Source organism: Streptomyces sp. NPDC002698 (genome assembly GCF_042888945.1).
In the GTDB taxonomy this organism is placed as follows: Bacteria; Actinomycetota; Actinomycetes; order Streptomycetales; family Streptomycetaceae; genus Streptomyces.
This window is the reverse complement of the sequence record NZ_JBIAQM010000023.1, coordinates 79,761-129,563: the sequence shown is the minus strand read 5'-3', so window position 1 is coordinate 129,563 and position 49,803 is coordinate 79,761. Positions and strand designations below refer to the sequence as shown.

Annotated in this window: 51 protein-coding genes and 6 pseudogenes; 31 read left to right on the top strand and 26 right to left on the bottom strand. The window is 69.1% G+C overall.

The window, feature by feature from the left end:
• Positions 1–491: pseudogene (locus tag ACFYW9_RS28185) on the top strand (aldehyde dehydrogenase); the annotation flags it as partial.
• A 219-nt stretch (positions 492–710) separates the two neighbouring features.
• Positions 711–1,136: pseudogene (locus ACFYW9_RS28180) on the top strand (endonuclease); the annotation flags it as partial.
• A 182-nt stretch (positions 1,137–1,318) separates the two neighbouring features.
• Here ACFYW9_RS28180 and ACFYW9_RS28175 read toward each other — a convergent pair.
• Positions 1,319–2,857: a CHAD domain-containing protein gene (locus ACFYW9_RS28175; RefSeq protein ID WP_389155828.1), complete on the bottom strand. Its 1,539-nt coding sequence runs from the start codon at positions 2,855–2,857 to the stop codon at positions 1,319–1,321.
• A 287-nt stretch (positions 2,858–3,144) separates the two neighbouring features.
• On the opposite strand from ACFYW9_RS28175, the gene ACFYW9_RS28170 reads away from it, so the two are divergent.
• Both ACFYW9_RS28170 and ACFYW9_RS28165 read left to right on the top strand, forming a co-directional pair.
• Positions 3,145–3,297: a hypothetical protein gene (locus ACFYW9_RS28170; RefSeq protein WP_389155825.1), complete on the top strand. Its 153-nt coding sequence runs from the start codon at positions 3,145–3,147 to the stop codon at positions 3,295–3,297.
• A 232-nt stretch (positions 3,298–3,529) separates the two neighbouring features.
• Positions 3,530–3,844, top strand: a pseudogene (locus ACFYW9_RS28165) (plasmid stabilization protein); the annotation flags it as partial.
• A gap of 87 nt (positions 3,845–3,931) precedes the next feature.
• On the opposite strand, the gene ACFYW9_RS28160 reads toward ACFYW9_RS28165, so the two are convergent.
• The 8 genes from ACFYW9_RS28160 to ACFYW9_RS28125 form a co-directional block, all read right to left on the bottom strand.
• Positions 3,932–4,767, bottom strand: a protein-coding gene (locus ACFYW9_RS28160; protein WP_389155822.1) for an IS5 family transposase whose coding sequence is annotated in 2 segments (ribosomal slippage) — positions 3,932–4,417 and positions 4,420–4,767 — 834 coding nt in all. Because the reading frame shifts where the segments join, the coding sequence is not laid out codon by codon here.
• Positions 4,768–4,809: 42 nt separating this feature from the next.
• Entirely contained in the window at positions 4,810–5,052 is a 243-nt protein-coding gene (locus ACFYW9_RS28155) for a hypothetical protein (RefSeq protein ID WP_389155819.1), read from the bottom strand.
• Between the two features lie 39 nt (positions 5,053–5,091).
• Positions 5,092–5,241, bottom strand: coding sequence for a hypothetical protein (locus ACFYW9_RS28150; RefSeq protein WP_389155816.1), 150 nt, complete (start codon positions 5,239–5,241; stop codon positions 5,092–5,094).
• Between the two features lie 5 nt (positions 5,242–5,246).
• Positions 5,247–5,426 (bottom strand): FAD-dependent oxidoreductase, encoded by a 180-nt coding sequence (locus ACFYW9_RS28145; protein ID WP_389155813.1) that lies wholly within the window; start codon positions 5,424–5,426, stop codon positions 5,247–5,249.
• A 101-nt stretch (positions 5,427–5,527) separates the two neighbouring features.
• A complete protein-coding gene (locus ACFYW9_RS28140) occupies positions 5,528–5,797 on the bottom strand; it encodes a GlsB/YeaQ/YmgE family stress response membrane protein (protein ID WP_389155810.1) in 270 nt (89 codons plus the stop codon).
• Positions 5,798–6,782: 985 nt separating this feature from the next.
• A complete protein-coding gene (locus ACFYW9_RS28135) occupies positions 6,783–7,148 on the bottom strand; it encodes a hypothetical protein (protein WP_351874901.1) in 366 nt (121 codons plus the stop codon).
• 353 nt (positions 7,149–7,501) lie between these two features.
• A complete protein-coding gene (locus ACFYW9_RS28130) occupies positions 7,502–7,951 on the bottom strand; it encodes a DUF3618 domain-containing protein (protein ID WP_389155805.1) in 450 nt (149 codons plus the stop codon).
• Positions 7,948–8,373, bottom strand: a complete 426-nt coding sequence (locus tag ACFYW9_RS28125; RefSeq protein WP_389155802.1) for a phage holin family protein — start codon at positions 8,371–8,373, stop codon at positions 7,948–7,950. Before ACFYW9_RS28125 ends, ACFYW9_RS28130 begins: the two co-directional genes overlap by 4 nt.
• A 193-nt stretch (positions 8,374–8,566) precedes the next feature.
• Here ACFYW9_RS28125 and ACFYW9_RS28120 point away from each other — a divergent pair, with 193 nt between their 5' ends.
• Both ACFYW9_RS28120 and ACFYW9_RS28115 read left to right on the top strand, forming a co-directional pair.
• Positions 8,567–8,761 (top strand): hypothetical protein, encoded by a 195-nt coding sequence (locus ACFYW9_RS28120; RefSeq protein ID WP_389155799.1) that lies wholly within the window; start codon positions 8,567–8,569, stop codon positions 8,759–8,761.
• A 760-nt stretch (positions 8,762–9,521) separates the two neighbouring features.
• Entirely contained in the window at positions 9,522–9,896 is a 375-nt protein-coding gene (locus ACFYW9_RS28115) for a VOC family protein (RefSeq protein WP_351874893.1), read from the top strand.
• A 341-nt stretch (positions 9,897–10,237) separates the two neighbouring features.
• Here the strand turns inward: ACFYW9_RS28115 and ACFYW9_RS28110 are convergent, their stop codons facing one another.
• Both ACFYW9_RS28110 and ACFYW9_RS28105 read right to left on the bottom strand, forming a co-directional pair.
• On the bottom strand, positions 10,238–10,468 hold the full coding sequence (locus tag ACFYW9_RS28110) for a DUF6479 family protein (RefSeq protein WP_351874935.1): 231 nt from the start codon (positions 10,466–10,468) through the stop codon (positions 10,238–10,240).
• Positions 10,469–10,878: 410 nt separating this feature from the next.
• On the bottom strand, positions 10,879–11,430 hold the full coding sequence (locus ACFYW9_RS28105) for a hypothetical protein (RefSeq protein ID WP_389155794.1): 552 nt from the start codon (positions 11,428–11,430) through the stop codon (positions 10,879–10,881).
• 1,059 nt (positions 11,431–12,489) lie between these two features.
• On the opposite strand from ACFYW9_RS28105, the gene ACFYW9_RS28100 reads away from it, so the two are divergent.
• The 5 genes from ACFYW9_RS28100 (at position 12,490) to ACFYW9_RS28080 (ending at position 16,878) form a co-directional block, all read left to right on the top strand.
• Entirely contained in the window at positions 12,490–13,641 is a 1,152-nt protein-coding gene (locus ACFYW9_RS28100; protein WP_389155791.1) for a hypothetical protein, read from the top strand.
• Positions 13,642–14,317: 676 nt separating this feature from the next.
• Complete coding sequence (locus tag ACFYW9_RS28095; protein ID WP_389155788.1) at positions 14,318–14,710, top strand: ANTAR domain-containing protein; 393 nt, start codon at positions 14,318–14,320, stop codon at positions 14,708–14,710.
• Positions 14,711–15,058: 348 nt separating this feature from the next.
• Complete coding sequence (locus tag ACFYW9_RS28090) at positions 15,059–15,604, top strand: Dps family protein (RefSeq protein WP_389155849.1); 546 nt, start codon at positions 15,059–15,061, stop codon at positions 15,602–15,604.
• A gap of 123 nt (positions 15,605–15,727) precedes the next feature.
• Complete coding sequence (locus ACFYW9_RS28085; RefSeq protein WP_389155785.1) at positions 15,728–16,294, top strand: type 1 glutamine amidotransferase domain-containing protein; 567 nt, start codon at positions 15,728–15,730, stop codon at positions 16,292–16,294.
• Positions 16,295–16,521: 227 nt separating this feature from the next.
• Positions 16,522–16,878 (top strand): SpoIIE family protein phosphatase, encoded by a 357-nt coding sequence (locus tag ACFYW9_RS28080; RefSeq protein WP_389155782.1) that lies wholly within the window; start codon positions 16,522–16,524, stop codon positions 16,876–16,878.
• Here the strand turns inward: ACFYW9_RS28080 and ACFYW9_RS28075 are convergent.
• Together ACFYW9_RS28075 and ACFYW9_RS28070 are read right to left on the bottom strand one after the other, a co-directional pair.
• Positions 16,811–17,092, bottom strand: a pseudogene (locus ACFYW9_RS28075) (sigma-70 family RNA polymerase sigma factor); the annotation flags it as partial. The gene ACFYW9_RS28080 and the pseudogene ACFYW9_RS28075 sit on opposite strands and share 68 nt — an antisense overlap.
• A gap of 522 nt (positions 17,093–17,614) precedes the next feature.
• Positions 17,615–17,935: a hypothetical protein gene (locus ACFYW9_RS28070; RefSeq protein WP_389155779.1), complete on the bottom strand. Its 321-nt coding sequence runs from the start codon at positions 17,933–17,935 to the stop codon at positions 17,615–17,617.
• A gap of 202 nt (positions 17,936–18,137) precedes the next feature.
• Here ACFYW9_RS28070 and ACFYW9_RS28065 point away from each other — a divergent pair, with 202 nt between their 5' ends.
• Complete coding sequence (locus ACFYW9_RS28065; RefSeq protein WP_389155776.1) at positions 18,138–18,320, top strand: hypothetical protein; 183 nt, start codon at positions 18,138–18,140, stop codon at positions 18,318–18,320.
• A 1,291-nt stretch (positions 18,321–19,611) separates the two neighbouring features.
• Here the strand turns inward: ACFYW9_RS28065 and ACFYW9_RS28060 are convergent.
• Positions 19,612–19,959 carry a hypothetical protein gene (locus ACFYW9_RS28060; RefSeq protein ID WP_389155773.1) on the bottom strand — a complete coding sequence of 116 codons (348 nt, stop codon included), beginning with the start codon at positions 19,957–19,959 and terminating at the stop codon, positions 19,612–19,614.
• A 233-nt stretch (positions 19,960–20,192) separates the two neighbouring features.
• On the opposite strand from ACFYW9_RS28060, the gene ACFYW9_RS28055 reads away from it, so the two are divergent.
• Positions 20,193–20,480 carry a hypothetical protein gene (locus ACFYW9_RS28055; protein WP_389155771.1) on the top strand — a complete coding sequence of 96 codons (288 nt, stop codon included), beginning with the start codon at positions 20,193–20,195 and terminating at the stop codon, positions 20,478–20,480.
• A gap of 177 nt (positions 20,481–20,657) precedes the next feature.
• Here the strand turns inward: ACFYW9_RS28055 and ACFYW9_RS28050 are convergent, their stop codons facing one another.
• Entirely contained in the window at positions 20,658–22,388 is a 1,731-nt protein-coding gene (locus tag ACFYW9_RS28050) for a RecQ family ATP-dependent DNA helicase (protein WP_389155768.1), read from the bottom strand.
• A 211-nt stretch (positions 22,389–22,599) separates the two neighbouring features.
• Between ACFYW9_RS28050 and ACFYW9_RS28045 the strand changes: the two genes are divergently transcribed.
• Positions 22,600–22,749: a hypothetical protein gene (locus tag ACFYW9_RS28045; protein WP_389155765.1), complete on the top strand. Its 150-nt coding sequence runs from the start codon at positions 22,600–22,602 to the stop codon at positions 22,747–22,749.
• A gap of 142 nt (positions 22,750–22,891) precedes the next feature.
• On the opposite strand, the gene ACFYW9_RS28040 is transcribed toward ACFYW9_RS28045, so the two are convergent.
• Positions 22,892–23,719 carry a hypothetical protein gene (locus ACFYW9_RS28040; protein WP_389155762.1) on the bottom strand — a complete coding sequence of 276 codons (828 nt, stop codon included), beginning with the start codon at positions 23,717–23,719 and terminating at the stop codon, positions 22,892–22,894.
• Positions 23,720–23,996: 277 nt separating this feature from the next.
• On the opposite strand from ACFYW9_RS28040, the gene ACFYW9_RS28035 reads away from it, so the two are divergent.
• Together ACFYW9_RS28035 and ACFYW9_RS28030 are read left to right on the top strand one after the other, a co-directional pair.
• Complete coding sequence (locus ACFYW9_RS28035; RefSeq protein ID WP_389155759.1) at positions 23,997–25,472, top strand: FG-GAP and VCBS repeat-containing protein; 1,476 nt, start codon at positions 23,997–23,999, stop codon at positions 25,470–25,472.
• A gap of 1,157 nt (positions 25,473–26,629) precedes the next feature.
• Positions 26,630–27,352 (top strand): hypothetical protein, encoded by a 723-nt coding sequence (locus ACFYW9_RS28030; protein WP_389155755.1) that lies wholly within the window; start codon positions 26,630–26,632, stop codon positions 27,350–27,352.
• A 1,038-nt stretch (positions 27,353–28,390) separates the two neighbouring features.
• On the opposite strand, the gene ACFYW9_RS28025 is transcribed toward ACFYW9_RS28030, so the two are convergent.
• The 3 genes from ACFYW9_RS28025 to ACFYW9_RS28015 all read right to left on the bottom strand — a co-directional run bounded on the left by ACFYW9_RS28025 (position 28,391) and on the right by ACFYW9_RS28015 (position 30,942).
• Complete coding sequence (locus ACFYW9_RS28025) at positions 28,391–29,410, bottom strand: NADPH:quinone reductase (protein WP_389155752.1); 1,020 nt, start codon at positions 29,408–29,410, stop codon at positions 28,391–28,393.
• Positions 29,411–29,494: 84 nt separating this feature from the next.
• The gene (locus ACFYW9_RS28020) at positions 29,495–30,388 is read right to left on the bottom strand and encodes an aldo/keto reductase (RefSeq protein WP_389155749.1); all 894 of its coding nucleotides are present in this window, start codon (positions 30,386–30,388) and stop codon (positions 29,495–29,497) included.
• Positions 30,385–30,942 carry a TetR/AcrR family transcriptional regulator gene (locus ACFYW9_RS28015; protein WP_389155746.1) on the bottom strand — a complete coding sequence of 186 codons (558 nt, stop codon included), beginning with the start codon at positions 30,940–30,942 and terminating at the stop codon, positions 30,385–30,387. Before ACFYW9_RS28015 ends, ACFYW9_RS28020 begins: the two co-directional genes overlap by 4 nt.
• 317 nt (positions 30,943–31,259) lie before the next feature.
• Here ACFYW9_RS28015 and ACFYW9_RS28010 point away from each other — a divergent pair, with 317 nt between their 5' ends.
• From ACFYW9_RS28010 to ACFYW9_RS27985, 6 genes and pseudogenes are all read left to right on the top strand, one after another.
• The gene (locus tag ACFYW9_RS28010; protein ID WP_351875928.1) at positions 31,260–31,676 is read left to right on the top strand and encodes a hypothetical protein; all 417 of its coding nucleotides are present in this window, start codon (positions 31,260–31,262) and stop codon (positions 31,674–31,676) included.
• A gap of 356 nt (positions 31,677–32,032) precedes the next feature.
• Positions 32,033–32,266 (top strand): annotated as a pseudogene (locus ACFYW9_RS28005) (hypothetical protein); the annotation flags it as partial.
• Complete coding sequence (locus ACFYW9_RS28000) at positions 32,239–32,904, top strand: hypothetical protein (protein ID WP_389155852.1); 666 nt, start codon at positions 32,239–32,241, stop codon at positions 32,902–32,904. The pseudogene ACFYW9_RS28005 and the gene ACFYW9_RS28000, both read left to right, overlap by 28 nt.
• A gap of 314 nt (positions 32,905–33,218) precedes the next feature.
• Positions 33,219–34,097: a CPBP family intramembrane glutamic endopeptidase gene (locus tag ACFYW9_RS27995; protein ID WP_389155742.1), complete on the top strand. Its 879-nt coding sequence runs from the start codon at positions 33,219–33,221 to the stop codon at positions 34,095–34,097.
• Positions 34,098–34,122: 25 nt separating this feature from the next.
• A complete protein-coding gene (locus tag ACFYW9_RS27990; RefSeq protein WP_389155739.1) occupies positions 34,123–35,355 on the top strand; it encodes a sensor histidine kinase in 1,233 nt (410 codons plus the stop codon).
• 4 nt (positions 35,356–35,359) lie between these two features.
• Entirely contained in the window at positions 35,360–36,052 is a 693-nt protein-coding gene (locus tag ACFYW9_RS27985) for a response regulator (protein ID WP_389155736.1), read from the top strand.
• Between the two features lie 260 nt (positions 36,053–36,312).
• Here ACFYW9_RS27985 and ACFYW9_RS27980 read toward each other — a convergent pair whose 3' ends face one another.
• From ACFYW9_RS27980 to ACFYW9_RS27970, 3 genes are all read right to left on the bottom strand, one after another.
• On the bottom strand, positions 36,313–37,431 hold the full coding sequence (locus ACFYW9_RS27980; RefSeq protein ID WP_389155733.1) for a WD40 repeat domain-containing protein: 1,119 nt from the start codon (positions 37,429–37,431) through the stop codon (positions 36,313–36,315).
• A gap of 188 nt (positions 37,432–37,619) precedes the next feature.
• Positions 37,620–38,645 (bottom strand): phosphotransferase, encoded by a 1,026-nt coding sequence (locus ACFYW9_RS27975; RefSeq protein ID WP_389155730.1) that lies wholly within the window; start codon positions 38,643–38,645, stop codon positions 37,620–37,622.
• Between the two features lie 326 nt (positions 38,646–38,971).
• On the bottom strand, positions 38,972–39,565 hold the full coding sequence (locus ACFYW9_RS27970; RefSeq protein ID WP_389155727.1) for a DUF4291 domain-containing protein: 594 nt from the start codon (positions 39,563–39,565) through the stop codon (positions 38,972–38,974).
• Between ACFYW9_RS27970 and ACFYW9_RS27965 the strand changes: the two genes are divergently transcribed.
• A complete protein-coding gene (locus tag ACFYW9_RS27965; protein WP_389155724.1) occupies positions 39,564–40,184 on the top strand; it encodes a hypothetical protein in 621 nt (206 codons plus the stop codon). The two genes, ACFYW9_RS27970 and ACFYW9_RS27965, sit on opposite strands and share 2 nt — an antisense overlap.
• A gap of 4 nt (positions 40,185–40,188) precedes the next feature.
• Positions 40,189–40,767, top strand: a complete 579-nt coding sequence (locus tag ACFYW9_RS27960) for a suppressor of fused domain protein (protein WP_389155721.1) — start codon at positions 40,189–40,191, stop codon at positions 40,765–40,767.
• A gap of 68 nt (positions 40,768–40,835) precedes the next feature.
• Here ACFYW9_RS27960 and ACFYW9_RS27955 read toward each other — a convergent pair.
• The 3 genes and pseudogenes from ACFYW9_RS27955 to ACFYW9_RS27945 form a co-directional block, all read right to left on the bottom strand.
• A pseudogene (locus tag ACFYW9_RS27955) lies at positions 40,836–41,852 on the bottom strand (transposase); the annotation flags it as partial.
• A 45-nt stretch (positions 41,853–41,897) separates the two neighbouring features.
• Entirely contained in the window at positions 41,898–42,086 is a 189-nt protein-coding gene (locus ACFYW9_RS27950; protein ID WP_389155718.1) for a hypothetical protein, read from the bottom strand.
• 14 nt (positions 42,087–42,100) lie between these two features.
• Entirely contained in the window at positions 42,101–42,685 is a 585-nt protein-coding gene (locus ACFYW9_RS27945; RefSeq protein ID WP_389155715.1) for an ArsR/SmtB family transcription factor, read from the bottom strand.
• Between the two features lie 465 nt (positions 42,686–43,150).
• On the opposite strand from ACFYW9_RS27945, the gene ACFYW9_RS27940 reads away from it, so the two are divergent.
• Complete coding sequence (locus tag ACFYW9_RS27940) at positions 43,151–43,822, top strand: Type 1 glutamine amidotransferase-like domain-containing protein (protein WP_389155712.1); 672 nt, start codon at positions 43,151–43,153, stop codon at positions 43,820–43,822.
• A 157-nt stretch (positions 43,823–43,979) separates the two neighbouring features.
• On the top strand, positions 43,980–44,213 hold the full coding sequence (locus ACFYW9_RS27935; protein ID WP_351876048.1) for a DUF5302 domain-containing protein: 234 nt from the start codon (positions 43,980–43,982) through the stop codon (positions 44,211–44,213).
• A gap of 73 nt (positions 44,214–44,286) precedes the next feature.
• Here ACFYW9_RS27935 and ACFYW9_RS27930 read toward each other — a convergent pair whose 3' ends face one another.
• On the bottom strand, positions 44,287–44,649 hold the full coding sequence (locus ACFYW9_RS27930; RefSeq protein ID WP_389155709.1) for a DUF6207 family protein: 363 nt from the start codon (positions 44,647–44,649) through the stop codon (positions 44,287–44,289).
• A gap of 717 nt (positions 44,650–45,366) precedes the next feature.
• On the opposite strand from ACFYW9_RS27930, the gene ACFYW9_RS27925 reads away from it, so the two are divergent.
• The 5 genes from ACFYW9_RS27925 to ACFYW9_RS27905 are packed head-to-tail and all read left to right on the top strand — an operon-like array spanning position 45,367 to position 49,661.
• Positions 45,367–46,230 carry an STAS domain-containing protein gene (locus ACFYW9_RS27925; RefSeq protein ID WP_389155706.1) on the top strand — a complete coding sequence of 288 codons (864 nt, stop codon included), beginning with the start codon at positions 45,367–45,369 and terminating at the stop codon, positions 46,228–46,230.
• A complete protein-coding gene (locus tag ACFYW9_RS27920) occupies positions 46,227–46,667 on the top strand; it encodes an STAS domain-containing protein (RefSeq protein ID WP_351876058.1) in 441 nt (146 codons plus the stop codon). Before ACFYW9_RS27925 ends, ACFYW9_RS27920 begins: the two co-directional genes overlap by 4 nt.
• The gene (locus tag ACFYW9_RS27915) at positions 46,664–47,077 is read left to right on the top strand and encodes an anti-sigma regulatory factor (RefSeq protein ID WP_351876061.1); all 414 of its coding nucleotides are present in this window, start codon (positions 46,664–46,666) and stop codon (positions 47,075–47,077) included. The genes ACFYW9_RS27920 and ACFYW9_RS27915 overlap by 4 nt, the downstream gene beginning before the upstream one ends.
• Positions 47,065–48,291 carry a SpoIIE family protein phosphatase gene (locus ACFYW9_RS27910; RefSeq protein WP_389155702.1) on the top strand — a complete coding sequence of 409 codons (1,227 nt, stop codon included), beginning with the start codon at positions 47,065–47,067 and terminating at the stop codon, positions 48,289–48,291. Before ACFYW9_RS27915 ends, ACFYW9_RS27910 begins: the two co-directional genes overlap by 13 nt.
• A complete protein-coding gene (locus tag ACFYW9_RS27905; protein ID WP_389155699.1) occupies positions 48,288–49,661 on the top strand; it encodes a PP2C family protein-serine/threonine phosphatase in 1,374 nt (457 codons plus the stop codon). The genes ACFYW9_RS27910 and ACFYW9_RS27905 overlap by 4 nt, the downstream gene beginning before the upstream one ends.
• Positions 49,662–49,803: the final 142 nt, after the last annotated feature.

Here is a 49,803-nt window from a genome sequence, read left to right as displayed (position 1 = left end):
CCGATCAGAATCCGGCGGAGGTCGTCAAGGAAGCCACCCTCGGTCTGGGTGCCGACAACGGCTGTGAGTGCGTCGGCTACCAGGCACACGACCCCCAGGGGCACGAGGACGCCAGTCTCACGCTCAACGAACTGATCGACGCGGTCAGGTTCACCGGCCACATCGGCGTGGTGGGCGTGTTCCTGCCCCAGGACCCCGGCGGCGCGGAGGCCCAGGGCGAGCTGGAGGCCCAGGGCAAGATCCCGATCGACTTCGGCATGATGTGGTTCAAGGGGCAGCACATGGGCACAGGGCAGGCTCCGGTGAAGAAGTACAACCGGGCGCTGCGGGATCTGATCGCCGGCGGGAAGGCGACGCCGAGCTTCGTCGTCTCCCACGAACTCGGCCTGGACGAGGCCCCCGCCGCCTACGAGCACTTCGACGCCCGTGACGAGGGCTGGATCAAGGTGGTCCTGCACCCGAACGGACACGGAAACGGCCACAAGCGATAGGGAATCCGAAGGGCCGCCGTCCCGCCCCGCCGGAGAGGTCGGCCCCGGCGCCGGCCGATGCCGTGCGCGGCGCGAGCGGGGCTTCAGCCGCGAGCGGCGTTTCCGCGACTGTGAGCCCGGATCCCGCGACCTCCCCGAAGGCCCGCACCCGAGCACGCGAAGGCCGCATCGAACAGACAGCGACACGAAGTGGTGAGCGCCCTGCTCGAGCGGTAGGAAAGGACATACGCGGCGCAGGCCGGAGGCCGGTTGCGTGACACCCCGGCCCCGCTCCACCGGATGCTCGTACGGGCGAACCTGCTCAGTGTCCGTATCAAGACGGACATCGCGGTCACGACAGCCGGAGCACTGTTCGAAGCCGGGACGCGCGACAGCCGGTCGATGGCGCGGGCGACCTGGCAGGAACGTGTCGACGCGCTCGGCAAAGGCGGATACCGGCGCTGTGACGAGGGCACCTCCACCATGCTCGGTGAGGGAGCGGACCTGCTGCTCGACCAGTACGACGGTGATCTGCGGCGGCTGCGCGAGGAATCCGGCCTCGCCAAAGCCCTGCAGCGCTTTCCGGGCATCGGACCGACGGGGACCGACATCTTCCTCCGCGGCGTACAGGCCATCTGGCCGGAGGTCCATCCGTACGTGGACCGGGCATGACGGGCGGGTGGCCGGCTCTCGCTGCGCATCGGTGAGCGCAAAAGCGGCGGTGACTGTTGCCCGTTCAAGGTGGCTGTTGCCTGCTCGATCAGGGACGAGCGGTCCGAAGAATCGCACCGCCCCGGTACCGAACGACCCCGGTACCGCACAACGCGCACAGACGGTTACCTGCGCGATCAGAAGCGGAGCCCCTTGCGCCGGGCTACCGCGCGGGCACGAGCCCACGCCTCGGGGAGCTGTCGTTCCCGGACCCCCGCCGCGGTTCTCTCCTGACCGTGCAGCAGGCCCCAGGTGAAGCCGGGTTCCCCCGCAGCGTGTGCGGCGATCGCAAGACCGCGCAAGGTGTCACGGGCCACGACGCTGTCGTGCTGGGCGCCGCTCACCTGCTGTACGGCCTTGACGCGCTTGCCGAGGCGTCGAACAGGCTTGCCCAGGGCGGGGCGGGCCGACTCCGCGGCATAGCGAAGCCTCTTGGCGGCCTTGCGGGCGTGGTGGATCAGGGCATCGCGTTCCGGTCCGGACGGCGTGCCGAGCGCACGGTCCATTCGCTGACCAAGTCGCCCGTACTCCTTCCCGAGCGCCTTGACCAGGACCTTCTCCGGTTTTCCAGCCGCCTTCGCGCGCAGCGGCGGCGCCTCGGCCAGCCTGTTCAACTGCTCAAGCAGGTTCAGGTAGCGCGGCGTGGCGAGCGCGTCCAGGGTGCGTCGACGGCCCTCGGCCTGCCGTGCCGCGTCCCAGGCCTGCAGCCGTGCGTCAACCGGGCCCAGGACCAGTTCACCGGGAAGTTCCCGCACGCCGGAGGTCAGCCGCTCCCGCAGCACCTCATGGTCGCGCTCCACACCGAGTTCGGCGCCGAGCCATTTCAGATCCCGCCGAACGGGGTCGGTGACCTCACGGTCGAGGACGGATCGGTAGGAGCGCAGGCAACTGCGCAGACGGCGGGCCGTGGTGCGCATCCGGTGCACGGCGTCGGGCAGGTCACGACGCACGGCGGGGTCGAGGTCCGTGAGGGCATCCACCAACCGGCGAACGTACGTGAGTACGTGATCGCCGGCCGACCCCGGGGCGGCCCCGGCGCGCGCATCCTCCGTGCCTCCGAGGAGGGGCGTCGTCCCGGACAGGGCACGGACGACTTTCGAGGGGCCCTGTGCGCGGTCGACACCGTTCTTCCGGAGTACCTTTTCGATGGCGTCCAGGAGCGCGGGATCACCGTCATCGGCGAGTTCGACCTCCATCTCCGTCCACTTCGTGTGCGCGTCGTCGTCCAGCAGCGAGTCGGCCCGCACCGCATCCGTACTCAGCTCGGCCAGGGCGTCACCCCCGGCGCCGAGAAGATGGCGCAGGGATCGGGTGGAGCGGATCCGCATGACAGGCCGCAGCTCTGCGCCGCGGGTGCGGGAGAGAGCCAGGTCCCGCAGGTCCTCCGGGACCTCTTCTGATGACAGGGGGAGTCGGATCTCCTCCCGGGTGTCTCCCTTTAGGGGCAGCTTCAGGTGCCAGCCGGCGTCGGTGCCGCCCTTTCGGCGCCGCAGGGACGCCCTGGTGTGTGCCAGTCGCAGGTCCTCGGTGTCGTAGTAGACGGCATCCAGTTCCTGCGTCGCATGCTCTGCGAGCGAGGCGACCCGGTCCACTCCCGTCAGCTCGGGCAGCCATGAGACGTCGTTTCCCGGCGGCGCCGCGTATGTGCGTTCTGTCTCTCGTGTCGAATGGGCCATACAGATCGCGTTGACACATTCCCTGGTCTCAAACTCGACGTACGCCACTTCGCGGCTTCACCTTCGCGCGCGTGGTGGATCGGAGGCGGGCGGAGATCCGTAGCGTTCCAGCAGCCAGGTGACGGCGCTGTGGTCCAGGCGGCCCGAGGACGCGCACCGAGCCGATGCCGGCGAGGCGATTCGTACCGTGGAGACGGCCTTCACGGGTGTGGAACCGGCGGGCCGCGGTGAGATCGACGGCCCACCGGTCCGCCTAGGTCTGCAGTGGAGGACTGTCGTCGCGAGGCATGCTCGACGGCGCGAACACGTACCACTTCGTCACGGTGAGGCGTGTGGACGGCCCGTTCATGAAGGTGCGCATCGACCGTGGGCTGTGGAAGTCGATCGGGGTCGGCGATCGCATCGTGAAGGAGCCGGGAAGCGGCCCGGTCAAGGCATAACCCCCCAAGGCGCTGGACGGAGAACAACACCCAGGTCCTCCTCGTCGATGGCCTGGCCGCATTGCTTCTTCTCCAGGTCCTCGACCTCGCTGCGCGTCTGCGGCACCAGAGCTGCGCGCATCGCCGCCCGGTCGCCTCCGCGGACAGCCCGCTCGAAAGCCGCGGCTGCGTCGGAGGCGGCATCAACACGCCGGCCGGGGGCACAGACGCTGAGGCCGTCAATGAGAGCGTCATGCCGCGGGGTTCCGACGTGAAGCGTGAGCGTCAGTACGAGCACATCGAGGAAAGCGCCGAGAAGCGCGGCACCTCCGAAGGGTGGGCGAAGGAGATCGCGGCGCGCACGGTGAACAAGGAGCGTGCCCGCTCGGGAGAGTCGAAGCTGGCGAGCAAGACCTCCACGAAGGACCCGAAGTCCGCCTCCCAGCGCGGCGGTGAGCGTTCCCACAGTGGTTCCCGGGGGCCGACGAGGGGCCATCTGTACGCGGAGGCGAAGAAGCGCAACATCGACGGCCGTTCGTCCATGAACAAGAAGGAACTGGCCAAGGCCCCCTCGGCCGCTGACCGGCCGGCGCAAAGCCGGCCCCAGCACGCGGCCGGTAAGACGTCCTCGCGTGCGCCGGCCGAGTAAGGGGTCCTAACAAAGGCGTTGGACGTGCCGGTGGGTGATCAGGCAGGTGGCGAGGCCGAGGAAGGCCTCGTGGATGTCGTCGCGTCGCTCCGAACGGATCCGCAGTCGTCGGAAGCCGTGCAGCCAGGCGATCGTGCGCTCTACCACCCAGCGGAAAACGCCCAGGCCGGAGCCGTGTTCCACGCCTCGTTCGGCGATGACCGGGCGGATGCCGCGGTCCCAGAGCAGGCGGCGGTACTTGTCGTGGTCGTAGGCGCGGTCGGCGAGCAGGGCATCGGGTCTGCGTCTGGGCTGGCCGACGACGCCTGCTACCGCCGGAATCTTGTCCAGCAGCGGCAGCAACTGCGTGACGTCGTTGCGGTTTCCGCCGGTCAGCGACACCGCGAGCGGGATGCCCCGGGCGTCGGTGACGACGTGGTGCTTGCTGCCCGGCCGCGCGCGGTCGACCGGGCTGGGTCCGCTTTTGGGCCCCGCCGGGCCGCTCGCACGTGGGAGGAGTCGATCACCGCCCGCGACCAGTCCAGCTGCTTCGCGGCCCGCAACTTCCTCAGCAGCACCAGATGCAGTTGATCCCACATGTCGGCTTCGTTCCACGCGGCCAGGCGCCGCCAGCAGGTCATGCCCGAGCCGAAGCCCAGCTCCTGGGGCAAGTACTCCCATTGGATGCCGGTATGCAGCACGAACAGGATCCCGCACAAGGCCTGCCGGTCCGGCACCCGAGGTCTGCCCTCGACCAGCTTCGGCGCTGGCTCGGGCAGCAACGGCTCGATCAGCAACCACAGTTCATCCGACACGATCCACGGCCGCGACTGACGTGTTCCCACGCTCGGACCAACGACCATCCCAGCCGAAGGTCACATGATCAACGGCTTCTGTTAGGACCCCTAAGGAGACTCATGCCTTCCCCATCCCCAAGCCCCAGCACCCGGCGGGGGAGAAGCATTTGAAGACCGGCGGTCAGCAAGCTCCTGTGCCGTCAGTCCGAAGGTCATGGCGACGACGAGGGGCTGCACCGAGCCAGGGGCCTGCGCTCCCAGCAGGTGCGCCCCGATCAGAGGTCCCGAACCACGCTCCACCAGCACTTTGCAGAAGCCCTGTCTGTCCTCAAGGGCCCAGCCGTACGCCACGTCCTCATACCGGTGGACTCCGGTGACGTAGTGAAGGCCCTACCGGCGGGCCTCCTGTTCGGTGAGGCCGACCTGCGAGATCTGCGGGTCGGTGAACACGGCGGCGGAGACTGCGTCGTAGGACATGGACCGCGGCAGGCCGGGGTGCAGCAGGTTGTGGGCCACCACCTCGGCCTCGCGATTGGCCACATGCTTCAGCGGGGCCCGGGAGTGATGTCGCCGAGTGCCCGAACGCCGGCGGCACTGGTACGCATCTGCGCGTCGACTCCGATCAGACCGGCGTCGTCGCAGGCGATACCAGCCTGCTCCGGACCCAGCCCGTCACTGTTGGGCCGACGGCCCACCGCCACGAGCAGGGTGTCCGCCTCGAGCACCGATCCGGCGTCGAGAGTCAGCCGCAGCTCGCCAAAAAAGGGCGGCTCCGTCCTCCCGTGAAGGGGAGGGCGGAGCCGTTTCGCCGGGGGCGGAGGTGAGGTCAGGCGTGGCGGCGGTTTCCGGTGATGACCCGGTACAGGGCCAAGAGGATGAGGGAGCCGACGACGGCGGCGATCCAGGTGGAGAGGTCGAAGAAACCGTCGATGGAGTCGACGCCGAAGATGACCTTGCCGAGCCAGCCGCCGAGGAGACCTCCCGCGATGCCGATGAGCATCGTGATGATGATGCCGCCCGGGTCCTTGCCGGGCATGAGCGCCTTGGCGATGATGCCGGCGAGCAGACCGATGAGTATCCAGGCGATGATGCCCATGATGTGTCTCCTAGCTGGTGAAATAAAGTCTCTGTCAGGAGAACCGTGTGTTCCGTGTCGGCGATTTCAAACCCGGCGGGCGGGTTCGCGAAACCTTGGAGACGAGGTTCCGTGAACCCGTAAGCCAACGGTGAGCGCCAGGAGTTGGCGGTCGGGCGGCCGCCGCACGTCCGGTTCGAGGCCGGATCCGCGGCACAGAGCGCAGGAGCGGCTCGGCCTGCTCTTCCAAGGCCCCGCGAGGAGTTCGCCGTCTACTGGCCCGTACGCTGAAGCGCGTCTTCGCGGACTTGGCTTACGGGGACTGCGAGGGAGGCCGGGCGGGCTGGAAGGTCGGCGGCCGCCCGCAGGCGTTGACCCCGGCCGAACTCCCGTACTGCCTCGGTGAACACTCAGTAGACGATCGTCGTCTTCCCGCAACCGCCCCTGCCGTACACGACGTGGGCGTCGCTGCCAGAACCGGCGATGGCCTGGCACACGGGGCCGGCGGCGGGTCACCTGGACAACTGGGCGAGGAAAGCCGGGGAACGGGTACACAGCGACGTGATCATCCCGGTCTCCGCATTGCACGGCCGGTCCTCACGACCGGGTCAGGCCCCTTGTGGAGGCCGGCGTGACCATTCGACTCCGCGCTGCGGACACAAGATCAGGGGGCTGCGGTGCCCAGTAGGGTTGTGACACGCCCACGCCCACGGCCGTGGACGTCTCCCGGCGGGCGGTGGTCACCGCACGTCAACGCTCTGCCCGCGCCGACGGAGCAGATCCGGATCCCGTTCCCGCTCGTCGTCGACGACCATGGGATCGATCGGCGTGGCGGCCGCGCACACCAGTGGAGCGCCGCTTGAACTCACCGCCGCTGCGGCGAAAAGGCGTTCCCGGTCTTGCCTCAGCCGGCTGGCGGGACGGTGGTGGCGCGGTCGAGATGTTGCCCATGTGCCAGCCGACGCTGTGGGCTCAGGGTGCGGCGTCGACTGAACGGGGGCGTGCCTCAGCGGCTTCCGTCTCCGGTCGATGAATCCTCGGGATCGACCCCTGTATAGGCGGAGGCGTGCTTTTCGCCGCTGGGGCGGCGTGACTTTCCGTGGGGGCCCGTGTCGTGCATGCCTCGGGACTTCCCCTTCTGATCCTCGGCACTCGTGGTCAGGCTCTCCGAGCTGGTGCCGGCGCCCGCTTCCTCCTTCTCTCCCTTCGACGGCGTGCGGCGGGGCTCGTCGGCCGTCGGAGCGTACTTGTCGGGATGGAAGGAGCGGTGCGGGCTGGGGTTCGGCTGCTGTTGCTCGTCGTTCACGGACGGCCCCCAGCGCATCTCACGCTCACCTTTGGACTTCTGCGGATCTGGATTCGACTTTGACATGACAGCACCTCGCGTCCTCGCTCGCTGCCACGGCACCCGTGGAGCTGTGCCGGCCGTCCGGACCGGCGGTCGCGAGCGCTCGCAGGAGGAGACCCCTGCCTGCGCGGATGGATGCCAGGCATCGGAACCCGGGTATCCACCCAAAGCGATACGAATCACCGACACTGGGTAGATCCCGGCGCGCTACGGGTGAGAAGCCCTCGTCGGCACGGTGCGCAAGGAACGCATCGGAGCCGACTACGACTACGACAACGGCGACGAGGACCGGCTGACCTGGGCGACCGAACCCGAAGCGGCCAAGGGCCCGATCCCCTGAGGAATCGGGCCCGTGCCGCGTTCAGCAGCTCTCTCGTTCAGCCCTTCCTGGGGCGGCCGGCCAGCCACAGGAAGGTGACGCCCGCCGCGGCGAGCAGCAGCACGGTGCGGTGCTCCCGCGCCAGCCGCACGGATCGTGCCGCCTGCTGTCGCAGAGGCTCGGGCGCCTTCTCTTCCCACATCTGTCCCACCTGGGCCGCCGCGGCGCGGGCTTGTCCGGCAACCTGGACGGCCTTCTCCTTGACCGGGTCGGGGAGCTTGTCCTGGACATGGGAGTTGGCCTTCGCCGCCTGCGCCTTCAGCTCACCGGCCTTGACGGCTGCCTGCTCCTTCAGCTGGCCGGCCTTTCGCTGGGCGCGGGCCTTGACGTCGGTCTTGTCCGCGAGGGCCTGGACCGTCTCCCCGAGTTCGTGGCGGGTGTGCTCGATCTGCTCGCGGAGCTCGGCGGGAGTAGGGGTGCTGTGCTGGTCGGGGGGCGTGTGGGTCATCGGTGTGCGCTCCTCTTGATCTCAGCCACGTCGGCCTTGACGTTTTCGATCGTGCTCTGGGGTGTCGGCGGGGATGCCTTGCCAACCTGCTTCTTGCCGCTGAGAGCCAGGACCGCGGCGATCGCGCCGAGGGCGGCGGTGACGATGAGGGCAGCCGCCCACACCGGCAGCAGCAGTGTCACGGCCGCGATCGCGCTCGCCACCAGCGCTTGAAGCATCAGGAAACCGGCCAGCGAAGCCCCGCCGAGCAGGCCGCCGCTCTTGCCGTAGCGCTTGCCCTTCTCCTTCATCTCGGCCTGCGCGAGCTTCATCTCGCCGCGGACCAGCTCAGTCAGCTGCTGAGAGGCCTGCTGGACCAGCTCGCCCACCGGCTCGTGCCCAACGTCGTGCGCAAGCGGGCCCTGCGGTTGTGTACTCGACACGCGATCCCCTCCTGTTCTGTGCCGTTCCTGCCTTTCGGGCCGTGCCACGGCGGCCGGCCCGGCCTTCGGTGAGAAGCCGAGTACCCCGAACCGTGCAATTCAGGAGGGAACACTCAGCGGTGAGCAGTGGATGCGCCGCGGGACGTTGTGTGGCCCCTGCGGCAAGTGCCGCAGCAGATGCGGGACATGCCGGGTGAGCCAGGCGCCGCCCAGCCCCGATCAAGGCGCCGGCGACGACATCGGTGAGGTAGTGGACTCCCGACTGCACGCGCTCGACGGCACGCGCTCGACGGTCGGCACCGCGCAGGCGGCAGCGGCCAGCGGCCAGACGGGAGCGACGACGGCGGCGAAGACGACCGCGGCCGCGGTGTGGCCCGAAGGGAAATGAGGAGGAGTCAGGCCGGTCCTCAACCTCGTTGCGATCGATCCATTCCTCGGGCGGGCGGGGCCGGTCGACCAACTGCTCACCCACCCGTTGGAGGCCAACTGCGCGACAGCGAGCGCCGCAGCCCCAGCACGGCTGATCTGCTCCCGCGCCGCCCACCGAACGCCGCCATGACGGCCGCTGCACCGCACCACAGCTTGCTGCTCTCCGCTGTCTCCTCCACCGTGGACAGCAGCCGACCGATGCCGGGCGGGATACGGCCGGACGCCCGCTGTGTCAGCCGCCGATCTGCTTTGCGGACATCCGCCATCAGTTTCATGAGCGGGCAGGTATCCCCGGGCGTCGGGTGCACACCCGGTTGCGTATCGCTGATAGGCCAGGATTTTTCAGGCCCTGCTGTTTTCGCTTGTGAAGACCGGGCACTCAGGGCGCAGGCCGGTCAGGTGGCCTTCACCTTCAAGGGACTGGCCGGCTGCAGGTTCCCCCGGTTCGGCCACGTGTGCTGGGGGAGCCGCCCTTTTCCAGGGAGCGGACAGCGCCGGGGTGCGCGGGCCGGGATAGGGAACAGGGCCTTGCGCCTGTTTCGGTGAGGTGATGCCCGGAGCCGTGGCGCGGACGTTGCCGGCCCACCGTGCTCCATATCGCGCGGGGACTTTGTGCGGTGCCCAGTGGCCGATGAAGGACGACCGCCCGGCGTCATGCCGGTCATGGGATGGCGGGCACGCAGATGCGTGAGGCGAGTGTCAGGGGCAAGACTGCAGGCATGACGACAACCCTCGGCGCCTTCGTTCTCGGAACTCCCGATCCTCCCGCGCTGGCCGACTTCTACCGGGCCCTGCTCGGCTGGCAGGAAGTCGAGCGCAAGCCGGAATGGGTCCGCTTGAAGGCCCCACATCAGGAACGCCCCGGTCTCAGCTTCCAGCTGGAGACCGATCACACCCCTCCAACATGGCCGCAGCGCCCGGGCACGCAGCAGATGCAGGCGCACTTGGACCTGCAAGTCGACCACCTGGAGGCGGAGACCGAACGGGCTTGCGCTCTGGGTGCGACGCTGCAGGAATACCAGCCGCAGAAGGACGTGCGGGTTCTCCGGGACCCGCACGGCCATCCGTTCTGCCTCTTTCTTCCGGGTGCCTGAATGCCCGGGCCTGCGCAGGGTCAGTCACACGTGGCCGAGACCTCGGCCGGCTGACTGCCGGTCACCGGTCGGTCCGGCCGCCACCGTGCTCACTGCGGCGATGGGGAGATCCTCGGGCTGGCGTACTCGGTGCGGGACCTGATGGAGTTCCTGCGCCGGGTGGGGCTGGAGATGGAGCCGACCGAGGTGATTGAGTCTCCGAGAGGGAAAGGGCTTACGCAGCGGACGCGAGTACAGCTTCGGCCAGGACCTGTACGAGCCCTGCCGCGCGGTGGAATCAACTGCCGCAGTCAGCGCAGGGCCGTGCTGACCGAGTGCCGGGCCTGACGGTGGCGGTCGGGTCAATGCCGGGGTTGGTCGTCGGTGTCGGCGTCAGGTGTCTGCCAGGAATCCTGACGGGGTGCCGTCTGTGGATTTGGCGCTGCCGGCCTGGCGCCGGGATTCTTTCGGTGTGCTGTGCGTCGGCTGCCGTACCAGAACGCGCCGATCAGAAGGGCGGCCACCACTACGCCGGCGACGATCAAGAAGAGCGACGACGAGCCGTCGGCCGCGAGGACTGGAGAAGCGATCATGGTGGCCGTGTACCCCGTTCTCCAGCCTTCACCGCACGGATACGCAAACGTTGCAGAATTGGTCAAATCGCCACGCTCGGGAAGGGGCCCGGGTGTGACAAGCCGCTGAGCAGGCGTTGTCTGGCCGGCGCGGGAGCCTGGGTGCAGAGACCCGGTTGAACCGGGGAGACGTCAGGGCGGGCTCAGGGCCGGACGGTCCGAGCGGAGCTCGTCCAGGAGACGTGTGGAGGGTCGTTCCGACCGACATTGCGAGCAGAATTGGACGCAGTCGCGCACCGAGCGGTACAAGGTTGTCTGCAGTGCCACCATGGCGGTGAGCGGGGCGAACGTGGCCACCGCCGACGGCGCATGGCACAGTACCCCGGGGAAAACCCGCCTGCTGGTCCTGATCCCGCCGGGGTGCGCCTTTCCTAACGGCTTCCCGTGCCGATGACGGTGAGCCTGCCGGGAGTGAGCCGTGCGGAGGCGGCCTTGGCGTGCAGGGAATCCACTGCCTCGAGTTGCCGTTCCGCCCCCCGCAGCAGTTCTTCCAGTCGGCCGGAGTCGAGGCGCGGGTCGTCCGGGAAGGCGGCGAGCAGGGAGCGCCACAGCAGCGCCTTGCCGGTCACGCCCATGCGCATGGCTTCGAGTTCGATCAGCAGTGCGAGACCGGAGCGGCGCAGCAGACGGCCGTTGGGCTTCACCCGGCCGAGCTTCTCGCCCAGCCATGCTCCGTAGACCTTGTAGCGTCTCGCGGAAACACGCAGGTCTGTCATCAGCCGCACCAGGGCCCGCCGGTCCTGCAAGATGTCCGTCTCCAGAGCCCGCAGTTCCTGGCCGTAGGGCGAATCGCCGTGCTCCTGCACCATGCGGTGCACCAGCCCGGCACCGGCTGTCGCACCCGCCAGATGATCATTGAGATAGATGCCGAGGATTTTCTGCCGCCCTGGACCCTCGCTGGAGCTTCGTAGGGGAGCGCTCATGGTGTTCCTCCGCGTTCTGGCAGCCTCTTGGTGGTGAGCGAGTGCCCCCGCTGAGGTTGTCAACCGCTCTGTGCGCACCGCTGCCCTGCCGTCGGTGGATGCCGCAGCCGCGCCGCGGACGCGGGTGACGGCCACCAGCAGCGCCGCCAGGGCGAAGTCGGCTGTAGTGGGGCCCGCACCCAGGCACTCAGCGTGTCGACCGCCACTGACGTTTCCAGGTCCTGTCAGGCTGTCGGCAGAGGGCCCTGTCTGCCGGCGGCGGATGTCGTTTCGCCAGAGATCGCGTACAGGTACCGCGCGTGGGTCAGCGGCGGCGCAGCAACATGACGACAGCGATGATGACGATGATGAGAACAACGGTACCCAGGCCTATGTACACGGGTTTCCCTTTCCCTCGGGGGAGCGGCGCCCATTGGTGCCGCCCGGACCGAGTGCCCCGGTCCGGGCTTTTCAGCCGGGGGCGACCAAGCCAGTGCCTTCGGGCCGTGTACGGCCGCCTTCGGATGTTCCTGTGACCTTGCGACCACCGTCCGCCCGGGGCGTTCCGCCCGTCCTGGGACGGGTGATCTGAGGGAGCGGAGCGTGAACGGTGGTGACCGTTCCTGCCTGTCGGCAGCAGACGCCGCGGCAGGTGACGGGATCACCGGCAGGCGATTGCGCGGGCCGGCTCTGGACCGCGCCCGCCCCGATCTTCGCGAAACAGAGGGGGCAGCGTTCGGCGGCCAGGCCATGACCGGGGGCGAACGCACGCGGAGCTCCTGGGCAAGCTGCGTTCTTGTTGTCGATGAACGACGATGGAGGTACAGGGCTGGTCGGTCCTGCGGTATCCGCCCCTCAGGGCGCATACCGCCGTGGTGCGCCGAGGACCGTGCGCGGAGGGAGTTCGCCGTGGACTCGTCTGCCGCCCCCGGCCCGCCAGAGCATGGCAGGCACAAGATGCACCGCCCTTCGGGCCATGTCGAACGAGCGGAGGACGAACGGCTGCAGCACCCTCTCGGGATACGAAGCCGTCGCCTGCGCCTTTGCGGAGCGTCCCTGCTCCTCCTCCTGGCTGTTTTGATGGCGCCCATCAGCGTCGTCGCCACCTGGGTGAATTCCGAGGTCACCGACATAGATCGGTATGAGCAGACGGTCTCACCCCTCGCCAGAGACCCCGCTGTCCAGGACCTGATCATCGAGCGTGCCACTGACGGTCTGGTCCACAAGATCGACGTTCGCAAGATCACCGAAACGCTCGCCGACACTCTGGCCGACCAGGATGCACCCCGTTTCCTTGTCGACGCGGCCAGGTCGCTGGATGAAGAGCTCAAGGGCGGGCTGAGGGCCGGCGTGCGCTACACGGTCGCCAGAGTGGTGACGAGCGATGCTTTTGCCAAGGCGTGGGACAGCATCCACCGCGACGCGCACACCGCCGCGACGAACGTTCTCACCGGGGAGGCAGGCGGAGCACTCGAGGCCAAGGGCGACACCATCACGCTGAACGTCGGCGCTGTCGTCGAGGAACTTCAGAAACAGCTGATCGGCGTGACCTTTGTCGGGGCGGAAGACATTCCCGGGGCGGACAAGTCGATCGTACTGGTGCACAACGACCATCTGAGTGAGGCCCGTGATGCTGCCCGCTGGCTCAGCGTCGTCGCCCCGTGGTTGCCCTGGGCGGTGGTTGTGCTCGCCGGGCTGGGCATCTGGGCGGCCCCCTCACACCGGGTTGCGCTGATGGCCACAGGCATCGGTATCGGCGCCATGATGTGCGTGCTGCTCATCGCACTCGCCGTGATCCGCCAGGTCTGTCTGGACGCGGTGCCTCCGGCAGCCCAGTCGCAGGACGCGGCAGCGGCCCTCTACGACACCCTGGTGAGGTTCCTCCGGCAAACCATTCTCACCGTGCTCCTCACCGCACTGCTCACCGTGATCGGCGGGTATCTGTACGGACCGGGCCGCGGTGCCGTCGCCGTGCGCACAGCAGCCGCCCGAAGCACCCGGACTGCCGGACACGCCCTCGTCCGGACGGGACTGAAGCCAGGTGCCGTCGGACAGTGGCTGCGTATGCACAGGACCCTGACCACGGTCGTCGTCATCGCGGCCGGTGCCCTGGTCCTCATCCTGTGGCACTACCCGACGCCCGCCTCCGTGGCCCTTGTGCTCCTGGTCGTCGTGGTTGTCCTGGCGACCCTGGGCGTCCTGGCCGCTGCTGACGCTGCGGAGCAACGCTGATGGGGCGAGAGCGGGTGCTATCGGGTGCTGCCCACCCCTACTGCGTGGCCTGCTGTCGGATGAGGCAGGCTTGGGTCTTCGTATCACCGGTCCCATCGACGACCAAGACCGCGGCGCGATGCAACGGCAACGCCTATCGGCAGTTCCTCACGCACATCGGCGGTTCAGGCCGCGACACCCTCCCACGGCCTCATGCCGCTGGAGCGGTGCTCTCTGCCGGTCATGAATCCGCACGGAGAGGAGCTTGGCCGGTCCGGGCTTGCGAGCAGGCGGCTCACCAGCCAACCTTCCTTCGCGCCGGGCCTGCCGCTGGAAGTCGCAGGAGCCCGGACCGGCCGATTGCCGCCCCTGACGAAGCACGGGCAACTTCCCTGTCAGTTCGTGTTGACGAGCTTGGCCCTTTAGATCCCGAGCCCGTCAGTGGAACCCCGAGACGCTGTGGGCCCTTTGGCGGGCGATGTTTGCTGACGTGTGACGGCGGGGCATACGCGAATCAGTGCTTCGGACCGGAGGCGCACGCCGAGCAGGGGACCACCCCGCCTGCCGCGATTTCCTCCGGCCAGGCAGATCCTCACATGGCGAACCCTGGCAACCCGTTCTTGCCATGCCCGGGCGATCCGTTCCGCGCGCGGCAGGAGCCCGGCGATCGGCCCAGATCAACGAGGAGGCGAGTCGGATGCGGGAGCTGTTGGCCTCCGGCCACGACCCAGAGGGTGGCCCGGACTCCGAGCAGTCGACCACCACGGCCATCCCGCGCACCGCTGCCACCGCAGATGAGGTGGGGACGCCGCGAGAGCGACCGAGCATGCCGCAGAACCCCGGTGCGAACACGGTGAGAGATCAGGCAGTGGGCATTGTGATGGCACTCGGACGCCTACCCGCCGACCAGGCGCGGACCGTGCTGACGGAAGTCTCCCAGCGCACCAACGTCACGCTGCTCCGCATCGCCGGACTCCTCACCGCCTGGGTGTCCTGCGGCGAGCTCAACCTTGGTATCCGCATCGCGCTGGAGGAAGCGATCCTGGCCCAGCGCCGCACTGTCCAGGCGGCCGGTCCAGCGACCGACTGAGCACCCTGGAAAACCGGACGAAATGCGCCGGCACCGACGCGCTTCCCGACACGCCCCACGACTACGCCGCGCTTGAGCCGGCAATCACCGGGCAGATCCTGGGACTGCCCGGTCGACTGGGAAGACGTCACCGGCCGCTACACCGTCACCGCGGCCCTGAACCACCGGGCCCGGTGAAGCCGACCTGACACCAGGCACCCAAAGACGCGCGCAGTCCGGCGAGGCGGGAGGGCTGTCCGGTCCGGAGGAGGCCACAGTGGTTGTGTCCTTCGATCACGGGTACCGGGAGGGGGCAAACCAGACGAGACCGGATCCAGACGAGACCGGACGAGAACAGGAGACATGGCTATGCCTGCCGAGGCCACCCTCCGATACACCGTCGCGGGCCTCACCGTGCAGGACGCCGGCTCGCTCATCGAGGTGCTCCAGCAGCGTCTGCATGGCCTCAACGATCTCCACCTCACACTCAAGCACGTCCACTGGAACGTGGTGGGCCGGCACTTCATCGCCGTGCACGAGATGCTCGACCCGCAGCTCGACCGCGTTCGCGCCATGGCGGACGACATCGCCGAGCGCCTCGCCGCCCTGGGAGGCATCGCTCACGGCACCCCGGGCGTGCTGGTCGAAGAGCGCACCTGGAAGGACTACAGCGTCGGCCGCGCCGAAGCCATCGCCCACCTCGGCGCCTTCGACCTCGTGTACACCGGACTGATCGAGGACCTGCGCGCCGCAGTCAAGACAGTGGGGGAGATCGACCCGGCCACCGAGGACCTGCTGATCGAGCAGCTGCGCGGCCTGGAGCAGTTCCAGTGGTTCGTCCGGGCGTATCTGGAGACCGCGGGCGGCGCGCTCACCACAGCCGATGCCACCACCGAGACGGAAGCCGCCCAGTAGGCCATGAACCAGTGACATCGACAGCCGAGTCGGCGTGAACGGCCGGCGCCCGGATCACATGAGCGGGCCCCGGTGCGCGATCGCTGCACCATTCCACACCCGGGACGAGAAAGGCACATCACCATGTCCGACAAGCCGTTCAACGGGCACCGGGTCCTGATGCTCGTCACCAACTACGGGGTCGAGCAGGACGAGTTGCTGGTGCCGGTCCGCCGGCTACGGGATGACGGCGCGGACGTCACCGTCGCCGCCGTGACTCCCGAGTCCGTCCAGACGCTGGTAGGCGACCGGGACCCCGGCGAGACGGTGGAGCCCACCACCACGCTCGAGGCACTGGACCCGGGCGCGTACCAACTGCTGCTGATCCCCGGCGGCACGATCAACGCCGACCAACTCCGCCTGCAGCCCAAGGCCCTCGAAACGATCCGGGCATTCGCGACGTCGGGTCGCCCGATCGCCGCGATCTGCCACGGACCCTGGGCCCTGGTGGAAGCCGACGTCCTGCGAGGCAAGACCCTGACCTCCTATCCTTCCGTGCGCACCGATATCCGCAACGCAGGCGCCAAAGACTGGATCGACGAACCTGTAGTCAGCGACAGCGCAAACGGCTACACCCTGGTCACATCCCGGACGCCGAAGGATCTCGACGACTTCCTTCGCGCCGTCAGCGAAGTACTGGTCGGCTCCTGAGCACGTTGCGAGGCCGTCCGTGTCGCGCATGCCGGGTGTCCGACTTCCAGCCGGACGGGGCTGCGTCTCGCTGTCGGGTGGCGGGCGACGTGTCCTCTCCGCTTCCGCGGAGCCTGGACCGGTTGACCGGTTGACCGGTTGAGCGGATAAGAAGGCTCAGGCCAAGGACGACCAGCAAAGCACCCTCTCCAGGCCCCTGCCTGTGGTTGACCGGACGCACTCCACAGGTGCGCACCACGTACTCGAGGTCACCCAAGCCCAGCACCGCGTCACCTCAAGCGGGCGGCGTGCGGTTCGGACCGCATCCAGGTGATGCCGTCCTGCTCTACACCGACGGCATCACCGAAGCCCGCACCGGCGACCGGGGCCCCCTCTTCGGCGAGGACTGTCTGACCCGAGCCCTGTCCGGCACCCATGACGCCGACGCTGGCACCACTCTCGCCCGCCTCCAGCAGGTAGCCACCACACATGCCGGCGGCTACGCCGGAGATGACACAGCCCTCGTCCTGCTGCGCGTCAGCCCCAGCCCACCCGGCCCGGGTGGGAACGCCGCCGGATTACTGCGGGCAGTCGTGGTCGGCTGATGGTGAGCATGCCTGTGCGGAGTTTGGTGAGGGTGCGGTTGAGGAGGCGGGAGACGTGCATCTGGGAGACGCCGAGGTGTTCGCGGATCTGGGCTTGGGTGAGTTCGTCGACGAAGCGCATGTGGATGATGCGCCGTTCGCGGTCGTCGAGCTCGGCGATGAGGGGGGCGAGGGCGTTGAAGTCCTCGACGAGTTCGAGAGCTCCGTCCTCGGTGCGCCGACAACGGCGTGGCATGTGTCCGTGATGAGGGGGCACCCGCGATGGCTATGCAGGCAAATCAGATGTATGCCAGGAGTACCGTCCTTGTTCGAACCGCGTTTTGGGCGCGCCCCTCGCCACGGCCGGCCGAGGGAAGGCACCGGCGCGCCGGACGGCGTCGTGGCCGGTGGCATCGCAGGCTGCTGGCTTACCGCGGTGTCGAGCTACTGCTGTCTTCCTCCCCGGAGGGCGCGGATGAGAGGTGTCTCCTGCTGGTACACATCCGCAGGGTGATCGGGCGGGTGACCTATCGAGCGTGCGACCAATGCGCCGAGGGCGTGATCACCGACGTCGTCCTGGACGAACCGTTCCGCGACTGCGGGCTGGACACCAGGGCACTGTCGCATCTGCATTCTCAATATCCCGATGTCACATGGCGCACCACACTCGACACCCGCCTCACCCGCGCTCTGCTACGCCGGATGCGCATCCCCAAGGCGACCGGGGGCGGGAATTGTCCCCACGGCCGCTCTGGTGTCATTGCCCCTGCTGGAAGTTGAGGACACCCGGACGGGAGAGCCCGGGACAGCCCGCACCCCATCCGTGCTGGTTGACCAAGCGAGGTCGGCGGCCGTTCGCGTCCTCAGCGGCTTCATCGGTGCGGTGCTTTGCCCGCTCGGCGCGCACCATGTCGTCGAGCCCGGCCGCCGCGTCCCGTTGCCGCTCGGCATCAGAATGTTGACAGATCAGCGCCGCCTTCTCGGAGGACTGGCCGAAGTGTTGACCGTTCGGTGGGTCAGACCGCCGAGCGATGCCGCAACCAATCCGCACAGTCGTTCGTACGGTGGTGCGCTCCATCCTGACGCCCTGAACCACGCCCGCTCCACGGTGTGTGGCCGACGGCAGACGGGATGGGAGCTGGGGCGCGTGGTGAGTGGAGGCAGAGGACAGACCGCCCGACGAACCGAGAGATCGCGGACCACGATCCTCGCCGCGCAGCAGTTCCTGGCCAGCATCACCGCGCCGCTCGCGTTGTACAGTCCGGGCAGGGGAGGGGATCATGACTGACAAGGGCCCGGCGGGGAACAGGCTCCACGAGGCTGGTGCCCGCCTCGCGCGGAGACTCATGCTGATCCTGTTGACGATCCTCGTGCCACTCGCCCTCATGAGCTTCCTGGGTGCTGCCCTGGGCTTCGGGGAAGGCTCCCTCATCGCTGTCCTCGGGGGCGTCGTCAAGGATTGATACGACTTGAGGTGCGGAAGCCATCCGTGTCCCCCGCGTGCCCGATCGTGCGGGGAAGCGCGGGGAACGACGGTCATCGGTGGGCATCGGGCGCAGGATGGCCCTTGACCGTGTCGCCTGGCCAAGGACCGTTTCCGCTGGCGGTGGGTGTGGGATTTGAACCCATGACTCGCGCCATGAGGGTTTTCGAGATCGCTGAAGTGCTGACTCGCCCATTGACCGCGCTGACGCAGTCCTCGACGAGTGGCTTTGGTCTGCTTCCTGGTGGGAGCCCTGGGCTGGGTGCTTCTGGAGGTAGCGAGCAGGGCGTATCGCGCTGTTGGATACGGGCGTGCCGAAGAACGATGACCACGACGGGACCAGTAATCGGCTTGCTCTCTGGGGCTGCCTTGCCGGGTTGGCCGTGGCCCTGGCCGTTCCGGTGTACCTGCTCGTGACCGTCCTGTTCTTCGGGATGCCAACCCCGTAGGGCTGAGCACGACGGAATCGCAGTCCTCGTCGATGAAGGTGTGCGGCACGCCACTGACGACTGCTGCCGACTGGAACCGGCCCAGCCTCTTCTGAGCCTGTAGCCTCTCTGCGCGTGTCACGGTCATGCCGCACAGTGCGGTCAACCACGGTCAACGGCGGTTCGCCACGGCCGAGATACGTCGTTGAGCTGGATCGGCGCTACGGCAGGAGTGACCTGTGTGTCCGCGCCACCGATCACACCCGCCCTTACAAACCAGGGCTCTTGTGTTCTAGCGGGGTGCTTGACCAGGTCATTAAGAAGCTGCCGACCACGCGGTACAGTGCCGGTCTTCGGAGGGGGCGATCGTGTGAAGAGTCCGTTTGGACCCGGCGGCTTGCTGGACAAGGCATGGCCCTACATAGGTCTGATCACATCGGTTTACCTGCTGGTTCAGGGCCTGCGGTTGTACCTCCGCGGAAGCACCGTTCTGTGGGCTCTCGGTGCCGGGGTAGTGCTCTTGGTCTCGTGTTTCGACATATATCGACAGATGCGGCAGCGGGGGCTTGCACGTAAGCCGCAGTAGGTCGCCTGCTGGTCGAGGCCGCTTCGGCGTTTGACATCAACGGCTGACACCAACATGCACGAACTGCGGCGGTCGGCTCTGGACCTTCACGACCGGTTATTCGGCAACCACCAGGCAATGGCGAAGCGATCAGGCCCCCGTGATCGACCTGATAAGGATGAGGCCAGAACTCAAAGCCTGGGCCCAACGCGAGCATCGCCCTCAGCCGATCGACTGCGTCCCGCCGGCCTGACTTGGCCATCGGGACTCCACCAATCTCAGTCGTCGGGGGTCGCGGAAGCATCGAGTCGAAACGCCTGGGCAGCGTCGGGACCCGACCCGACCACGTCCGTCGTCATGATGTAGCGCGCCCCGGTTCCTTCGGGCGTGATGGGCTCCCGGATGCGGCTGAGCGGAATCCACAAGACCTCGCCGTTGGCGGGACCCCCTACCAGCTTGATCCTCACCTGGATCGTGCTGGGGTCCATCCGGGGAGTCGCTTCTGCTGTCGTGGCCGCAGGGCCGGAGGAGCGCGCATGCTGGGTGACAGGCTCTTGCGTCGAGCTACCGCACGCACTGAGTGCGGCGAGTACCGCGATGCAGATCAAGACCTGACGTGAGTACATGACCGAACTGTCTCAGTGCCGGGAAGCCCATCCAAGGTCCTTGATGATCTTGTGACAAGGCAAAGCCGTGCCACTCCCGTGCCAGAACGGGCGGGGACCCACAGGGACTCGGTGGCGACAACGGTGCACTCACGGGGCTTACTCCAAGCCGCGTCCCCGCAGCTCACGTCGGCAACCGCCCACCCTCGCTCCTGAATCGGCGCTCCATGTCCGGCGGGTGAGATCATCCGTGTATGGCAGACGCACAGCTACCCCCGGGATGGTCCCTTCAGCGGATCCGCGACGTATCCGGGGACCGTGAGGCTGTCGTCCTGGATCCGAACCGGGCGGTGAAGTGGGTAGCCCGCCCCGGAGCCCCCGACGAGGTGCTGCACCCGGAGATCGTTCTCGGATTCCACAGCCTGTGCCTTGTCAAGCCTGTCCATGACGACGACTGGTACATGGGCAGCCTGTACGACGACGGCAGCATCATCTGCTGGGCAGCCTACGGCGATCTGCACGAGGCGCTGCGCGGTTTGTAGCAGCGTGCGGGCCTGCCCCCGCACTCACGAGACTTCCTGAGGCGGCGGTACGGCAGCGAAGTACAGCGACCACGGCAACCGATCCCATCCAGCCATCCAGCCATCCAGGCAGGCCGCGCCGACCAGACCGGCGACACGGTGGCCGAACCTTCCCACGAGCCGCTCGGACAGGGGGCCTCAGCCCCTCGTCGTGGCGGACGGCGCCGGCGTCAGCAGACCTCGCGCCCGGACGGCGGGGAGGGACAGCGTGCGATAGCCCACGCTCTCGAACAGGACCGTGATCCTGTTCCCCTCTTCGCTCATCACCTCGCCCTCGCCCCACGTGCTGTGCCCCACCCGCGTCCCGGGCGGGTAGACGCCGTCGGCCGCCACAGGTTCCAGCGGGTCGGGACCCGTACCGGAGAGGATGTCTCCTGTCCGGAGGGGGGCCTGCTTCAACTCCTGGGCCCGGGTGCACATGTCGCAGCCCGCGCAGTCGCCTTCCGCCAGGCTCTCACCGAAGTACCCGAGCATGTGGCGCCGGCGGCAGCCGTTCGTCTCCGCGTACGCCCGCATCATCTCCACCCGGGAACGCTCGAGGTCGACACGGGCGGAAGCGATCCGCATCGCCTCGCGGACGCAGGTGTCCCGCCGTGCCCCGGGTACGGCCCTAACACCGCCGCTCCCGGCTGTCATCACGGCACCGGCCTCCTCCAGCAGGTGCAGCATCGACGTCAGCGGCGTCTGGGACAGCCCGGTGCGCTCGCGCAGACCGGTCGCCGTGACCGGCTTCCGGGCCTCGCGCACCGCGTCGAACAGGCCGCCCAGCACCTCCGGGTCGGGCGGAGCGCCCGTCCGGAACCTCTGCACGCCGAGGTCCTCGGGCCGGTACGCGAGGATCGCCGTCGACGGTTGCCCGTCGCGGCCCGCCCGGCCGATCTCCTGGTAGTAGGTGTCGAGGGAACCCGGCACCGAGGCGTGCAGCACGAAGCGGATGTCCGGCTTGTCGATGCCCATCCCGAACGCGGAGGTGGCGACGACCACGTCGAGTCCGCCGTCCCGGAAGCGGTCGTGCGTCCGGGAGCGCTCCGCCGCCGACAGTCCCGCGTGGTAGGCGGCGCTGTCGAATCCGAGCGCCGACAGTTCCCGCGCGTACTGTTCGGCCTCGCGCCGCGTTCCCGCGTAGACGATGCCCGGTTTGGCCTCGGCCGCGGCCCGTTCCACCACCCACCGGCGCTTGGCCGCGTTCTCCCGGTGCCGTACGACCTCCAGCGTGATGTTGCGGCGGTCGAACCCCGCGACCACCTCGTGCGCCTCGCGCATACCGAGCCGCTCCACGATGTCCGCCCGCACGGGGGCCGCCGCGCTGGCGGTGAGGGCCAGGAGCGCAGGACGGCCGATGCGTTCACGCACATGGCGCAGGGACAGGTAGTCGGGCCGGAAGTCATATCCCCACGAAGACACGCAGTGCGCCTCGTCGACCACCATCAGCGCGGGAGCGGCCGCGGCGATCTGCTCCACCACCTCGTCCTTGGCAAGCTGCTCGGGCGAGACGAACAGGAAGTCCAGACGGCCCTCGCGTACGCGCTCCCACACGGCTTCGTTGTCCCGTGCGCGCTGCGCGGAGTTGACGGCCGAGGCGCCGGAACCCTCGATACGCGCGAGGTGGGCGACCTGGTCCCGCTGGAGCGCTATCAGGGGCGAGACCACGACGGTCGGCCCGTCCAGCAGTACGCCCGGCACCTGATACACGGCGGACTTCCCCGCACCCGTCGGCATCACCACGATGGTGTCGCGCCCCTTCATCACGGCTGTCATGGCGGCGAGTTGGGACGGACGCAGGCGCTCCCAGCCGAACACCTCACGGGCACAGCGCCGCAGGCGTCTTCTGAGGGATCTGGTCCTGAAGTATCCGACCTTGACACGCATGGCACTCCTGACGCCGCTCTCCACCGGGGTTCGGCGCCCGTGTACCCCCGACGGGACGAAAAAGCGGGCCGCTCGCGGGGGAGTTGTCGTTTCGTATCCGGCGGTCCATGGAGACGTAGCACCCGGCCATGATTTTTTTGGCCATATGTCAGGTGACACTGCGTCCAGAGGGGTTGTGTGTCATGGGGGAGAGCCGTAATAGCCTGAGCGAGTGAAGTGGGAGCCCGAGGTCGCCTTCACGCCCCCGGACAGCGACGAGGGCAGGGTCGAATCCAAGGTCGGCCGGCTCTACCCGATCGACGTCACCGGAGCGGCGGGAGCCGTCCTCGCCGTGGCGATGTCCCTGAACGTCTTTACCTGATCGTGCAGTTGCCCTGCCGACGAAACCACCGGCCTCCATGCGCCCGGGCCGCGCGAGGTGCGGCGCAAGGGCCACCGCGGGGGCCCGGCGGAAAGGCGGGGCGGTCCGGTCGACCGTGCCCGCCCTCCCACCGGGCTCCGGGTCAGCCGAGCTTGGCCGTCTGGGCCTTGATGAGGGCGGCCGGCACGCTGTAGGCGGCCGCCTTGCCGTCGCCGGCCAGGGCCGCGAGGCTGAGCGAGTAGTACGTCGCGACGGTGTTGCCGTGACGCGAGACCTCGGCGTGCACGGTCAGCGGGGACCCCTCCGCGTCACCGTCCGCCGAGAACGCCACCGACTCGTCACCGTTCCCGGAGGCCTTCTCCCCCACGACCTTCGAGAACTTCTGCGGCCCGTCCTCGGCCGTGGCGGTGAACCCGCCGCCACAGCCCTTGATCGCCTCGGAGACCGACGACATGGTCTCCTTCGCGCCGTCCCCCTCGTACGAGGAGAGCGAGACGATGGTCATCGTCGAACCGAGCGCGTCGGTGACGGAGTCCAGCGCCTTCTCGAGCTCCTCCGGCGTCATGTCCTCCATGTCCTTGGCGGGGGACGCGCTCGCCTTGGCCGCCGGGTCCTCCTGGGCCATACGGCTCACGAAGGAGGCCGAGTCGCCCGGCGCGAAGCCGGTGAGGACGTACGCGAGAGGCGCGCACTCCTCGGCGACGACCTTGACGTCCTTCTTGGAGGCGGCGAACACCTGCGCCTTGCTGACCGGGGTGACCTTGAAGCCCTTGGCATCGGCCGCCGCGATGATCAGTTTGCCCAACTCGCTGTCGCTGAGGGGCTTCGCGGCGGCGGGCGCGTCCTTGCCGCCGTCCTTGCCGTCGGAACCCGACCCGGAGCCGCTGTCGGAGCAGCCGGTGACCAGGGCGAGGGAGAGAACGGACACAACCGCTGCGGCGCCGGTACGAGGCCGCGCGAATCTCTTCATTATTTCGAAAGTTCCTTCGATAGTGGGGAGTTGCAGGAGGAGTCTGGGGTCAAGGTCAAAGGATCGTCAAGTCGGTTCGCCGGTAGCGACATGCCGCATGTCCGACGCGATGGGTGGGAGTGGGCGACGATCGGCCTCCCGCCCGTGGGGGTTTCCGACTTCCGCTCGTTCAAGTGCCGTTCAGCGCACAACCATCAGCCGTTTCCGCGTGTCTGGCAGGTGAACCACATCCGTGCGCACGCGTTTTCGACATCGCTCGCGCTCACAAGGAGGAACCGTGGGCATCCGCCGACCCGCTCTGTCGACCGCCGTAGCCGCCGTGCTGATCGGGTCGTTCGGCGTGCCGGTCGTCGCGGGCACCGCATCCGCGGGGGACGGCGCCGCCACCGTGCGCGAGGACTTCGACGGCGACGGCTACCAGGACATCGCCGTCGCAGCCCCCGGCGCCACGGTCGGTGGCCATGCATGGGCCGGCTACATCGCGATCAGCTACGGCTCGGCGCACGGCCTCGCCCCCGAGCGCACCACGGTCATCACCCAGGACACCTCCGGCGTGCCCGGCGCCTCCGGCGACAACGCGGTCTTCGGCTACGCGATGATCTCCCGCGACCTGGACGGCGACGGCCTGACCGACCTGGCCGTGGTCAGCCGCGAATACCGGCCGGAGAACAACATCGGCGGATCGGTGATCGTCCTGTGGGGCCGCAGGACCGGCATCTCCGGCCAGGGCGCCGTCCGCATCGACGCACCGGCGAACGCCCAGGTCGGCGAAGACATCACCGCGGGCGACTTCGACGGCGACGGGCACACGGACCTGTTCATGAGCAACAGCGAAGACTCCTACGACTACCACGACGTGCTCCACGGCCCCATCGACCGGGACGGCTCTCCCGCCCGCGAGCAGCGGGTGCAGGTGTACAGCACCGACAACACCATCGACTCCACCGCCGCGGGTGACTTCAACGGCGACGGCATCGAGGACCTCGCGACCTTCTACGTATACGAGAACCACGCCGAGGGCGGCAAGCTGTGGCTCGGTACCAAGGACGGCCTGTCCACCGTCCCGCAGCGGCTGACCTCCGCATCCAGCACCGCCGTCGCCGACTTCGACCAGGACGGCTACGCCGACCTCGCCACCCGGATCTTCCCCGACGGCGACACCGAGACCGAGGAAGACCCGGGCACCGTCAAGATCTACTACGGCTCGCCGTCCGGCCCCAGCCGGACCCGCACGCGGACCATCACGCAGAACACGGCGGGCGTGCCCGGGGCGAACGAGAAGAGCGACCAGTTCGGCGGGCGGCTGAGCGCGGGCGACGTGAACGGCGACGGATACCCCGATCTGGCCGTCGGTGTCCCCGGCGAGGCGATCGGCTCGAAGAAGAAGGCAGGTGCCGTGGTGCTGCTCAAGGGTGGCAGGAGCGGGCTCACCGGCACGGGCGCGCAGGCGTTCCACCAGGACACGGCGGGCGTGCCGGGTGTCGCGGAGCCGGCCGACCTGTTCGGCGGTTCGACACGACTGCTCGACGTGACCGGCGACGGCAGGGCGGACCTGGTCGCGGGCGCGCCGGGAGAGAACCTGGGGATCGTCGTGAACGGCGGCGCGGTATGGCTGCTGCGCGGCACGGTTTCCGGCCTGACGGCCTCGAAGTCGGCCGCGCGGAACCCGATGGACATCGGGGCACCGGCGGCGAAGGCGCTGTTCGGCGAGAACCTGAGCGGCGACAACGGCCCCGGAATGTCGATTCCCTAGAACTTGCGACACGATCACGAGCGGGCCTGCGGAAGTCGCAGCGAGTGCAGGCCACGCGGTGCGGGCACTGTTCGAAGAAGGTGCGGTAGCCATGGCGGACGATCCGCCAGGCCTTGAAGGGACGCGACGGCCTGTTCGGCGAGGGCGCGGATCTTCGCGTGGGACCAGGTGTTGATTTTTCGGTATCTGCGAACATTCCTCGGGAACCCGGGCGGTGCAGCTGCACACTGGGGGATGAGCGGTGACGGGCGGGCGGAAGCACGGACAAGTGGGTACCTGTCCATTCACCGACAGGATCCCAACGATGCGCACCTCCCCGGAGAGTCCGCACGGCACGGGGCTTGACGGGTGAGGTCCGATGCCGTGTCATCGTGAAAGGGACAACGACGACGGGTGACGCGATGGTGACAGAGGGGCACGACGGGCCTGGTGCCGAGCCCGAACGCGACACTGCGAGCCCACAGCCCAGAGCTCCTGAACCTCCGCGCGAGCACGGCAGTTGGGCTGCGGACAACGTACCTGGGATCATCCTGGCTCTCATCGTCCTGGTGCTGATGCTCGCGGGCGCGGTGTCCAACGACAACGTCACCTGCCCCGGCGGAGCCACCAGCTGCGGCGCTCCCTGAAACCACGCCGCGCATCTCAAGATCGAGTGCCTGGTGATCGGGTTGAGGGCGGACGCCGGTAGAAGCACGATGAGTGGGAAAAGGGGACGCCCGCAGGCGAGGGTTGGGGCCGCATTCGCCTCCATGGTGTCTCCGGCCTGGGCGAGCAGCGAGGTGAGGCGGTCGTCCGGGTGAGGCGGCAGCCGGCCTCACGCCAGGAGCGGGCGACTCCTCCTGCAGTGCACTGCCCCCAGGCCGTCGCGAAGACCGGCGGCACATGCATAGAGGCTCGAAGCAGGGTCTGGGGCCCCAACTGATCCGCGCCCCCAGGGGCGTGACGGCGCGAGCGCTGACCAGACCGACGGCCAAACCTGCCCAGCCGTCCCGGCCGGGTGGCCGACCGCAACCGTGGTCGGCTGTGCGGCGTGTGATCCGGTGGGACGGCTTTCGTCTGTTCACGACCGGAATGCAATGCGAGGGGGCCCGATGACGCAGGAGCGGACCGGGGACACGACGTCGCGGACGAGACCGGACGCGAGGCGGCCCAGGACAGTGCGAGGCCATGTACTGCGCTGGGTGTTCCGCCTGGTCATGGCCGCCCTCATCCTGCTGCTCGCCATGCGCACCTACGAGGAGACGGGCGTCGCGCACGCACAGTCGAACGGGACGCTGCACACGGCCGGGGCCACCGTGACGAAGCTGACGTCCCACACGACGAGTGGGAGAGACGGCGGAGGCCAGGACGGCGGCAGCGGCGACTGGAACGTCACCACCGAGTACACGATCGAACTGCGCGTCGGCGACGAGACGAAGACGGTGAACGGCGTCCCGGACGATTCCGCGAACGACCTCCAGGAGGGGCGGCGGGTCCGGGCGGGCCTGTGGCACGGGCGGGTCGTGGAGATCGACGGGCGTGACGTGTGGCTCGGCTGGCACCCCGGGGGGTGGGACATGGCACTGTTCATGCTCTACCCGCTGATCACGGGTTATCTGATCGCCCTCGCCCTGGCCGCCGCCGCGTACCTGGCCGGCCGGGTACGGCTGGAGCGTCAGGAGCGGGCCGCATCCTGGGTGTTCGGGTTCCTCGTCGGGATGGCGGCGAGCTTCGTGCTCATGGGGTGCGCGGCTTTCGGGAACACCATCGCGTACTGGCCGCTCGTTCCCGTCGGAGCCGGAACCGCCACCGCGCTGGCGGGGCTGAGCCGAGCGCTCCGGCGAGCCCGGGCCGCACGCGTCGAGGACCCACCCGGCGGGAGCGCCCCGGCCCAGGCCTGACGGCCGGCACCCGGCCACCCGTCCCCGCAGTCCGGTCACGCCCCTGCGCGACCTGCCGGTCCAGCACCAGGTCCTCGAACACGGGGACCACTACCTGGTGCTCTTCCCTGTTAGCCCAACCCCTGACCCCTGACCCGCGTAGCCGCCCTCACTATGAAAGACCTCGGCATCAGCGGCGAGGAAGCGCGCAGCACCCTCGGCCCCCACGGACCGGTTCCGGTCCCGGAACCCTTCGGGCACGTGCTTCACGAGCACGCCACGAACCGTGGCCCACGCAGTATCACGGCCAATCAGAGCAGTCCCTGGCTCTTTCCCGGCAACCGCCCAGGGCAGCGCATCCACTCGACCTGTCTGATGAACGAGCGGGCCGGCAACGGCATCCGCCTACTCGGCACCGGAGTAGCCGCAATCCGCGCCCGCGTCCAGGAAAATGCCGCCCGCCGTCGTCGCCCAGGCCTTGGGCTGCACCTCCGAGTGCACCGAGGACCAGGCCATCCAGGCAGGCGCCCCCGTGACGGTCCACCAGGTTACGGACCAGAGATCGGCCTGCCCGCAGCACTGGACGGCCGCTTTCCCAGCGCCTGGCAGCGGGACCGAATGACGTGGATCGTCATGGCGCGTTCACAGACCTCAACAGGCGGTTCGCCAGGGGCCGGAACTGGCCTTCCACGTCCCGGAGGTCGGCTCCGCCGGGCCGTCCCGCATCCGCGCGATGATGGTCCATGCCGTCGAACTCGCTGCCACAGCGCACCAGTTCGCCGACCGCGGGCAGTCGCCGATGAACCACAGGTACAGGTGCAGCCCGCGCTCGACGACCTGGCACAGCTCGCGGGCCTGCTGACCCAGTCGCCGCCCAGGTCAGCAGGAAGCCGGTCGAGATCCGCCGGCAGCAGCGGCACCTGCCGCTGGTTGAAGACGGCATCCCCAGGTCCCGGCGCCGGTCCGGGGTCGGATCTTCGCGGCGAGCCTGCGGCTGGGGGAGCTGTGGCGTGCGGATTGCGGCTACGCGCAGGTGTCGGCACGGCGGCCGGCTATGGGTCAGGACGTGATGTCCACCAGGACTTTGCCGACCGCGCCGCTTTCCACCGCCCGGTGTGCGTCGGCGGTGCGGTGGAGCGGGAGGCGTAGCAGTGGCAGGCCGTGTTCTTCGCCGACCGGCAGGGCGCCGTCGCGGACCGCGGCGGCGACGTCCTCGACGGCCGCGGCGCGTGCCTCCGGACCGGCCGTGTAGAGCACCAGGAACTGAAGGCGCGTGTTGAGCACCATGTTCTGCAGTACGTTCAGTTCGACCGGCTTGCCGCCGTCGTTGGCGTAGGTCGCGATCGTGCCGCGCGTCCGCAGCACGGCCAGGTCCAGTGCGAGGTTCGCGCCGAGTGCCACCTCGGCGATGATGTCGACGCCGTCCGGGGCGATCTTGCGGATCTCGGTGGCCGGGTCGCCTTCGCGGTAGTTGATCACGTGATGGGCGCCGGCGGCGGTGGCCAGCCGGGCCTTCTCCGGGCCGCTGACCGTGCTGATCACGGTGGCGCCGGCCCAGCGGGCGAGCTGGATCACGGCGTGCCCGACCGCCCCGGCCCCGCCCGCGGCGAGCACGACCTGGTCGTCGAGCGCCCCGGGACGGAGACGGCCGGGTCCGTCCTCGGCGACGGTGAGCGCGCGATGAGCGGTCAGCGCGGGGACGCCGAGTGAGGCACCGAGGTCGAAGCCGGCATCGTCGGGCAGCGGCACGGCCCGCTCGGCGGGTACGACGGTGTACTCGGCGGCGGTGCCGGTGGGCCGCCCGGCGGCAGCCATGTACAGCCAGACCCGCTCGCCGGCCCGGCTCCGCTCGACCCCCTCGCCCACGGCGTCGATCACGCCGGCACCGTCCAGGTGCGGGGTGACCTCGGCGAACAGCTTGGCATGGGCGACGCCTGAGCGTGCTTGCCAGTCGGTCGGGTTGACTCCGGACACGGCGACCCGGACACGGACCTCGCCGGGGCCAGGCACGGGCAGGTCGCGGTCGACTAACTGAAGAACCTCGGGGCCGCCGTTGTCGCGGTAGATGATGGCTTTCATGATCTGTCCTTAGATCCTTGGCGGATATGGGCTGTGCGCCGTGGCAGGGCGCCCGGGCCGCGGGCTGGGCCCGGTCGGTTCCGGTCAGCCGATGGGGACTTCGCTGGAGCGGGACTCGATGGCGTCGAGGGTGGCGAGGGTGGCGGCGTCGAGGGCGATCTTGCCGGCCTCGATGTTGGCTTCGAGGTGGGCGGGGTTGGCGGTGCCGGGGATGAGCAGCACGTTCGGGGCGTGGTGCAGCAGCCAGGCGAGGCCGACCTGGGAGGGTGTGACGCCCAGGGACTCGGCCACGGCGTGCACCGCCGGCTCGTCGACTGTTTTGGGCAGGCCCGGGAAGGCCCCGCCGAGCGGGAAGAACGGCACCCAGGCGATGCCCTCGGCCGCGCAGAGCCGCAGCATGTCCTCGTCGTCGCGGGAGACGAGGCTGTAGGCGTTCTGGACGCAGACGACGCCGGCGGGCAGGGCGCGGCGCAGGCCGTCGAGGGTGACGCTGCTCAGGCCGATCGCGCCGATCTTGCCCTCGTCGCGCAGGGCGGTCATCACCGCGAGCTGGTCGTCGAGGTCGACGACTTGATCGCCGTCAGGGCGCAGGCCGGGGCCGGAGTCGAGGCGGCGCAGGTTGACCACCGGGAGCTGGTCGGTGCCGAGGCTTCGCAGGTTGTCCTCGACGCCGGCGCGCAGTTGTTCGGGCCGCTGCGCCAGACGCAGCGGCAGTGGCCCGCCCGGGTCGGGATCGGCACCGACCTTCGTGACGACCAGGACGCCGTCCTCGGGGCGCAGCGCCTCGCGGATCACGTCGTTGGCGAAACCGAAGCCGTAGAACTCGGCGGTGTCCACGTGGTCGACGCCCAGCTCGACCGCGCGGCGCAGCAGCGCGACGGCCTCGCCGCGGCGGTCGTGCAGACGCTCGAGCTGCAAGGCTCCGTAGCCGATCCGGAAAACGGTGCGGGCGGCTAACGAAGCGGTCGAGGTGGTCATGACGCTGTCTCCTCGGTCGGTGATCGCAAGGCGGTGCGCAGCAGTTCGGCCAGGTAGAGCGCCATCACCCGGTCGACGATCGGGACGACCCGCTCCTGGGCCTCGGCCGGGTCGAGGTGCTCGACCTTGACCAGGTGGGCCATGACGCAGTCGTGCACCATGGCGCGCAACCGGTCGATCGTGTCGACGACGATGCCGTGGATGGCCGGGTTGGTGGTCGCCTCGGCCCAGGTCTGCACACCGACGCGGGCCTCGGCCGGGTCGATCGCGGCGATCAGGCGGGCGAGCAACTCGTCGGGGTCGGGCGGGGTGTCGCTCGCGGCGTAGTCGCCGAGGGCTTCGGCGCGCTTGGTGAGCACCGCGTGGGCGGAGGCCTGGACCAGGTCGGCCTTGCTGCTGTAGTGGGCGTAGATCGAGCCGTTCGAGAGGCCGGACTCGGCCGTGATGTCGGCGATCGAGGTCCGCTCCAGGCCGTTGCGGCTGAAGCAGCGTACGGCGGCCTCGGTGATCTGGGCGCGCCGAAGTTCCTTGCGTGCGTCGGTAAGCCGCGGCACTGCACCCTCCAGCAAAAGGAATCGCTGCTCTGCTTGCAGAGCCCACCATACAGAGTCGCTGCTCTGTTTGGCTTGGGGTGGGTCACGGGTGGACAAACCCGGCCGTGGGCTACGCCCAGCGCTGGGACCTCTCCGAAGTCCTGCGGCTGCTTCGCCCAGGAGGTCACCGGCCACGACGCGGCAGCCAAGGGCTGTCCCGCTGTTCGCTCATCCACATCCCTCGTCCGCCACAGCGATCGACCGGCGGCTGACTGGCCGGATCGGGCACCAGGAATCCGCTTGGGCCCGCCCGCGGACGATGCGTATCCTGTCGGACCATGTGCTACCACGCGTTCAACGGCGCCTTTCGGCACTATGTGTGTGTCGCGTGTCGGCTCGCCTTCAAGGGCAGCGCGTGGCCGATCCGGAAGCGCATCTGTCCTGGCTGCCGTGAACAGCTCGTCTTCGCCGGCTACGACTTCGCCGCGCCCCGGCGACGCGACACGAAGGCATGGTCCGTCGTTGCGACAGTGCTCGCGGAGGGACTGACCTACGATCACCGCCCTGGCTGCGGCTGTTCGCGGCTCCCCTCCTTCCGGCCCCGGACCCGAGCGCAGGTGCGTGTCCGGCGACGCGCGGCCGAGCGGCTGGGTCTGCCCCTGTCGGTGACCCTCGCTCGCCGCGACGCCTTCACCTCGGAGAGCCGCGACGAGCAACCATCCTCTCCGTCGGCCGCGAAGCGCGACACGACCTGAGCGTCGACGCGGCATGATGGCCCGCATGACCGACGACGTGGATCTGCATCCCGCACGGTCTGCTCTCCCACGGTCGGCGACAGCGAAGAGGCACCATGCCAACCGCTGTCACCGACGCCCCAGTTGTGGTCGAGAGACCAGGGTCGGTACACATGGCCCTGGAGGCTCTGCCCCCGCGAGCCGCGGTCGTACCGCACAATGCGGAACGAGTGCTTGTGCTGACAGCGGCAGAGCCTTTGGACCGGTGGGTATCGGCGTCGATGCAAAGGTCTGTGAACGCGCCTTGACGTGAGTCACCAAGCCGCGTTGACAGACCGCAGGACACGTACTTGAACGCTGTTCTGTGTCAACTCCGTCTGTCCCGCGACGGTGGGCTCCCTCACACGGGTCCCTGCGGAGAGGAGTGGTGGCACATCTTCCACTCGAACTACTCCACATTCCGTGCAGCCGGCTTCTCCCCCTCCGGCCGGACGACCGCCGTAGCGACGAGCAGCGACCTCTGCCTGTGGATCCGCAGTACGGACGACCGTCATGATGACGGCTGGGACATGACCGAGTTCAGGTGGAAGAGTGGAAGGAGGCGGAGTTGAGCGTCACAGGTGTGTGGATCGTCGGTGCGGTGCCTGAACAGGTGGTACGGAATTCGCGGAGCGCTTCGGTTCAGGACTCGGCGCCGGCACCGGTGCACTGTGACGTGCCCGGAGAGCTGGCTTGGTGGCGAAGCAAGGCGCAGGCGTCCATGTTCACTCCGTCGACGAACTTTCCCGGCGATTGGAGCGCCGACGAGGACGCTCTCCGGCTGAGCACGTTCTTCGACGCCTGCCGCGACGACTCCGACCACGCGGAGAAGTTGCGTGACACGGTCATGGATCAGTTTCCCCCCGATGTCGGGGAGGGCTTGTTCGTGGCCACGGCACGCAAGGCCGACCCGTTCTCCGCCTTGGCTTACGCACTGGGTCCCGATGCGACGCTGCGGCTGCCGGGCCGGTTCGGGGACTTCCTTCTCGATGCCGGGCAAGTCCGCGCTCAACTGCCTGCGGTCGAGGAGACCCTCGTCCTGACCGGAACCTCACGTCGTGACGCGATCGAGCGCATCCACGCGTGGATGACCGGCTTGGGTGACGACCCCGCCCACGACGCGGACGAACTTCTTGACGGCCCGCTCCGCGTTCTCCGCCACGCCGCCCGTACGGGTCAGGGGGCAGCCGGCCAAGTCCGCTGGTACTGACGTGGTCGAACACCGCGTGTACCCGACACGGTGTCCCCGTCGGAATCGGACAGACACCATGAAACCCTGTGCATCGCCCTTCAGTTGCACCCGCGTCATGCAGGATGCGCCACCGGATCCGCGTCATGGCGCGGAACGGTCCGCCGGATCGATCACGACTCGATGCCCGTCCTGGACGGGCGGGTGGGGGCGGCGCATCCCCCTTGAGAGCTACAGGGATTGTCCATGCGGGGGTGACTCGCGGACGTCGGCGCGTCCCTAGCGTGGTTGTCAGGTCGCCACCGGCGCGACCACCATCACAAGGGGAGGCCACGATGGGCATGATGCCCGCCGCACCGCACGACACAGGCTCCGGCCCGGACGAAGAGAGCGACGGCCGGGGCGGCCGTTTCGGCCGGATCGTTCGATCTCCACTCGGCTGGATGCTGACGGGCATGGTCGGTGTCGGTCTCGTCTCGAGCCTGACCGCGACGGGCCCCGGTCCGGTACCGGCGCTGGGAGCGGCTGCCGCGGTGGCCGTGTACTGGGCGGTCATGCGCTTCGTCGCACGACGCTCCACGCCGGAGATCGCCCGGCGTGGGGCCGGCCGGGAGGTGTTGCTCGGCGGCGGGATCGGTCTGGGCTTCATCCTCGTGTCCGCACTCCTGATCACGGCTCTCGGGGGCTACTCGTTCTCCTGGGCGGGCAACGGCTTCGTGTCGGTCGTGTGGTCCGCGGTCATGGTGCAGATCGGTGCCGCGGTCACCGAGGAGCTGCTGTTCCGCGGCCTCGCCCTGCAGGCTCTGGAGCAGTTGTGGGGCAGCCGGGCCGCCGTCGCGATCACCGGGCTGTTCTTCGGCGTCGCCCACCTGGGGGCTCCGGGAGCCAATGGATGGAGCGCGGTGGCGATCGCTCTGGAAGCGGGCGTCATGCTCGGTGCCGCGTTCCTGTGGCGGCGTAACATCTGGTTCGTCGCGGGTCTGCACTTCGCCTGGAACACTGCTGAGCAGCTGCTCGGCATCCCGGTCTCCGGGCACACCCCCGAGGGTCTGAGCACCGTCGACGTCCATGGTTCCGCCCTGTTGACCGGCGGCGGCTTCGGCTTGGAGGCGTCGATCGTGCCCGTCGTCATCAGTGTGCTGATCACCGTTCCGATGGTCGTCCTCGCCCGCCGGAGCGGCGGTCTGCTGCCGCGACGGCGGGCCCGGCACTGAGCAAGTCCGGCAGGAGGAAACGGAAATGATGTCCCGTCAGGCGCTCTGGAGCCCCCCGCTGCTCCGGGCACCACGTGACTGGTGGAGCGGGCGGGATGCCTCCGTCAAGGACGGCGTCCTTGCCCTGGTGCTCACCCTGCTGGCCTTCGTGCCGACCCTGTCGAACATCGGAGGGCAGATCGGCGATCTGCCCGAGCGGCCGGCGAACGCGCTGGGCATCGGGCTGACCCTGGCCCAGACCCTGCCGCTGGCAGCCCGCCGTCGGTGGCCCGCGGCCTGTCTGGCCGTCGTCGCAGGAGCGTTCGCCGTGCACCAGGCGCTGGGCTTCGCGACGACGTTCGGGAGTGTGGGGCTGTATCTCGCCCTGTACTCCGCCGGGGCCCATCAGGCCGGCCGCCGCCGCGCCGTGACCGTCGCGGCGAGTGCGGCCTACGCCGTACTGGCCGTCGTCCTGCACCACCTCGGCTCACCACAGGAAATCCCGGACTATCTCGCGTTCTATCTGACTCTGGCCGCGATCTGGCTGGTGGGGAGTGCCATGCGCATGCGACGAGGGGAAGAGGTGGAGCGGCGGCGGCTGGCCGCCGAGGTGGCCACGGCCGCCGAGCGGGCACGGATCGCCCGCGAACTGCACGACGTGGTCACCCACCACGTGACGGCCATGGTGGTCCAGTCCGACGCGGCGCAGTTCCTGCTCACGTCCGCGCCGGAACGGGCAGGGGAGGGACTGGCGGCCGTCAGCGACACCGGCCGTCGGGCTCTGACGGAACTGCGGTACCTGCTCGGCGTGCTGGAGGCGACCGGTGAGTCCGCGGTCACCGACCCGGCGCGTGCGGACCGGGCCCCGACCCTGGGACGGGTGGTGGACCTGGTCGAACAGGCCCGCAGGTCGGGTCAGTCGGTCGAGTTCGACGAGCAGGGCGAGCGGCGGGCGCGGTCCGTGGACGTTGAACTGGCCGCGTACCGTGTGGTGCAGGAGGCGCTCACCAACGCGATGAAGCACGCGTCCGGGCAGCTGACACACGTCCTGGTCCGGCACCGCGAGGAGCACGTCGAGATCGAGGTGACGACCGACGCACCCGCCGTCTCCCCGGCGGCCGTAACGGTCATGCGGAAGCCCGGTCCGGCGGGCGGACGAGGTCTGGCCGGGCTGCGTGCACGGGTGGGGATGCTCGATGGTGAACTGGAGGCCGGACCCCGGCCCGAGGGCGGGTTCGAGGTCCGCGCGACGATTCCGTCCAAGCCCGTTCAGGAGTGATCCCGTGAGCCATGCGCCGCAACCCATCCGTGTACTCGTCTGCGACGACCAGGCACTGGTGCGGACCGGCTACGTCACCATCTTCTCCGCGCAGCCCGACATCGAGGTCGTCGGGGAGGCCGAGAACGGGCACGCGGCGGTGGAAGCCGCACGTCGGCTGCGGCCCGACGTGGTGGTGATGGACATCCGGATGCCCCTGCTCGACGGCATCCAGGCGACCCGGCAACTGGCCGGTCCCGATGCCGGGTTACCGCCGAAGGTGCTGGTCGTCACCACGTTCAACGTCGATGCCTACGTCTACGACGCGTTGCGGGCCGGAGCCAGCGGCTTCCTCCTCAAGGACGCGCCTCCCGCGGAGCTGGTGAACGGGATCCGTACGGTCGCCCGGGGCGAGGCCCTGCTGGCGCCCGCCGTCACCCGCCGCCTCATAGGTCACTTCGCCGAACACCTGCGGCCGGCCGACACCTCCCGGCCGGCCAGGGAAGACCTCGTACGCGCGCTGACCCCCCGCGAGCTGGACGTGCTCCGGCAGATCGCCGAGGGGCTGTCGAACGCGGAGATCGCCGCGGCGCTGTTCATCACCCCCGAGACGGTCAAGACCTACGTTTCGCGGATCCTGGCCAAACTCGGCCTGCGCGACCGGGTGCAGGCGGTCGTCCTCGCCTACCGGGTCGGGCTGATCCCGGCGGCCGACTGACTGGGGCCGACCCTGCTGCGCCCGGCCCGGGACATGCCTCGGCTGCCCTCTGGCAGCGCCCGCGCAAAGTCTGTGGACGTGGGTTGACATGAGTCGTCAAGCCGCGTTCGCCGACCCGGGGCACGCACGTGACACTTTGCCCGGCCGACTTCCTCGGATGCCCGCCGGAGCGTGGATCGCGGCCAGGAAACCTTGACAGAGTGCAGGCCGGGCCAGAAGTCCTGCCCTGGCCCTCGAAGCACGGGAAACGGCGCGCACCGTCAGCTCGTTTCCCACAGCCTCACCGTCGTGTCGACGCCGCAGCCGGCGAGCATCCGGCCGTCCGGGCTGAACGCCAGACCCCGTACGGCCTTGCGGTGGCCGGTGAGGTGGGCGGTCGGGGTCAGGTGTGTGGGGTCGGTGACATCCCACAGGGTCACGGTCGCGTTCTCGCATCCGGAGGCCAGCAACCGGCCGTCCGGGCTGAACGCCACCGCGTACATCTGCCCCGTGTCCCCAAGACCGGCCAGGGGGAGGGTGCCTGTGCCCGTCCTCACGGGATGTGCCGGGTCGGTGACGTCCCACACCGTGACGGCTCCTTGCCGCCACGACCTGTAGGTGCCGGAGACGACGCCCAGATCCCCGCTGCCGGTGGCCAGCAGCCGCCCGTCATGACTGAACACCACCGAATGGACGGCCGGCGCCCCGCCCGCGGACAACGCCTTGGGCCAATCGCGGGCCTGCGGTCGGACGACGGCGGTTCGGACCGGATACGTCGGCTCGCTGACATCCCACAGGACCCCGGTGTTCTTGTCGCCGTCGGAACCCGAGGCCAGTAACCGCCCGTCCGGACTGAACATCACCGATATGACGGGACCTGACCGCCAGGCACGCCGATGGTGGGTGACACGGGCGCACCGGCTCGGCCGTGCCGGGTCGGAGACATCCCAGACGATCACGGTGCGGTCGCTGACGCAGGCGATGAACCGTCCGTCCGGGCTGAAACCCACCGCGTGGACACCGCCTTGCCGCCAGCCGTCGCGAAACAGCCAGCCGGGGCGTTCATGGACGAGGACCGCCGACCGGGCCGGGTTCACCAGGTCGTCCGTGACGTCCCAGAGGATCACGCTCCAGTCGGTGCTTCCGGAGGCCAGCAGTCGCCCGTCCGGGCTGAACGCCACCGCGTTCACCGCTCGGTGATGGCTGGTGAGGCCGGCGGCCCGGGTCGGGTGGGACGCATCCGTGACATCCCAGAGGACCACGGTCCTGTCGCTGCTTCCGGAGGCCAGCAGCCGTCCGTCCGGACTGAACGCCACCGCGTTCACCGCTCTGCCGTGCCCGCCGAGGGTAGTGGCCGGCCCCCGCCGCGGAGGCGGCGACGGCCGTCCCGGGAATGCCATGGTGCAGTCTCGCGCGATCCGGCATCCGGCGGAAGGCGGAGCGCTGGCTTCCGCCGCCCGGCCGTGCAACGGTGCCGACGGATCCGCGTGCCCGGCCTGTGGACGCAACCATGCCCATCACCTCGCATCACACAGGTATCAGGGCAAAGGTCTGTGAACGAGGCTTGACGCGGATCATCAAGCAGCGTTCACAGCCCCTTTCCCGGAGGCAGGGATGTTCCTGTCTGCTGCGTGAGGATCGCCAAGGCCTCCTTGAGGTTGTGCTCGGCGATCTCGTACATGAAGGCCCGGTCGGGGAAGTCGCCGTCAAGAAGGCGCAACGGGCCGGCGACCAGCGACAAATGCATCGCGAGTGTGTAGAGGTCCAGCCGCTGGGGATCGAGGCCCGGCCGGGACAGGGTTGGGTAGCGCTTTCCGAAGCGGAGCCGGAGGAAGACGTGCTCCCACTCGATGTCGAAGTGCATGAGGCCCTCGATGTCGATCAGCACCGGGTGGCCGTCGGCGTCGACCAGGACGTGGTCGGGGCCCAGTTCTCCGTGGATCAGCCCGAACGCGGCACGGGGGGTCAGCACTGCGGCCAAGGCGTGGAGATGTTCACGAAGTTTGCCGGCCGCTGCGGCGATCCTGCGATCTCTGCCCGATGTCTCTTCGAGATCGTGCAGGGCACGGCCGAGAACCACTTGTTCGCAGGAGACTCCGCTTGCGGTGCTGCCCTGTTCCAGCAGATCCACCCGGCCGTAGCTCGGAGCGAGGTGCCGGTGCATGACGTCCGTCATCGCGGCCAGGTCGCTCAGGGCCGTGGTCGCGCGCGCGGGATCGCTCTCGAAGAGTGCTTCGAGAGTACCGGCGGAGATGTCCTCGACCACGGCCACGTCCGCCGGGTACCGGTCTCGGCTGTCGTCCGCCAGGTAGACCCTCGGAGTCCTTATGCCCAGGCTGTCCAGACTCCGCTGGGCGGCGAGGAACGGGGCCAGGCCTGAGGCGGGTGCGAACGGGTCGCCGGTGTCGGTTCCGTTCCGGTCGGACCAGAAGTTCTCCTCTTCTCCCCAGCTGTAGACGATCACACCCGCCATCGGGGTTCCGTCGACTCGAACCCGGTAGACACCCTTCTTGCTGCCCCCGCGCAGCCGGTCCACCGCGATCACACGGCAGCCCGATCCCATCACGTCACGCACCAGCCCTGACAAGTCCTCGATCCCCGCTGACCTTCGCATCGGCAGAACGTATCGAATGCGACGCTCGCACATGGAGTGGAATACACCTCCAGCAGCGTCCGACTGCTCACAAGAAGCACGCGCCCGGCCTCGGCTGGCGAAGAGGTCTGTGGGCGCGCCTTGACATGGATCATCAAGCAGCGTTCGCAGACCTCATCCACGCTGATGGCGGCATGACCGCGACGGCTGCCGGTGCGTTGCCCGCCTTGCGGGTGGGACGGACAGCGGCCCTGCGGTGGGAGGTCATCCGGATTGACGTCCGTCCCGGCGATCATGTGCTCCCGTGTGGCCCTGGGAGATGCAGGCCTCCCTGTCCGGACCGGCGGTCAGGGGCGCAGATGGGCCAGTGGTTCGTCACCGGCGGCGTACGGCTTTTCCTGGGGGAGGAGTCGGGCAGCCAAGTCAGGATCGCCGCGGCTGACGAGCGCGCGGATCTCGCGGGCGAGCGGGGTCACGTCGCTGATGGACACGGTCCACTCGTCCGCGTAACGCGACGACACCTTGCCCGAGAGCCCCAGTTGCAGCGAGCGGTACGGCAAGGGACGCAGGTTCAGGTCGCGTTCGGGATCCCACTGGACGCGGGACGGTGCGAGCTTGAGGTCACGCTGCCAGGTACCGCGATCGGGATGCAGCCCGCGAACGTAGCTCGACAGGCAGGCGTGCCGCAGCGCCCAGTCGAAGCCGTCGCGGTCGATCTCGACGGCAAGAACGGTCTCCTGCCCGGGGTTCGTACCCCAGTTGGAGCGGTACATCATCCACAGGAAGCTGGGTTTGATCCACGTCATACGATGCCGCAGCCACGCGGAAGGAAAGCGGCCGTCGCGGACGGCGGGCAGTCCGATTTCAGGTGAGTAAGCCTGGTAGACGGTGATCGTGGACGCCGTGTGGAGCGCGCGGATCCTGCGGTGCGGTTCTTCCATGGCGTACAGCGTGGGCTCGGACGGCACCGGTGGCCACCGATTTTCGACCGTTGCTCGCGGCGACGGAGCACGCCGGCCGCGGGCGGCAGGCATTCGCCCGAGCGGGCCGAGCGGCGTCTGTCTCGTGGAGCGACATCTCGGCAATGCCGTACTCGAGGGGCTGACGCGGCGGGCGCGGTCGTTCGTCACCGGGCACGGCATCAGGATCGACGTGCTGCCGGTCTGCCGGCTTGCGGAGCAGTGGCTTGCGCTCGGTCCCGTCAGTGGAGATCGACCGTGTGAAGGGGTACCAGGAGCGCTGGGGAGGTCTTGTGCTACCTCCAGCTCCGCACAGCAGGTCACCAGGGTTACCGGCGACAGGGTCGACGACGTCGCCCTTGACGGCTTCGAGGCAGTGGAAGAGGTCAAGGGCATGACGGATACCTGGTGGCGGGGCAGCGATTCCCTGATGGCCTTGTCCGCAGGAGAGGCCGAGTGCCTCTCGGCTCCCTCGTCCAGCACCGCATTGGTCTACTCCGGCCTGGTGCCGACGGTCACGCAGTCCGGCTCTGTCGGAGATCTTGTGGTCAGGCTGGTACTGACCTCGGCTGATGGGCTGCGGCGGCCTCGGGCATCATGATCGTATGCCGGACACCGCAGCACGCGCTGCTCTTCTCGATCACCTCCGTCGGACACTGCCTGGTCGCGTCATAGACGAGGTCACAGGTGTGGATGGGCCCATCGAGGATCGCGTGCCCGGATTCCGGGTGTTCCGGATTCATCCCGCGTATCCGGGCGACTGGTGGCTGTATGTGACGTCGGGCTGTTGGGAGGCGACTCAACACGACGGCCATGGCACGGAGTTCTTTCTCGCGGCACCGCGCGACGAATGGATCAACCTGGAGAGCGTCACTGTCAACGCGTACTACCACTGCGGACCGGTACACCAGCGACTCGACGTCGGACACACCGTCCCCATCGGCCGACCGTGGCTCGATGACTCCGACTGTGACCACTACCTGGTGAGCCTGCCGTATCCCTTCGGACCCGACTTCGAGGTCTGCGACTGGGAAGGCGGAGCCCATGCCCGGATCCTGTGGCTGTTGCCGATCACCGCAGCGGAGAAGGATTTCCGTCGGGAGATGGGACTCGAGGCACTTGAAGTCCGTTTCGATGAGCATGCGATCGACCCCGTCGATCCAAAGCGGGCTTCCGTGGCCTGAGACGGGAGGGCGGAGACGAGAACAGGCTGCGACGACGGTCGGAGACCGAGAAGGACCCGTTTGCGGAGAAGGTCGAGGCCGGCCCGCCCGTAGCCCTGCCTCTTGATCAGCTTGATGCGTGTGACCTGGCCCTCGACCTGGCCCGAGCTCCAGGAGCTGGACAGGCCGGCGGTCCCGGCGGCCTGGTCCCGGCGGAGCCCGGTGACCAGGGAGCACAGAGCCGGTAAGCCGTCGGCGAGGGCGCGGTCCGTCCAGTGGGGCAGCAGGTCGCCGCGTCGGTCGTGGAGCATGGTCGCGAAGTCACGGACGTGTCTGGCTGCGGCGTCCAGGCGGGGACGGACGGCCCGGATCTCCTTGAGCTCCAGGGCATCGCCGGCGGTCAGGCGGTCCGGGCCGGTCATGATCCAGCGGACCACCCGGCGGGGCCGCGGTGCGGGCCGCGGCGACTCAGGAAGCCCGCTCTCCTTCGACCAGCGCAGATATCGGCGGACGGTCTGGACACCCCCGGGGAAGCCGAGTTCTCGGACTTCGCGGTGGAGCCGGGGGATGTCGTGACAGCCGTCATTCCACCGTTGGTGCAGGTAGGGCTTGTATTCGTCGAGGATCGACTGCCGGTTGACCGCCTTGACCAGCAGCTCGTCGATGCCGGTGGCGCGGGCGAATCGACGCACGGTGGAGTGGTCAAGCCGCAGTTCCCGGCCGATCGCCGTCAGGGGCTTGCCCTCGGCCGACCGCCGCCGCACCGCCGCGTAGCGGCCCCTGGTGCGGGCGACCAGGCGCCGCGGGCGGCCGAGGCGGTAACTCGTCCGGTCCGGAGGGTTGAAGGGCGGGTCTCCTGACGCGGGCCGTGTCCAGCCCGGTGCTCGGTGCCCGGACTCGTCGCGAACGCGGAACGGATGCAGGTGTGGTGTGAGCCGACGGTCTTTCCCACGGCCTCGGCGAGGTTCCGCCACAGGTGTCGGCCGTCGGCGACCTGCATGGTCTGTGGGGTGCCGATCCGGGCGCCTTCGGCGTAAGCGCTGGATCTTCGCCAGAGCCCGCAATTTTCCCCACTCAGGTGGGTTCGGCGTCAGTCGATTCCCCATCCTCGCGGTCGTGTTTCCCCAGGAGGGCGGCGGTCGCGAACGGCGCTAAGGAATGGCGGCTGCCGTCTTGGGGGTGGCAGCCAGCCGTAAGCCGGCTTCCATGAGGGCCCAGCCGAGACGGGTACGGAAGTTCCGGGGGCGCCGGGCCGCTGCGGCGAGACGGTACGCGTCGGCTTCGGCGCGGAGTTCGGCGGCGCGGACATGGTGCAGGGCGAGGTGGTTCTCGGGGTGCATCGGGCTGTGTCCTTTCACTCAGTGGTGAGGGGAAACGCGTGTGTGTGGATGCGTACCTGGGCGATGTCGGCGTCGTCCTCGTCGGCGGCCCGGTCGCGGTAGGTGTCGACGAGCGCGTGCATCTTCTCGACGAGTTCCTTGGTCAGTTCGGGCGTCAGCCGCAGTGTCGCGCTGCTCATGTCCCAGGTGCGGTTCCATTCCTCCGGCCATGTCTGGCGGTTGCCGAGCCAGGTCGACAGGTCCCGGGTCTGGGTGGTGGCGACCTCGTGGAGATACATGTCGGCGGCCCCGCGCACGTCCGGGCTGGCGTCCGTGAGCAGTGCGTCGTCGAAGCGCAGGCCCTTGTGGGCCGCCTTCCACCACCGCTCCCGGCCCTTGCCGTGCTCGGGGGCGTCCTCGATGAAGCCGTGAATGGCGAGCTGCCTCAGGTGGTAGCTGGTAGCACCGCTTGACTCGCCCAGTTTTTCGGCGAGCCGAGACGCGGTGGCCGGGCCGCCGAAACGCAGGGCGTCCAGCAGCTGCATGCGCAGTGGGTGCGCGAGCCCACGCAGGGACCGGGCATCGAGATTGCGGACGGGCGATTCATGGGGCTCGTTCATGCCTACAAAGATAGCGATGCAAAGGAGTACTTGCAATGAAGTCTTTGCATCAGGTTCTTTGGAATGGCCGCGCCCTGCAGGGTGGTGTCGCAGTTGCCGGATTTTCGGCAGGTGGGGCAGTTTGATAGGTATGTGATTTTTATTCTGCATCCTCCCGATTGGCCATGGGTACGGTGGAGTTCGCATCTGCGCGGCTGAGCCCGACCACCTACGGCTGCGGACTTGCCGTTCCGGCGCCCCTGCCCAGGCAACTCGCGACAATCCAAACGCGATGCCATCGGTATTGGTGGCCCGGCTGACCTGACTCCGCGTGACAGCGTGCAGGGTTCTCATCGATTGCGGAGGCAGTCGATGGTCCGGCATTGTTCGGGCATGGCCCGCTCTGGTGGGCCCGCGTGCTGAGGAGGCACTTCCGTGGCTGTCGTTCCCGTGCGTCGTCTGGCTCTCCTCGGGGGTGGCTTCTCCATGGACGACGATGGCCTGTTGGACGACTGGGTGCTTGGTCATGCACGCGCTTCTCGGCCCAAGGTGTGCTTCGTGCCCACGGCCAGCGGTGATGCCCCCGCCTACCTCGACCGTTTCTTCTCCGCGTTCCGATCGCGCGCCTGTGAGCCCAGCGTCTTGCCCCTGTTCCGCAGAGAGCTCGATGACGCCGCGTTGCGCAGGTTCCTGCTCTCTCAGGACGTCGTGTACGTAGGGGGCGGCAACACCGCGAACCTGCTGGCGGTCTGGCGTGCGCACGGCGTGGACCGGCTGCTGTGCGAGGCCTACGATCGCGGCACGTTGCTGTGCGGTATCAGCGCCGGCGCCAACTGCTGGGCCGAAGGTTCGCATACCGACTCCTTCGGACCGCTGACGTTTCTGCCGGACGGGCTGGGTCTGCTGTCCGGCTCGGTCTGCCCGCACTACGACAGCGAACCGGGCCGCCGCTCCTCCTACCAAGCAGCCGTAGCCGTCGGCGCCCTCCCCGCCGGGTGGGCGCTGGAGGACGGTGTCGGCGCCCTCTTCACGGACGGCCTCCTGGCGGAAACGGTGACCCGCACGCCGCAGGCCCGGCTGTTTCAGGTCGAGCCGGATGGGGAGAACGGAGCCATGGAGCGAGCCCTGCCGTGCCGTTCGCTCCCTGAAGCACAGTGATCCTCCTCAGCGTTTCCCAGCAGGCTGGGGCGTTCCGGCTGTGGCTGTTCACCGTGAGAGACAGGGCGCGACGGGCGGCGCGGACGCCCCGGCGACCGGGGTGCGGTGTCCGCCGTGACAAGCTGTGCTTCCCACTGTCCGGTACCAGGAGGTCACCATGGCTGCAGAGTCTCCATTGCCCGAAGAGCCGGTAGACGCCGAGAGCCCTTCCCTCTCGCCCGACGACGACGCCCAGGACGACTTGAAGCGCAAGTTCCGGGAGGCTCTGGCGCGCAAGCGTGGTATGCAGGCGGACGCCGCCCTCACTGCGAGCACCAACACGTCGAAGGTCCACGGCGCGCACGGCCCGGCCGCGAGTCAGCGGTCGTTCCGTCGAAAGAGCGGCGGCTGAGTCGTAACGGCCTCAAGACGGGACTCGGCGGCGTCAGGTGATCTCTGACGCCGGCCGGTTGAGCCGCGACCAATCACGGCATCGAGCGGTCCGCCCTGGGCGACGACGCTGAACCGGCCGACTCGGCCGATACACCCGACTGAACGGCGAGCCAGGTGAGTCGGTCTGCGGCGACTTCCGCGGTGTAGCGGCACCGTCCGCCACCCGAAACGTACCTGCCGGGGGCCGACGGCAGTCCCTTTGACAGCCTGCGGGCCTCCGGCGGCGGATCGCCGGGTTGGCCGGCGTCCCGCGTCGTCCACTCCGCTGTCACCGTTGCCCACCGGTCGGCGGCGAGCGGTTGCCGGAAGGTGGGCGCTGTGTCGTCGTCGGCGGCCGCGACGTCGACGGCGACCAGGCCCGGCCGACTTACGTGCGTCTCGTCGATCGGGTCCATGCACGGCATTACGCCCGGGCGTTCCGGGAGGGTCCGAGGAGAACGGCACCGAGCTCGCGGGACGCCGAAGCCGGACCTTCGGCCTCGTACTCATAGGCCTCCCATGCCGCTTCGGACCGAAGCGGCGCATGACACGAAACTGGCGGGGGAAGGCAGAACACCTCCCCATGGGACTGCCCGGCATGCCTACGCCATGCCGGAGAAGGCCGGCGCGGCATTGGGCGGTGCGTCCGCCGCCCCGGCGAGGGCGAGTCCGAGCGGCGGCCACCGGTACCGACCACACTCGCCGAGCCGGCCGGACGCCCTCGCGACCTGTCCGAGAGGACCCGACCGGGAAGAGTGCGTACCCGGCGATTCGAACGGTCCTTTGGACCGACAGCCCTGTGCGCATCGCTGCACGGGCACTTCCTCGAGGCGGTTCGGGCAGGACCTCCGCGAGGGCTCTGCGGGAACGCGGCCCGCAGAGCCCTGTTCGAACGCTCGTCGACGACCGCGAGGCCTGTCGGAAACGGCGGTGCCGGCCGCACCCCCAACGTGATCGAACACAACCCTGGCAAATGGCAGGCCACGCCGACGTGTCGACGGCGGGTTCGCCACAACGCTTTGTCCGCGCGCAGGGTTTCGAGGTGTCGGGCATCACAGTTTTGAGACATGGTCTGCAGGTCACTCAGATGACCTAAGGTTCCGAACAGGCCGCCCGGCCTCCTGCGAAGAAGGATGTGCTCTGTGGCTGCTGAAGGCGTTTCGGATCGCTTGGTCCGCTTGCTGACGGTTCGAGGTGAAGACCTCGGCGCCGAATGGGCGGACAAGGTCACCGGTTCCCTGGGCGGGCGGGTGAGCCGCGCCGAGGTCCAGCGCGAGCTGCAGGAGATCTACACAGCGCTGGTGGCCGCGCTCGCCGACGGCAGTCTGGACGGGCGAGGGGAGGCGTTCGGCGAGGTCCGCGCGCTCCTGACCGAGCTGTCGCGCAACCGTGCCCACCAGGGCTTCACGCCCACCGAGACCGCGGTGAGCGTGTTCGCTCTCAAGGAGGTCCTGGAGCCGGCCCTGTCCGGCGAAGGCAGTGACCTGCAGGCGTACCTGAAGTTCTCCGCGCTGCTGGACACCCTGGGCCTGTTCACGATCGAGGTCTACACCCGTACGCGCGAGGAGCTGATATCGGCGCAGGCCGAGCAGCTGCTGGAGCTGTCCACGCCGGTCGTGAAGCTGTGGGACGGGGTGATCGGTGTTCCGCTGGTCGGAACCCTGGACTCGGCGCGCACGATGGTCGTGATGGAGAAGATGCTCCAGGCCCTGATCGACACGGGTGCCGAGCAGGCGATCATCGACATCACCGGTGTGCCGGCGGTGGACACCGAGGTCGCCCAGCACCTGCTCAAGACCGTCGTGGCGGCCCGGCTGATGGGTGCCGAGTGCACGATCTCCGGCATCCGTCCGCAGATCGCGCAGACGATCGTGGCGCTGGGGATCAACTTCGGTGACATCGTCACCAAGGCCACCCTGGCCGATGCCCTGCGGCACGCGCTGCGCCGCTCCGGTGTCACGCTCTCGCGCACGGCACCCCAGGCCGGTGCTCGGTGACCGAGCGCGTTCCGGTCCTGCAGATCGGGCAGGTACTGCTGGTGTCGATCCAGACGGACCTGGACGACCAGTCGGTGATGCTCCTTCAGGACGACCTGGCGGCCAAGGTCGTCGAGACGGGCGCCCACGGGGTGGTCATCGACATCACCGCGGTGGACATCGTCGACTCCTTCGTGGGCCGGATGCTGGCGACCATCGCCTCCATCTCGCGGCTGCTGGACGCACAGACCGTCGTGGTGGGTATGCGCCCGGCCGTCGCCATCACCCTCGTCGAACTCGGCCTGTCCCTGGGCGGCGTACGGACCGCACTGACCCTGGACAAGGGTCTGCGCCTGCTGCGACAGGCCCGCGCCCAGTCCCTCGGGGAGTCCGATCCCGACGTCGCGGCCGGCCCCGGTGCCGACGGCGTCGTGCCGGATGCTTCGGCAGGCCTGTGAACGGCGCCTCCAGCGCCTCGGAGACGCTGGAGATCACCGCCAACGCGGGCGTGGTGCAGGCGCGCCAGCGGGTACGCGCCCTGGCGCAGGAATGCCGCTTCTCCCTGGTCGAGCAGACGAAGCTGATCACCGCCGCGAGTGAGCTGGCCCGTAACACCCTCATCCACGGAGGCGGCGGAACCATGACGGCAGGCCTGGTGGAGGAACGCGGCCGACGCGGCGTGCGCCTGGTCTTCCGCGACCGGGGGCCCGGCATCCCCGACGTGGAGCTGGCCCTGACCGACGGCTGGACCTCGGGCGCCGGCATGGGCCTGGGGCTGTCCGGCTCCAAACGACTGGTCGACGACTTCGTCCTGGAGACCGTCGCCGGACAGGGGACCACGGTGACCGTCACCAAGTGGGCGCGGTGACGGCCGTGGACTTCGCGCGGTTGATGGACTGCGAGGACGTCGCCTGGTTCCGCGACCAGCCGGAGGCCGCCCGCGGCGCGGCCGCCGCCCTGGGCCGGCGTATCGGCCTGGGGGAGCAGCGCAGTTCCCAGCTCGTGCTGGCGGTGGCCGAACTGGCGGGCAACATCGCCAAGCACGCCGTCGACGGCTCCCTGCTCCTGCGCGTGGTGCGCAACGAAGCCACCGCCGGGGTGGAAGTGCTGGCCGTGGACGGAGGCCCGGGAATCGCCGACATCCCGGCGGCCCTGCGGGACGGCATGTCGACCGCCGGCACCCTCGGCATCGGCCTCGGCGCGGTCCAACGCCTGGCCGACTCCTTCCACATCCACTCCCAGCCCGGCCTGGGCACCGTGCAACTCGCCCGCTTCTGGCCGCGCCCCGCACACCCCACGGCAGCCGGAGAACCCGCCGTGGGAGGGATCACCCGGCCGATCGGCGGCGAGCAGGTCTGCGGCGACGCCTGGGCCGCCCGCATCGACACCGGTGAGCAGCCACCTGTCTCGCACGCCGACAACGTGGCCCGCCCGCCCGCGTCCGGCGCCACCAGCTGGTCCGCCCTGACCGGCACCCGCCCGTCCTCACCCCAACCGCAGACAGCCCCGGCCCGGGGCTTCTCCGTACGCCCCGGGCGCCCCGGCCGTCCGGCCGCGGTGCGCGCGGCCGTCGCCGGACCCGGCACCGGCGTACTGGTCATGTCCTGTGACGGGCTGGGCCACGGTCCGATGGCCGCCGTGGCCGCCCAGGCGGCCCTTCACGCCTTCAAGACAGGAACCGCCCGCACCCCGGAAGAGGCCATGGAGCAGGTGCACCGCGCTCTGCGCGGAACACGCGGCGCGGCGGTGGCCATCGCGCGCCTGGAGCCGGACGGTCGCCTGCTGTTCTGCGGCGTCGGGAACATCACCGCCGCCCTGGTCACCAGCACCAGCCGCAGCACACTGCTCTCCCACCCGGGTATCGCAGGCCACCAGATGCACCAACTGCGCACCTACGAACACCACTTGCCTCGACACGGGATCCTGGTGATGCACTCCGACGGCCTCAGCGAACGCTGGACCCAGAGCGATCTGGCGGGCCTGCTCCATCACCCGCCCTCATTGATCGCCGCCGCACTGATGCGCCAGGCCGGGACCCGCCGTGACGACGCCAGCGCGGTGATCGCCAAGGCGGCACGGTGAACGCACCCGCCCCGCGCACCCACCCCTACACCGCCGGTGCCAGCGCCCTGCTGGTGACACCGCTCAGCACCGAACACGACATTTTCACCCTGCGCCGCCACGCCAAGACCATCGCTTCGGCCGTCGGCCTGGACGACCGCGACCAGGTACGCCTGGCCACCGCGGTGAGCGAGCTGGGACGCGACCTGCTGCGCCCTTCCGCGATGACCGCCGTGTTCAGCCTGCAGCAGGAACCGGCCGCGCTGCGCACTCTCCTGCAGTGGCGCGACGACCGAGCCCCCAGCAGCGAGTCACTGACCGCCGTCACCAGGCTGCTCCCGCAGACCCGCCACGCGCCGGCCCTCGGCCACCCGGACCACTCGGGCGGCGGGCGGATAGAGATCGTCTGCCGCATCCCCGAGCTCGCCGCCCGGGACCTGAAGGTGGAACAGGTCCTTGCCCTCCTGGAGTCGGACGGCCCCGCCAGCGCGATCGACGACCTGCAGGCCCAGTCCCGCGACCTGATCAACGCACTCCAGGAAGCCCACGTCCAACGCGACGAACTGGAACGCCTCAACGAGGAACTGACCGAGACCAATGCCGGGGTGATGGCCCTCTACGCGGAGCTGACCGTCGAGCACAAGGACGTCGTGGAACGCTTCGGACAGGAGCACGAACTCGCCCTGGCCCTGCAACGCACCTTCCTGCCCGCAAGCCTGCCCCAGAGCCCCGGGGCGGAACTCGCGGTGCGCTATCTCCCCGCCGCCGCCACGGCCGAGATCGGCGGAGACTTCTACGAGGCCGTCACCACCCCGCAGGGTCTGCTCCTCGCCGTCGGGGACGTCGTGGGCCACTCCCTCCAGGCCGCCATGGTCATGGGCGAGATCCGTCACGCCCTGCGCGCCTACGCCGCGCAGAACCTCCCCCCGCACATCCTGCTCCAGCACTTGGACCACCTACTGGGCCTGCACCAGCCCGGATGGACCGCCACCGTGTGCATCGTCGTGCTCGACGCCGACCACGCACGCCTGCACGTCGCGAACGCCGGCCACCTGCCGCCCCTGCTCCTGGAGCCCAGCGGGGCGCCCCGCTATCTGCGAGAACACGGCCCGCTCCTGGGCCTGGGCCTGCCGCAGCCCGTGGCCGTCAGCCATCGCGTCGAACCGGGCAGCCGGCTCGTCATGATCACCGACGGGCTCATCGAGACCCGCGACACCGAGATCAACGAGCGCCTCGACCTTCTGAGCACTGTCGTGGCAGAAGGGCCCGGGGAGCCGGAGGCGTTGTGCGCCCACCTGGTGGACACCTTCGGAGAGGACTCCGACGACGACATCATCGTCTTCGCTGCCCGCCTCCGTCCGCCCCGGCCCCCGATGCCCGGAGCCGGCTGACCAGCAAGCGCCGGCCGGGCAGGCCGGCCCGTCCGCAGACTGCACGAGGGGCGGGTGGCGAACAGTGGAAGTGTGTTAGGCCCCCCCCCCACGGGCCCGGGGCCGGAGGGGAGATGGTTCGCAGGGCCGGGGTTTATCCGCC

Excerpts from the sequence above, each read along its gene's own strand:
- ACFYW9_RS28050 (WP_389155768.1), bottom strand. The coding sequence starts at position 22,388 with ATGCGTGTCAAGGTCGGATACTTCAGGACCAGATCCCTCAGAAGACGC.
- ACFYW9_RS28175 (WP_389155828.1), bottom strand. The coding sequence starts at position 2,857 with ATGGCCCATTCGACACGAGAGACAGAACGCACATACGCGGCGCCGCCG.
- ACFYW9_RS27970 (WP_389155727.1), bottom strand. The coding sequence starts at position 39,565 with ATGGAAGAACCGCACCGCAGGATCCGCGCGCTCCACACGGCGTCCACG.
- ACFYW9_RS28130 (WP_389155805.1), bottom strand. The coding sequence starts at position 7,951 with ATGACCCACACGCCCCCCGACCAGCACAGCACCCCTACTCCCGCCGAG.
- ACFYW9_RS27975 (WP_389155730.1), bottom strand. The coding sequence starts at position 38,645 with ATGCGAAGGTCAGCGGGGATCGAGGACTTGTCAGGGCTGGTGCGTGAC.
- ACFYW9_RS28060 (WP_389155773.1), bottom strand. The coding sequence starts at position 19,959 with ATGTACTCACGTCAGGTCTTGATCTGCATCGCGGTACTCGCCGCACTC.
- ACFYW9_RS27935 (WP_351876048.1), top strand. The coding sequence starts at position 43,980 with ATGGCTGCAGAGTCTCCATTGCCCGAAGAGCCGGTAGACGCCGAGAGC.
- ACFYW9_RS28110 (WP_351874935.1), bottom strand. The coding sequence starts at position 10,468 with ATGATCGCTTCTCCAGTCCTCGCGGCCGACGGCTCGTCGTCGCTCTTC.
- ACFYW9_RS28025 (WP_389155752.1), bottom strand. The coding sequence starts at position 29,410 with ATGAAAGCCATCATCTACCGCGACAACGGCGGCCCCGAGGTTCTTCAG.
- ACFYW9_RS28140 (WP_389155810.1), bottom strand. The coding sequence starts at position 5,797 with ATGGGCATCATCGCCTGGATACTCATCGGTCTGCTCGCCGGCATCATC.
- ACFYW9_RS28065 (WP_389155776.1), top strand. The coding sequence starts at position 18,138 with ATGACTGACAAGGGCCCGGCGGGGAACAGGCTCCACGAGGCTGGTGCC.
- ACFYW9_RS28085 (WP_389155785.1), top strand. The coding sequence starts at position 15,728 with ATGTCCGACAAGCCGTTCAACGGGCACCGGGTCCTGATGCTCGTCACC.
- ACFYW9_RS27960 (WP_389155721.1), top strand. The coding sequence starts at position 40,189 with ATGCCGGACACCGCAGCACGCGCTGCTCTTCTCGATCACCTCCGTCGG.
- ACFYW9_RS28100 (WP_389155791.1), top strand. The coding sequence starts at position 12,490 with ATGGCGCCCATCAGCGTCGTCGCCACCTGGGTGAATTCCGAGGTCACC.
- ACFYW9_RS28020 (WP_389155749.1), bottom strand. The coding sequence starts at position 30,388 with ATGACCACCTCGACCGCTTCGTTAGCCGCCCGCACCGTTTTCCGGATC.
- ACFYW9_RS28115 (WP_351874893.1), top strand. The coding sequence starts at position 9,522 with ATGACGACAACCCTCGGCGCCTTCGTTCTCGGAACTCCCGATCCTCCC.
- ACFYW9_RS28135 (WP_351874901.1), bottom strand. The coding sequence starts at position 7,148 with ATGTCAAAGTCGAATCCAGATCCGCAGAAGTCCAAAGGTGAGCGTGAG.
- ACFYW9_RS27995 (WP_389155742.1), top strand. The coding sequence starts at position 33,219 with ATGGGCATGATGCCCGCCGCACCGCACGACACAGGCTCCGGCCCGGAC.
- ACFYW9_RS27965 (WP_389155724.1), top strand. The coding sequence starts at position 39,564 with ATGGCGTACAGCGTGGGCTCGGACGGCACCGGTGGCCACCGATTTTCG.
- ACFYW9_RS28090 (WP_389155849.1), top strand. The coding sequence starts at position 15,059 with ATGCCTGCCGAGGCCACCCTCCGATACACCGTCGCGGGCCTCACCGTG.
- ACFYW9_RS27980 (WP_389155733.1), bottom strand. The coding sequence starts at position 37,431 with ATGGCATTCCCGGGACGGCCGTCGCCGCCTCCGCGGCGGGGGCCGGCC.
- ACFYW9_RS28040 (WP_389155762.1), bottom strand. The coding sequence starts at position 23,719 with ATGAAGAGATTCGCGCGGCCTCGTACCGGCGCCGCAGCGGTTGTGTCC.
- ACFYW9_RS27990 (WP_389155739.1), top strand. The coding sequence starts at position 34,123 with ATGATGTCCCGTCAGGCGCTCTGGAGCCCCCCGCTGCTCCGGGCACCA.
- ACFYW9_RS27950 (WP_389155718.1), bottom strand. The coding sequence starts at position 42,086 with ATGCACCCCGAGAACCACCTCGCCCTGCACCATGTCCGCGCCGCCGAA.
- ACFYW9_RS27940 (WP_389155712.1), top strand. The coding sequence starts at position 43,151 with ATGGACGACGATGGCCTGTTGGACGACTGGGTGCTTGGTCATGCACGC.
- ACFYW9_RS27930 (WP_389155709.1), bottom strand. The coding sequence starts at position 44,649 with ATGGACCCGATCGACGAGACGCACGTAAGTCGGCCGGGCCTGGTCGCC.
- ACFYW9_RS28170 (WP_389155825.1), top strand. The coding sequence starts at position 3,145 with ATGCTCGACGGCGCGAACACGTACCACTTCGTCACGGTGAGGCGTGTG.
- ACFYW9_RS27945 (WP_389155715.1), bottom strand. The coding sequence starts at position 42,685 with ATGAACGAGCCCCATGAATCGCCCGTCCGCAATCTCGATGCCCGGTCC.
- ACFYW9_RS28070 (WP_389155779.1), bottom strand. The coding sequence starts at position 17,935 with ATGGAGCGCACCACCGTACGAACGACTGTGCGGATTGGTTGCGGCATC.
- ACFYW9_RS28095 (WP_389155788.1), top strand. The coding sequence starts at position 14,318 with ATGCGGGAGCTGTTGGCCTCCGGCCACGACCCAGAGGGTGGCCCGGAC.
- ACFYW9_RS27925 (WP_389155706.1), top strand. The coding sequence starts at position 45,367 with ATGTGCTCTGTGGCTGCTGAAGGCGTTTCGGATCGCTTGGTCCGCTTG.
- ACFYW9_RS28055 (WP_389155771.1), top strand. The coding sequence starts at position 20,193 with ATGGCAGACGCACAGCTACCCCCGGGATGGTCCCTTCAGCGGATCCGC.
- ACFYW9_RS28105 (WP_389155794.1), bottom strand. The coding sequence starts at position 11,430 with ATGAGCGCTCCCCTACGAAGCTCCAGCGAGGGTCCAGGGCGGCAGAAA.
- ACFYW9_RS28010 (WP_351875928.1), top strand. The coding sequence starts at position 31,260 with ATGTGCTACCACGCGTTCAACGGCGCCTTTCGGCACTATGTGTGTGTC.